The organism is Lentzea sp. NPDC042327 (assembly GCF_040647275.1).
In the GTDB taxonomy this organism is placed as follows: Bacteria; Actinomycetota; Actinomycetes; order Mycobacteriales; family Pseudonocardiaceae; genus Lentzea.
The window spans coordinates 1-56,367 of the sequence record NZ_JBEZBX010000021.1 but is presented as its reverse complement, the minus strand read 5'-3'; the positions used below and the strand labels follow the sequence as shown (position 1 = coordinate 56,367).

Here is a 56,367-nt window from a genome sequence, read left to right as displayed (position 1 = left end):
GTGCCGGCGACGACGGACCGCACCAGCACCTGGATGCCGGCGATGTGGCCCGTCGGCAACGCCAGCAGCCACGTGCCGGGCCCGCCCAGCCGTTCGTGCGTGGCCTCCGCGGACGTGGTCAGCGCCTCGGCGTCGAGCAGCACCGTCTTCGGCTCGCCCGTGGACCCGGAGGTCGGCACGCCGATGGCGGCCCGCTTCTCCCAGCCGTCGAGCGGTCCGTCCACCAGCGGTTCGCCACCGGAGAGCGCCGCGCGCAGTTCGTCGAGCACGGTCACCTGCCCAAGAGGAGTGCGGACTCAGAAGTAGTACGGGTAGTTCGACCAGTCGGGGTCGCGCTTCTCCAGGAACGAGTCACGCCCCTCGACCGCCTCGTCGGTCATGTACGCGAGCCGCGTCGTCTCCCCGGCGAAGAGCTGCTGCCCCACCAGGCCGTCGTCGATCAGGTTGAACGCGTACTTGAGCATCCGCTGCGCGGTCGGCGACTTGCCGTTGATCTCCCGGGCCCACTGCAGCGCTGTGGTCTCCAGCTCGGCGTGCTTGACGACCGCGTTGACCGCGCCCATCTTGAACATGTCCTCGGCGCTGTACGTGCGCCCGAGGAAGAAGATCTCCCGCGCGAACTTCTGCCCCACCTGCCGCGCCAGGTAGGCGGACCCGTACCCGCCGTCGAACGAACCGACGTCCGCGTCCGTCTGCTTGAACCGCGCGTGCTCCTCGCTCGCGATGGTGAGGTCGCACACCACGTGCAGGCTGTGCCCACCCCCGGCCGCCCACCCCGGCACGACCGCGATGACGACCTTCGGCATGAACCGGATCAGCCGCTGGCACTCCAGGATGTGCAACCGCCCCGCCCGCGCCGGGTCCACCGTCTCCGCCGTCTCACCCGACGCGTACTGATACCCGCTGCGCCCGCGAATCCGCTGGTCACCGCCACTGCAGAAGGCCCAGCCACCGTCCTTGGGACTCGGCCCGTTGCCCGTCAGCAGCACGCACCCGACGTCACTCGACATCCGCGCGTGGTCGAGCGCCCGGTACAGCTCGTCCACCGTGTGCGGCCGGAACGCGTTGCGCACCTCGGGCCGGTTGAACGCGATGCGCACGGTGCCCTGGTCGAGCGCGCGGTGGTAGGTGATGTCGGTGAAGTCGAAGCCCTCGATCGGCTTCCACAACGACGGGTCGAAGAGGTCCTGGTCTGCCACGGTCTGAGACTCTAGGCGCATGAATCCGGCAACGCTGCAGGCGAGGGTGGTCGTCGACGAGCTGGTGCGCAACGGCGTGCGGCACGTCGTCCTGTGCCCCGGTTCGCGCAACGCCCCGCTGTCGTTCGCGCTGCACCAGGCCGAGCAGAGGGGCCTGCTGACGCTGCACGTGCGGATCGACGAGCGCACCGCGGGGTTCCTCGCGCTCGGCCTGGCCAAGCGCGGCACGCCGGCCGTCGTCACCTGCACGAGCGGCACCGCCGTGGCGAACCTGCACCCGGCGGTGGTCGAGGCGGAGCTGACGCACGTCCCGCTGGTCGCGCTCACCGCCGACCGCCCGGTCGAGCTCTACCGCACCGGCGCCAGCCAGACGATCAACCAGCACGACATCCTCGGCATCCGGACGCTCCACATGCCCGAGGCCGCCGACGAGCCCACGACGCGATCTCTCATCTGTCGCGCGATGGCCACCGACGGCCCGTCGCACATCAACATCCCGTTCCGCCCGCCGCTCACCCCCGACGACGACGCGTGGCCCACGTCCGACCGCACCCCGTGGACGGCCACGGACCGAACCACCGCAATCGAAACCCGCCCGTCGGACCTGCCCGCGAAGACGCTGGTGCTCCTCGGCGACGACCACCCCGGCCGCGTCCGGGAAGCCGCGCGGCTCGGCTGGCCCGTCATCGCCGAACCCACCGCCCCCGGCGGCCTCCGCCACGGTTCACTGCTGCTCAACGCCGGTCTGCCGGAACACCTGGAGCCCGAGGCGGTCCTGGTCGTCGGCCGGGTCACGCTGAGCCGCGGCCAGCAGGCGCTCCTCAAGAACACCGCGGTCGTGCACGCCGTCGGAGACCAGGCGGAGTGGGCGGACACGCAGTTCACCGCCACCCGCGCCTCGACGTGGCTGCCCGAGCCGCAGGCCGTCGACCAGGACTGGGCGCAGGCCTGGCAGAGCGCGGTCAAGGACGTCAGCGCCGCCGTGGACGGGCTGCTGGACGCCGAGCCGTGGCCGACAGGGCTGCACGTGGCGCGCGAGCTCACGCACACGATCCCGGGCGGCTCGATGCTCTTCGTGGGCTCCTCCAACCCCATCCGGGACGTCGACTTCGCCGGCGAGCGCCGCGACGACCTGGAGGTCCACGCCAACCGGGGTGCCGCGGGCATCGATGGGAGCGTGTCCACGGCGATCGGGCTGGCGACCACGCACGAAGGACCGGCCTACGCGTTGATGGGCGACCTGACGTTCCTGCACGACCTCAACGGCCTGATCACCGACCGGCGGCCGGACCTGACGATCGTGGTGCTCAACGACGACGGCGGCGGCATCTTCTCGTTGCTGGAACAGGGCGCGCCGGAACACGACAAGAGTTTCGAGCGGATTTTCGGCACCCCGCACGGAGCTGATCTGGCCGCATTGTGCGCCGGACACCGAATCAGGCACTCCATTGTGGACGGCAAGGAGGAGTTCCGTAGCGCACTTGCGCCACCGGAGGGCATCCAAGTGGTGGAAGTGCGGTCGAAAAGAGACGAACTGCGCTCTTTGCACCAACGTCTCAAGTCGACGGTGTCAACGGTTTTCAGCAGGTAGGAAACCCTCCGAAACCTACGTAAGTCGGTGGTTGCCCCCGGAAAGGGGTGGATAGCGTCCGGCGCATGTCGATCAGAACCAAGGCAACGGCCGCGGTCGCGTCCGCAGCCGCAGTGACGCTCTTCGCGGGAACGGCGCTCGCCGCGGCGCCCGGTGCCCCCGGCGCGGGCGACCCGTACTTCCCCGGCTACGGCAACGGCGGGTACGACGTCTCCCACTACGACATCAGGCTCAACTACAACCCCAACGGCGACCAGCTCTCCGGCACCACGACGATCCTCGCCAAGGCCACCGAGGACCTCACCCAGTTCAACCTGGACTTCCTGCTCAAGGTCAAGACGCTGCGGGTCAACAACGCCCCCGCCTCGTTCGTCCAGGACGGCGACGAGCTCGTCGTCACCCCGCGCGGCGGCCTGCGCAAGGGCCAGGACGTCACCGTCGTGGTGACCTACGCCGACGTCCCGTCGCAGGTCAAGGACCACAACGGCTACACGGCGTGGACGAAGACGCCCGACGGCGCGCTCGCGATCGGTGAGCCGGAGATCGCCCGCTGGTGGTTCCCCGCCAACGACCACCCCACCGACAAGGCCACCTTCGACGTCAACGTCGCCGTCCCGGAGGGCGTCGAGGTCATCTCGAACGGCACCTTCCTCGGCAACACCCGCCAGATCAACGGCTGGACCCGCTGGAACTGGCGCAGCACCAAGCCGCAGGCCACCTACCTGACGTTCCTCACCATCGGCCAGTACGAGCTCCGCCAGTACGCGGCGCCCAACGGCCAGCCGGTGTTCAACGCCTACTCCACGCGCCTCGGCGACTCCACCGACGCCGCCAGGGCCAGCGTCGAACGCACCCCCGAGGTCATCGAGTTCCTGTCCGGCAACTTCGGCCCGTACCCGTTCGAGGCGCAGGGCGGTGTCGTCACCCCCGACCTCGGCTACGCGCTGGAGGACCAGACCCGGCCCACCTACGACGACGCGTTCTTCCGCCGCGGCGCCAACACCTACGTCGTCGCCCACGAGCTCGGCCACCAGTGGTTCGGCGACTCGGTGTCGGTGCACCACTGGCGCGACATCTGGCTGAACGAGGGCTTCGCCTCCTACGCGGAGTTCCTGTGGTCCGAGCACGTCGGCGAGGGCACGGCCCAGGAGAACGCCGACTTCGTCTACGACTCCTACCAGGCCGACGACCCGTTCTGGCAGGTCCTGCCCGGCGACCCCGGCGCTGACAACGTCTTCCACGGCGCCGTCTACGACCGCGGCGCGCTCGCGGTGCACGCGCTGCGCGTGGCCGTGGGCGACGAGAAGTTCTTCGAGGTCCTCAAGACCTGGCAGGCCGAGAAGAAGTACTCCGACGCCACCATCGAGGAGTTCATCGCGCTGGCCGAGCGGGTCTCCGGGCAGCAGCTCGACCAGCTGTTCCAGACCTGGCTCTTCACCAAGGGCAAGCCGGCGGAGGCCCCCGGCCGGTCCGCCGCCCTGACGGCGAAGACCACGGCGAAGGCCGCAGAGCCGAAGTCGCGGGCCAAGATCGCGCTGACGCACGAGCTGCTGGACGCCCACAAGTAGTCGCCATCCGGCCGTGAGCGGTTTTTGTCATTGATATGACCAAAACCGCTCACGGCTTTTTTGTGCTTGGATCGCGATCAATGTATTCCCGATCCGGTGGAACCGGTTAATCCGAACGGGGTGTTTTGCGGGTCAATCCATTTTTGTTCCCCTGATTCTGCCCTAACGTCACTCCCCGGATCACGGTGCCGGTCTCGGGGAGGTGAGCCTGTGGCGGATCAGAACAGTGCCGGGGAAAGCGCTCAGGCCTACGCCTCCGGGCTGTACATCGAGCACGACCCGCAGGCCGTCGACAAGGCGATCGGGAAGCTCGACGACCTCCAGCGGACCTTGGAGCGGATCAAGCGCAGGTCGTCGCTGCTCGCGACCAGGACCCCGCTCGGCGGGGGCTACGCGCAGGCCGTGGGTTCGATCAACGAACGGGTCGGCGAGCTCGCGCGCTCCACGGTCATCCCCGGCCTGCTGAGGGTGATCGACGAGCTGAGGGCCGAGCTGGACAAGAGCAGCCGGTCGTACCGGAACGTGGAAGAGAGCACGTCCGACACGCTGAACAGACTCTGACGGGAACTCATGAACCGCATGCGCATCGCCGTGGTCGGTCTTGCCCTGTTCGCCGCGGCCTGTTCGGACGGGGGTGTGAGCGGCCGGGCCCGTCCCGCCTCGGTGCGGACGCCGGTGACCAGCGAGGTCAGCCGCACGTCCGGCGCAGGGCTCGCCGGGGTCAAGCCCTGCGAGCTGATCAGCGGGGCGGAGGCGGCCGGCCTGGGCCTCGTCGCGCCGCGCCCCCGCACGACCGCCGGCCTGCAGACCTGCGAGTGGGACGGCAGCGGGAACGGCGGTCTCACCGTCGCCGTGGACGTGCGGCGGGGCGCCGACGCCCTCGACTACGCCGGTGACGCGAAGACCCCGGCCAGGTTCGGCGAGCGCGACGGCTTCAGCGTGGCGGCGCCGGACGGGGAGAAGGACCTCTGCCACGCGGTGATCTCCGTGTCCGCGTCGTCGAGCGTGCAGCTCGTGGCGAGCGCGGGCGGCGCGTCGGCCGACACCGCCAAGGCCTGCGCGCTGGCGACGAGATCGGCCGAGCTGGTGGCCGCCAGGCTGCCCTGATCCATAGATCCGCGAGGGGACGACGATGCCGCACGACACGCCGCGATTACCGCAGCCGAACGTGAACTACTCGGCGCACAGCCACGCAGACCTGCACCGGCTGGCGATGGACGGCAACGACCCGGCGCTCGCGGGGGAGATCGCGGCCGAGTGGAGGTCGATCGGCACCGAGCTGACCGAGCTGGCGGCCGGGATCAACGAGGTGGTCAACGGCCTGCGCGCGGGCTGGTCGGGCGCCGCGGGCGCCGGTGCGTCGGCGGCGTTGACGAAGATCTGCTCCTTCACGGACGAGCTGGCGTCGACGTTCACCGCAACGGCCCGCGTGGTCGAGGAGCAGGCCGCGGCGGCAGTGGCGGTGAAGAGCGCGTTCCCGCAGGAGGTCCCGTTCGACCCCGCGCGGATGCTGAAGGACGCGGCGACCAGCTGGAACCCGGTCCGCATGGTGGCGGCCCCGTTCGACGTCCTGGCCCAGTACGAGAAGGCCAAGGCCGCCAAGCAGGAGGCCGAACGGGTCGTGCAGGCCCGCGACAACGCGCTGGCGGCCTCCGCCGCGCTGCTGCCGGCCTTCGACGACGTCCCGCAGGTCACCACCGGCGACCAGGGCGTGACGACGACTAGCAGCACGACGTTCGCGCACACCACGGCCACGATGAACCCGAACGCGGTGCACCCGGCCACGCAGGTCGGCACCCCCGTCGTCGGTGTGCCCGGCGTCCCGGTGAGCCCGGTCAGCCCGGTCAACGGCAACCCGGCCGGCGACTCCAGCGCCACGAGGACCGCGTGGTCCGCATCGGCCGCCCACCCCACGCCGCCTGGCCCGACGCCGCCCGACCGCACGCCACCCGCACCCGGTTCGGGCTCACCGGTCTCCTCGGGAGCCGTCCAGGGCATGAGCACCCCGCGCACCGCCGCGGGCAGGGGCGGGGGAGCGGGCGGTGGCCGCGGTGCAGGCGGGTTCGGCACGGCGCGCCCCGGTGGTGCCGCGGGACGGGGCACGTTCGGTCCCGCCACACCGGGCGGTGCCGCGGGCGTCGCGCCGGGTGCGGAGGGAACGCGCGGCGGCGGCGGTGCTCCCGGAGCGGGCAGGAACGGCGCTCCCGGCCCAGTCGGAGCCGGCCCCGCCGCGGGCGCCGGAAACGGCGGCGAGGAGGACAAGGAACACCGGTCCAACTACCTCGTGCCGACCGACGAGTACTTCGACGACAACCGGATGGTCGTTCCCCCGGTCATCGGGGAATGAGCTCGCCCCCATTTCACCCGAACGAGCCAGTATCTTGGAATAGAAACACGTCATACCCTCGATGGACATGGCCCCAAGCACTCCATCCACCGCGTACAGCCGCGATCTCGGCGACGAGTTGCGCCGGCTGCGCGAGTCCAGCACCGATCTCACCGGAAACGCCATGGCGCAACGGCTCGGCTGGGACCCCAGCAAGGTGTCCACCATCGAAAAGGGCAAAACCCGGCCGAGCGAGGTCGACCTGGTCCAGTTCATCACGATGTGCGGCAAGGACGTCGACTTCTTCGAGGACTTCCGGCGCAGGTACCGGTACGCCTTCGACGAGTACATCGTCCAGGTCTCGGACAACGTCCGCACGCTCGCCCTGGCCGAGTCGACGGCCGACAAGATGCTCAACTACGACACGTTGACGGTGGCCGGGCTGCTGCAGACGGAGCGGTACGCCGATGCCCTCTACCGAGCCCACGGCGTCGCCACCGAAGAACGAATCCCGGCGCTGGTGCAGGCCCGAATAGATCGCCAGGCGGTGCTGCGTCGACACAATCGGCCGGATTGCTTGTTCTACATCCATGAGCTGGCGCTGCGGCAGCAGGTCGGCAACGCCGAGATCATGGAGGACCAGTACCTCCAGCTGCTGTTCAACGCGCGCATTGTGCGAATAGTCCCCGCGAACGTGCTCATCAACTCGGCGGGTGTCCGGCTGTGGGAGTACGAGAAGGCGTTGCCGGTCGTCTACAGCGAATCCGACCTCACGCACGTGTTCGTGCAGGACCCCGGGGCGATCGCGCGCACCAGGTTGATCTTCAACCGCTTGGCCGAGGTCGCCTTGGATGAGGAACAATCGCGGAGCAAGCTGGCGGAGTACGTCGGCTCACCGCGAGAGGACCTCCACGATGCAGGACCGCGCCTGGCGTAAGAGCAGCTACAGCAACGGGACGCCGGAGGGTGATTGCGTCGAGGTGTCGCTGACCCGGGACGTGCTCGTCCGCGACACCAAGAACACGGCCGGTGAGGTGCTGACCTTCAGCACCTCTGCCTGGCACGCGTTCCTGGAAGAGCTCTAGAGCCCTTCCAGCGCCTCCCGCATGGGGCGCATCTTGGCGTGCGCCTCCTGCACCTCGCTGTCGGGGTCGGAGTCCGCGACGAGCCCGCAGCCGGCGAACAGGCGTGCCGTCGACCCGTTGATCTGCGCGCACCGCAGGGCGATGCCGAGTTCGCCGTCGCCGTTGCCGTCGATCCACCCGACCGGTCCGGCGTAGCGCCCGCGGTCCATGCCCTCCAGCTGTGCGATCAGCCGGGTCGCGTCCAGCCGCGGTGTTCCGCCGACGGCCGCCGTGGGGTGCACGGCCTCGCCGAGGTGCAGCAGGGACGCGGACGACGACAGCGTGCCGATGACGTCGCTGGACAGGTGCGAGACGTTCGGCAGGCGCAGGACCGACGGGCCGTCGACGGACATGGTCGAGCAGAAGGGGCGCAACGTCTCCGCGAGAGAGGTGATCGCGTACTCGTGCTCTTCGAGGTTCTTCTCGGACGACATCAACGCCGCCGCGAGCTCTTCGTCGCTGATGCCGTCGTGCGGCCACGTCGTACCCGCCAGCACGCGTGAGTCGACCACGGAGCCGGTGCGCCGCAGCAGCAGTTCGGGTGTGGCGCCCACGAGACCGTCGACCGCGTAGGCCCAGCACTCGGGGTAGCGCCGTGCGAGGCCTTGGAGCACGAAGCGCTGGTCGAGCCGTTTGTCGGTCACGGCCAGGAGGTCGTGGGCGAGCACGACCTTGCCGAGCTCGCCGTCGCGCATGCGGGCGACGGCCTCGCGCACGGCCTCGCGGTACTGCGTGACGGGCAGCTGGCCGTTGGCGTAACGGACCGCCGAAGGGCGCGAGAGAGGGGTTTTGCGGGGGATCGAGTCGGCGGTGCCGATGGTGGTGACCCACTCCACACCGTTGCGCCTGCCGACGACGACCTCGGGGACGATCAGCACCGAGTCGCCGGGCTCGTCGGCGAACGCCATCGAGATGAACGCGACGGGGCCGCTGCCGGGAACGCCCAGCTCGTCGTCCACGTCGAGGTGGCTGACGAACTCGCGCCACCACGCGTCGGCGCGGGCGAACCGGTCCGGACCGCTCACCTCCAGGCGCGCGGCCTCGCCCCACCCGACCAGCCCGGAGCCGTCGCGCACCCACGCGAGGGCCTGCTCCGGGTTCGGCAGCAGTCCGAGCAGGTCACCGGCCCTGTCCCGCCTCGACCGGACGCGGATCCGCTGCCGTGCTCGTGATGTGGGTGCTGATGTCACGCCTCGACTGTATGGACCTGAACCTGAAAGCGTGGCACTCACCCGGCTCTAGACTTCTCAGTTGTGGTGGAGGACGCAGTGACCAAGCCGCCGCTCGGCGTACGCGTCCGCCGTGCGGTCAGCCGTGCTTTGTTCATCGTCGGTGGTGTGGTCACGCTGATCTGCGTGCTGCTCCCTCTCGCGTGTTGGCGCGACGATGTTGCCATCGAGAAGCGCACGGGTGAAGCGGTCGCACAGGTGGATTCGGTGGCATTCAACAGAACCGTTGTGCGCTACGCCACACCGGACGGGCGGGTGATCATCCCGGCGCAGGGGGTGCTCTACCCGGACGGCCTGAACGTGGGCGACAACGTGCGGGTCCAGTACGACAGGGCGAACCCGGAGCTCGTGCGCGTGGCCGGCCGGACGGCGGTGCTGTCCCTGCTGCCCGTCGGCACGTTCCTCGCGGCCGTCTGGATCGTCATCGCGGCCGTTGTGACAGTTCTACGCAGATTCGGCACTCAGGTGTAACATCGGTGCATGGCGGATGACCTGGAGCTGCGCTTCGAGCGCACCGTGCAGGCCGACGCGCGCATCGAGCCGCGTGACTGGATGCCCGACGGCTACCGCAAGACGTTGATCAGGCAGATCGCCCAGCACGCGCACTCCGAGATCATCGGGATGCAGCCGGAGGGCAACTGGATCTCCCGCGCGCCCTCGCTGCGGCGCAAGGCGATCCTGCTGGCCAAGGTGCAGGACGAGGCAGGCCACGGCCTGTACCTGTACTCGGCGACCGAGACGCTGGGCGCCGACCGCGAGGACCTGACGACCAAGCTCGTCGAGGGCCGCCAGAAGTACTCCTCGATCTTCAACTACCCGACGCTCACCTTCGCGGACGTCGGCGTCATCGGCTGGCTGGTCGACGGCGCCGCGATCTGCAACCAGGTGCCGTTGTGCCGCACGTCCTACGGGCCGTATGCGCGCGCGATGATCCGCATCTGCAAGGAGGAGTCGTTCCACCAGCGCCAGGGCTACGAGCTGCTCATGACGATGATGCGCGGCACGCAGCAGCAGCGGGACATGGTGCAGGACTCCGTGAACCGCTGGTGGTGGCCGGCGCTGATGATGTTCGGCCCGCCGGACGCGGAGTCCACGAACACCGAGCAGTCGATGGCGTGGCGGATCAAGCGCGACACCAACGACGAGCTGCGGCAGAAGTTCGTGAACATGAGCGTGCCGCAGGCCGAGGCGCTCGGCGTCACGTTCCCCGACCCCGAGCTCAGGTGGAACCCCGAGCGCGGGCAGTACGACTTCGGCGCGCCCGACTGGGACGAGTTCTGGCAGGTCGTGAAGGGCGGCGGTGTCTGCAACGAGCAGCGCATCGCCCACCGGCGCAAGGCGCATGAGGACGGCTCGTGGGTCCGCGAGGCCGCTGCCGCGCACGCCGCGAAGCACGCCGTTGCGAAGGAAGGTGCCGCGTGAGCACGTCTTGGCCGCTGTGGGAAGTGTTCGTGCGGGGCAAGCGCGGCCTGAACCACGTGCACGTCGGTTCGCTGCACGCGCCGGACGCGGAGATGGCGCTGCGCAACGCCCGTGACGTCTACACGCGCCGCAACGAGGGCGTGTCGATCTGGGTGGTGCCCGCGGCGTCCATCACGGCCTCCTCGCCGGACGAGAAGGACCCGTTCTTCGCGCCGTCGGGCGACAAGGTCTACCGGCACCCGACGTTCTACGCGATCCCAGAGGACGTGCCGCACCTATGAGCTTCGACAACGCGTACGAGTCGCTGCTGGGCCACGAGGACGCGCACTGGGCGTTCGGGACGGGCTTCTCCGACGCGCTGGTCGGCGTGAACCGCGAGTTCGCCGCCGGTGTCGACCGCGAGGCGCTCGCCGCGTACTGCCTGATGCTCGGCGACGACGCGCTGATCATGTCCCAGCGGCTCGCGGAGTGGTGCTCGCGCGCACCCGAGCTGGAAGAGGACATCGCGCTCGCCAACATCGCGCTGGACCTGCTCGGCCAGGCCAGGATGCTGCTCACGCGCGCCGGCGAGGTGCTCGGGAAGTCCGAGGACGACCTCGCCTACCTGCGCGACGAGCGCGAGTTCCGCAACGTGCACCTGGCCGAGATCGACTGCGGTCCCGGCCCCGGCGGCGACTTCGGCACGACCATCGCGCGGCTGCTGGTGTTCTCGTCGTGGCGCCTCGCGCTGTTCTCCCGCCTGCGCGGCTCCGCTGACCCGGTGCTGGCCGCCGTGGCCGAGAAGGGCCTGAAGGAGCTGGCGTACCACCGCGACCACGCCGCCCAGTGGACCGTCCGCCTCGGCGACGGCACCGACGAGTCGCACCGCCGCATGCAGGCGGGCCTGGACCGCGTGTGGCCGTTCGTGGACGAGCTGTTCGCCACGCACGCCGTCGAAGCGCGCCTGGAGGGCGTCGCGGTCGACCCGGCGTCGCTGCGGTCCGAAGTGGACGGTGTGTTCGAGGCCGTGTTCTCCGCCGCCGGGCTGGTGCGCCCCGAGGACCGGCGGGCCGCGCGGGTCGCGGGCATGGCCGGTCGCGACGGCGTGCACACCGAGGCCATGGGCTACCTGCTGGCCGAGATGCAGCACCTGCACCGCTCGCTGCCGGGAGCTGTGTGGTGAGCACGGCACTGGAGATCGCGTCGGCCGTGCGGGACCCGGAGCTGCCGGTCCTCACGCTGGCGGACCTCGGCGTGCTGCGCGACGTGTCCGAAGAGGACGGACGCGTCGTCGTCACCATCACCCCGACCTACTCCGGCTGCCCCGCGATCGACGAGATGGGCGCGGACCTGCGCCGCTCGCTGCTGTCGGCGGGGTTCGAGGAGGTCGAGGTGCGGCTGTCGCTGTCCCCGGCGTGGACGACGGACTGGATCAGCTCGGAGGGCCGGTCGAAGCTGGCCGCCGCGGGGATCGCGCCGCCGTCGCGGATCGGCCCCGCCCTGGCCGGCCCGGTACCGCTGAACCTGGTGCCGCCGTCGCGCCAGGTGCCGTGCCCGCAGTGCGGTTCCCCGAACACGGCGGAGATCTCCCGCTTCGGTTCGACCGCGTGCAAGGCGCTGCGCCGCTGCAACGCCTGCTCCGAGCCCTTCGAGCACGTCAAGGAGATCTGAGTGGTCCGCCGCGCTGCCTTCCACAAGCTGACGGTCGCCCGCGTCGACCGCCTCTGCGACGACGCCGCAGCCGTGACGTTCGACGTGCCCGCCGACCTCGCCGACGAGTTCGCCTTCTCGGCCGGCCAGTACCTGACCCTGCGCCAGGGCGACGAACGCCGCTCGTACTCGATCTGCGCGCCGGCGGGGTCTCCTCCGCGCATCGGCGTCCGCCGCGTCGACGGCGGCACCTTCTCCTCGTGGCTCGTCGACCGGCTGGCCGTCGGTGACGTCGTCGAGGTCCTGCCACCCCTGGGCAAGTTCACGCCGTCGGGCTCGGGCGTGCACCACGGCTTCGTGGTCGCCGGCTCGGGCATCACCCCGGCCCTGTCGATCGCCGCGACCGTGCTCGCCACGGGCGCCCGCGTGACGCTGCTGTACGGCAACCGCCGCACCGACACCGTGATGTTCGCCGACGAGCTGGCCGACCTGAAGGACCGCTACCCGGCCACCCTTCAGCTCGTCCACGTCCTGTCCCGCGAACCCCGCGACGTGGAGCTGTTCTCCGGCCGCCTGGACGCGGCGAAGCTCTCCGCGCTGTTCTCCACGGTCGTCCCGTTCGACGGCATCGACGAGTGGTGGCTCTGCGGCCCGTACGAGATGGTCCAGGACGCGACCTCCGTGCTGCGCTCCCGCGGCGTGCCCCCCGACCGCGTGCACCACGAACTGTTCTACGTGGACGAACCCCCACCCCCACCGCGCCGGGCGGAAGCCGTGGTGGAGTCCGCCTCCGCCGTGACCGTGGTGCTGGACGGCAAGTCCACCACCCTCCCGCTCCCCGCCGACGAACCGATCCTCGACGCCGCACAACGCGTCCGCGCCGACCTGCCGTTCGCGTGCAAGGGCGGCGTCTGCGGCACCTGCCGCGCGCTCGTGACGGACGGCACGGTCGAGATGCGCCGCAACTACGCGCTCGACGAGTCCGAGGTGGCGGCCGGGTTCGTGCTGACGTGCCAGGCGTTGCCGACGAGTGAGCGCGTGACGGTCGACTTCGACGCCTGATCGGAGGAGTCCGTTACTCCTTTGAGACCATATGGTCCATGTGGCACGGATTTCTCGACGAGTCCCGTCGAGGCACGACCTACCTGGTTGCGGTGACGCTCGTGCGTTCCCGTGATCTCGACTCGATGCGCTCGGTCATGCGCGGGCTCGTGAAGCAGGGACAGCGACGGGTGCACTTCAACATCGAGGGCGATCGCAGGCGGAAGGACGTGCTCACGAAGATCAGCGCGCTCGGTGTGCGCGCTCACCTCTGGACCTGCAAGCACAACAACGACTCGAAGGCCCGCTCCGCCTGTCTCTTCGACATGGTCCCGCGGCTGGTCGACCTCGACGTCTCGCGGTTGGTGCTGGAGAGCTGTCAGCACCAAGACGCAGCCGATCGCAAAGTGCTCGCTGCCGGGGCGCGCAAGTTCGGAGCTTCGTTCACGTACGAGCACCTGAGGCCCGCGGAAGACCCATTGCTCTGGATCAGCGACGCTGTCGCGTGGTCCTACGGAGCCGGCGGCGACTGGCGGCGGCGAGTCGCGGACCTCGTCGACGGCGTCTGCGCGGTGAACGTCCCCTAGACAGCGCGAAACCCGGCAACCCGTCGTCCGGCGGGTGAACCGGGTCCACTTCCGGTTCCTACTGGAACCGACAAGAAGAACTGTAGCACTGATAGTGCGCGACCAGTAACTCCAGCTTGCCGACGCACGAGCGCCGAACATGGCACGATCGACGGTCATGGGGGTCGTGATCCGCTCAACGCTCGGCGGTGCCGCAATCGGCGCCGCGGTCGTGGGCGCCTTCGTCACGATCATCGACCTGTCGATCCCGTCGCCGTCGCAGTCCTCGACCTCGCTGTTCGTCCGGTTCCTGGCGATCCTCTTCTTCGCCGTGGTCTTCGGCGCGTTGCCGGGCGCTCTGATCGGCACCGGCGTCGGCGCCCTCCGCCGTTCGGCGCAGCGCGGGCCGGCCGTGCCACTGCGCCCGATGCACCCGCCGATCGCGCAGCAGCCCTACGACATGTGGTCCGAGCTGGTCGAACGTTGCGCCGAGAGCACGCGCAGGGTCACGGCGGCGGTGCAGACGGTGCCGAACTCACCGGCCAAGGAGTGGCTGCAGCGGATCAGCGGGCAGCTCGCGGGGGAGCTCGACGACGTCCGCGGCATCGCGCAGCTCGGCAGGGCGCTCGGCGCGGTCGACCGGCAGCACCCGGTCTACCAGCGGCTGCTCAGGGCGGCGCACGACTTCCACCAGTTCGAGAACGAGGTGGGCCGGGTCGCGCTGCAGATGTTCGACCACCCGGAGCTCGACGAGGCGCGCACGCATCTCGAGGTCCTCGAGCGGCAGTTGCCTCAGCTCAGTTGACCGTTCAGCGCCGACTGCCACCAGCCGAGGACCTCGTCCGCGGCGTCCGGTGCTGCCACCAGCAGGCCGTCCGCGGGCAGTTGAGCGCCCTCGCCGCGGCGGTCCAGCACGACCGCGCCGGACTCCAGGGCCAGCGACACGGCGCCGGCGACGTCCCACTCGTGGTAGCCGTGCAGCACGGCGGCGGCGACGTGGCCGAGTGCGACCTGCGCCACGGCCAGGCACTTCGACCCCAGCACGCGGACGCCCGTGCCCGCTATCGCGGCCGTGGAGATGAATTCGCCCATGCCGGGCCACGGTCCTGTGCGGGTCATTTCGGTGCACACGACCAGCGAGTCGCCTTGGCGTTCAGCCAGCCGCACCGGGGTGCCGTTGGCACGCATGCCACGGCCGCGGGCGGCAGCGTAGATTTGCGACCTGTACGGATCGGCGACCACACCGACTACCGGGCCCCACCTGTCCACGAGTGCGAGGCTGTAGGCGCACCAGGGCATGCCGGCGGTGTAGTTGGCCGTGCCGTCGACCGGGTCGACCACCCAGCGGAACTCCGAGTCACCCGGGACGTCGTCGTCGGAGTTTTCACAGAAGACCGGAATGGACGGGAACTCAGCGGTGAGCACGCGTCGGGTGTGGCGTTCGAGGGTGCGGTCGGTGTCGGTGACCCAGTCGAACGGTGACTCGTCGGAGTCGGGACGCGCACCACGGCCCGCTGTGGCCATGATGACGTCCGAGGCGTCGTTCGCCAGACGACCGGCCACTTCCATCGCGATGGACACCAGTCCGGGGTCGGCTGGATGCGCGGGACGGGACGACAAGACGGTCATGCTGGCCTAGTCTCACCGCTTCGGGTGACCGGAACACGACCGCCAGATGACCAAACGACGATCACCTGGCCACGACGTGAGGTGTTCTGACCGCGTCAAATTTCGCGTCACGCGGACTTCACACCAGCACTACAAGGTAGGTTCTGTGCGCGTAGCGATCGTGACCGAGAGCTTCCTGCCCCAGGTGAACGGGGTGACCAACTCCGTGCTCCGCGTCCTGGAGCACTTGCGCAGCAGAGGCCACGAGGCCATGGTGGTCGCCCCCGGCGCCGGCGAGGACTCCGTCCACGGCATGCCCGTCATGAGGGTGCCCGCGGTCGACGTGCCGATCGTGACGAGCCTCCCGATCGGCGTCCCCAGCCCCAAGGTGCTGCACGCGCTGGCCGACTTCGAACCGGACGTGGTGCACCTCGCATCACCGTTCGTGCTCGGCGCCTACGGGCTCAGGGCCGCGCGCAAGCTCGACGTGCCGACCGTCGCCGTCTACCAGACCGACGTCGCCGGGTTCGCCGGCAGCTACGGCCTCGGGCTCACCAAGCGCGCCGCGTGGCGGTGGACCAAGCGCCTGCACACGCTCGCCGACCGCACCCTGGCGCCGTCCAGCTCGGCGGTCCAGGCGCTGGAGGACCACGGCGTGCCGCGCGTGCACCGGTGGGGCCGCGGCGTCGACATCGAGCTGTACCACCCGCGCCCGCGGCAGAACGACCGGCTGACCGTCGGCTACGTCGGCCGCCTCGCGCCGGAGAAGCAGGTCCACCGGCTCAAGGAGATCCACGACATGCCCGGCGTGCAGCTGCGCGTCGTCGGCGACGGACCCTCCCGCGACCAGTTGCAGAAGGACCTGCCGAACGCCGAGTTCCTCGGTTTCCGCACCGGTGAGCCGTTGGCGGAGGCCTACGCGTCGCTGGACGTGTTCGTGCACACCGGACCGCACGAGACCTTCTGCCAGGCCGTCCAGGAGGCGCTCGCCACCGGGCTGCCCGTCCTCGCCCCGAACGCGGGCGGCCCGCGCGACCTGGTTGCGCACGGCCGGACCGGGTACCTGTTCGAGGACGACATCGCGCAGTACGTGGACCTGCTGCGCGACCCGCTGCTGCGCAAGCGGTTCGGCCTCGCCGCACGCAGGTCGGTGCTCTCCCGCACCTGGCCCGCGGTCTGCGACGAGCTGCTGGGCCACTACGCTGCGGTTACCGGACTCACACACCAGGCGGCCGCTTGAGGATCGTTCAGCTAGCCAACTTCTACGGACCGCGGTCGGGCGGACTCCGCACGGCGCTGCACCACCTCGGCGCGGGCTACGTGCAGTCAGGCCACGAGGTCGTCCTCGTCGTGCCCGGCGACCACCGCGCCGACGAGGTGCTCGAGAACGGTGTGCGGCGCATCACGCTGCCGGCCGTGAAGATCCCGTACACCGGCGGCTACCGCGTCGTGGACCCGTGGCGGGTCAAGGCGCTGATGGAGCAGGTCGGACCGGACCGGCTGGAGGTCTCCGACCGCCTGACGTTACGCGGCATGGGCGCGTGGGCCGGCGCACGGGGCATCCCGAACGTCGTGATCTCCCACGAACGCCTCGACCGGCTGCTGCAGTTCGTGCTGCCGGAGGGCCCCGCGGTGAAGTGCGCCGACTGGGCGAACGCCCGCATGGCCGCCTCGTACGACACCGTCGTGTGCACGACCGGGTTCGCCCGCGAGGAGTTCGACCGGATCGGCGCCACGAACGTGACGCAGGTGCCGCTCGGCGTCGACCTCGCGACGTTCACCCCGGAGCGGCACTCGGCCGACCTGCGGCGAGACCTGTTGCGCGGCAAGGAGAACCTGCTGATCCACTGTGGTCGGTTGTCGCCGGAGAAGCACGTGGAACGCTCCGTCGACACGCTCGCCGAACTGCACGAGCAGGGCCACTCCGCACACCTCGTGATCGCCGGCGACGGCCCGCGCAGGGCCGCACTGGAGAAGCGCGCGGCGGGCCTGCCGGTGACGTTCCTGGGCTTCGTGAAGTCCCGGTCGGACGTCGCCTCGCTGCTCGCCTCCGCGGACCTGTCGCTGGCGCCGGGCCCGCACGAGACGTTCGGCCTCGCGGCACTGGAGGCCCTCGCCAGCGGCACGCCCGTCGTGGTGAGCAGGAGCAGCGCGCTGAAGGAGATCGTGCAGCCGTCGTGCGGCGCCGCCGTCGACGACCACGCGCACGCCTTCGCCTCGGCCGCCGAACGCCTGCTGGCCTCCGGCTCGCGGGAGGCCGCGCGCGCCCGTGCCGAGCAGTACCCGTGGCAGGCGGCGGTGGACGGCATGCTGACCGCTCTGCGGGTGCCGTAGGACGTCCTCAGCGGTTCTGACCTAGGCTCTTGGCATGTCGCGAGCAGGTTTGGACAAGAACCCCCGCGAGGTCGCCGAGATGTTCGACGGCGTTGCCAAGGGCTACGACCGCACGAACTCGGTCATGACGCTGGGCTTCGACCGCCGCTGGCGGGAGTGGAGCCGGCGCGTGCTCGACGCCCGCTCCGGCGAGAAGGTCCTCGACCTCGCCGCGGGCACCGCCGTGTCCACGGTCGAGTACGCCGCCTCCGGCGCCTGGTGCGTCGCCGCGGACTTCTCCGTCGGCATGCTCGCCTCCGGCGCCCACCGCCGCGTCCCGAAGGTCGCCGCCGACGCCCTGCGCCTGCCGTTCAGGGACAACTCCTTCGACGCCGTGACGGTGTCCTTCGGCATCCGCAACTTCAACGACACCGTGGTGGCGCTGCAGGAGATGGCCCGCGTCACCAAGCCCGGCGGCCGCATGGTGATCTGCGAGGTCTCCACCCCGGTGTGGAAGCCGTTCCGGTTCGTCTACATGCGCTACCTGCTGAAGCTGCTGCCGCTGATCGCCCGCTTCGTGTCCTCGAACCCGGCGGCCTACTCCTACCTGTCGGAGTCGATGGCGGCGTGGCCGGACCAGCGGTCGCTGGCGGAGCTGATCTCGAAGGCCGGGTGGGAGGACGTCGCCTGGTTCAACCTGACCGGCGGCATGGTGGCCCTGCACCGCGCCACAAAACCGAAGCCCAAGCCGGAGTCCGTGCCGGAACCGGGCCCCGAGCCCACGCTGGCCCCCGCACCCGAACAGCAGACCTGACCACCTCACCGCCCGCCCCACCCCCCGCCCCGCCCCCCGCGCTCCCGCCCCCTGCTTTTGTCGCACGCGGGGCCCTTCCGTTCTCTCCTGGAGTACGAAAGCTCCCCGCGTGCACTCAGACCGGCCGCCACAACGTCGCCGAGACGCGCGGTCTCGGGCGCTGTGCCGCGGCTTGGTAGGCGCCGCGCAACTCGTTGATGACAGCCGCCGGGTCCTTCTTCAGCCGCGACGGAACCGTGTGGACGGTCATCACGCCGTTGGCCAGCAGAGCGGAGTGCTGCGCCATCGTCCGTGCGTAGTCATCCGGCGCCAGGTGGAACTCCAGCGAGTCGATCTGCCATGCGAGTCCGACCTCGTCCCACCAGCCGTCCACGACGGCAAGTTGCTCGCCTGACACGGATCTGATCAGCACGTTCCACTGAGGTGGCGGCAGCGAGGAACGATGGACCAACGATCGTGACCACGCTTCAGCCGCCGAACGAACACCGTCGCTGACCTCCGCCAACACGCGCCTTGGCAGCCAGGTGCCGCCCAGTCGCTGGTCTTTCAGCTCCTCGGCGATCGCTTCCGGTGAACAGAGCCGCCTCTGCACCGCGTCCGCGATGAACGCGCGCACCACGTCCAGGCCGCTCTCCTTGCGGGCCGCGTCGATGAGGGCTCGAGCGAGCGTCACAACGGGAAAACCGTCGATGATCACGCCGTCCCACGGCCGGTTGGTCCGTTCGACGAGCATGGCGCCTTGGCTCGTCACACGGCGGCCGTGAGGGACGAGGACGTGAACGCGTGGATCTGCCGGCAATCGACGTACCCCGTGCCTGCGGGCGGCTTCGACGCCGGTCAAGAACGTCAGCGGTCCAGCCCGCAGCAACGCGCCCCGGACGAGCTGCCGTCTGCTCGGTGTTCCACCGGTGAGCAGGTAGACGCCGAGGAACAGCCGCGTCCACCCGCCTCCTGGCCTGCACTTCTTGGCCAGCGTGTTGCTGCTGAACCCGAGTGCGAGCAGGTGCCTGCGAACAGCCACGCCGTCCTCGAAGGCGTCGGCGAGCAGGCCGTAGTCGATCGATCTGGTCTTCATCACTCGATCAATCATCAACACATGTTGGCCAGGAGCAACCAGCCCTTGATCGACATGTGGACAACTCGCGATCTTCAGGTGCACGCGGGGAGCTTTCGTACTCTTCTGGCGCACGGGAGGGCCCCGCGTGCGGTGAAGCGGGGCGGGCGGGAGGCGTGGGGTCTCAGGGAGTGGCGGTTAGAGTCGCGAGGGAGTCACGAGCGAGCGTGTAGGGAGTCTGGATGAGCAGGCGCGGGATCAACGAGGACGCCGACGTCATCGTGGTGGGGGCGGGACCGGCGGGCTCGACCGCGGCGACCTACCTGGCCCGCGCGGGCCTCGACGTCCTCCTGCTGGAGAAGAGCTCGTTCCCGCGCGAGAAGGTCTGCGGTGACGGGCTGACGCCGCGGGGTGTCAAGCAGCTGATCGACCTCGGCATCGACACGAGGGAGAGCAACGGCTGGCTGCACAACAAGGGGCTGCGGGTCGTCGGCGGCGGCGTCACGATGGAGCTGGACTGGCCGGAGCTGGCCACGTTCCCCAACTACGGCGTCGTGCGGCCGCGCATGGACTTCGACGAGATGCTCGCGAACGCGGCGAAGGCGGCCGGCGCGCGCATGCACGAGAACACCACGGTCACCAAGGCGATCGTCGAGAACGGGCGCGTGGTCGGCGTCGAGGCCAAGCAGGGACCGGAGAAGAACCCGGTCACCTACCGGGCGCCGATCGTCGTCGGGTGTGACGGTGTGTCAGCGCGGCTGGCCCTCAGCGTCGGCCTGCAGAAGGACGACGACAAGCCCATGGGCGTCGCAGTGCGGAGGTACTACGCCAGCCCGCGCACCAAGGACGACTACCTGGAGTCGCACCTGGAGCTGTGGGCGCCGGACGGGCAGCTGCTGCCCGGTTACGGCTGGATCTTCGGCATGGGCGACGGCAGCGTGAACGTCGGTCTGGGCATCCTCAGCACGTCGAAGGCCTACGGCACCACGGACTACCGCCAGCTCCTGCGCTCCTGGCTCGACGGCACCCCCGAGGAGTGGGGCTTCCGCGAGGAGAACGCGACGAGCCGCATCGGCGGCGCCGCGCTCCCGATGGGGCTCAACCGCAAGCCGCACTACTCGAAGGGGCTCGTGCTCGTCGGGGACGCCGGCGGCATGGTCAACCCGTTCAACGGCGAGGGCATCGGCTACGCCATGGAGTCGGCCAAGATCGCGTCCGAGAGCATCGTCCAGGCCCTCGCGCGCACCGGTGTCAACCGTGAACACGCGCTGTACGGCTACCCGGTGCGGATCGAGCAGGCGCTCGGCAGCTACTACCGGCTCGGGAACGTCTTCTCGAAGCTCATCGGCAACCCGGCGGTCATGCGGACCGCAACGAAGTACGGAATGCCGCGAAAGCGCCTGATGAAACTCGTGCTCAAGCTGCTCGCGGGGCTCTACGACCCCAAGGACGGCGACGCAATGGACAAGCTCATCGTGGCCGCCACGAAGCTCGCGCCGACGGCGTAAATTACTCCGAATAGGTGACGGCACCGGCTCTTTTCGAGCCGGTGCCGTTTCGTTTGTGTCCACCAGGTTAAACGGCCAGGTCAGACCCTGTGACCCAGGTCATTTACAGGCGTTCTACACTGGCGAGCGAGCTTGTGAATCACTTCACAACAGTGTGATCAGGCTTGTGAACTGTTTCACAAGCGTTTGTTAGGTTCGCCTAACAAACGAGTGGCAGAAGTACACCCTTAGGGTGCGCCTCGACACGCGAGGAAAGGACGACGGAGAGTGCTGGACCCTTACCTCCCCCTCGTATTGATGTTCGCGCTCGCCGGGGCGTTCGCGCTCTTCTCGGTGACCGCAGCGCCCTACATCGGACCCCGCCGCTACAACCGGGCCAAGCTCGACGCGTACGAGTGCGGCATCGAGCCGAGCCCGCAGCCGGTGATCGGTGGTGGCCGCATGCCGGTCGCCTACTACCTGACGGCGATGCTCTTCATCTTGTTCGACATCGAAATGGTGTTCCTCTACCCGTTCGCCGTCGCTGCCGACAAGCTCGGCCTGTTCGGGCTGGTGGAGATCGTCCTGTTCGTCGCAACGGTCGGCTTCGCGTACATCTACGTGTGGCGCCGCGGCGGCCTCGACTGGAACTGAGGAAGTCATGGGTCTCGAGGAGAAGCTCCCGAACGGCATCCTGCTGGCCAGCGTGGAGAAGCTGGTCAACTGGACCCGCAAGTCCTCGCTCTGGCCTGCCACCTTCGGCCTGGCCTGCTGCGCCATCGAGATGATGACGACGGGTGGTCCGCGCTACGACCTCGCCCGCTTCGGCATGGAGGTCTTCCGGGCGTCACCGCGCCAGGCCGACCTGATGATCGTCGCGGGCCGGGTCACCAACAAGATGGCGCCGGTGCTGCGGCAGATCTACGACCAGATGCCCGAGCCGCGCTGGGTGCTGGCCATGGGCGTGTGCGCCAGCAGTGGCGGCATGTTCAACAACTACGCGGTGGTGCAGGGCGTCGACCACGTCGTGCCCGTCGACATGTACCTGCCGGGCTGCCCGCCGCGGCCGGAGATGCTGATGGACGCGATCCTCAAGATCCACGCCAAGATCATGGACGAGCCGCTGGGCGCCGTGCGCGCCAAGGCACTCGCCGACTCGGGCTACCGCACCGACCTCATCCCGTCGTCCGAGCGCTTTGCGAGGAAGAAGTGACCGAGCCAGGGGGAGAGCACTCCAGCGTCAACAACCGCGCGGGAGAAGACCTCGAGAAGACCAACGGCGACGAGGCGAAGGCCAAGGCGCCGATCCTCGCCGGCAAGGAGCGCAGGGGCCTCTTCGGCGTCACCGGCTCCGGTGACACCTCCGGCTTCGGCGGCCTGCGCCTGCCCGCCCACGTGGCCGCTCCGTCCGAGCGCCCGTACGGCGGCTGGTTCGACGAGGTCGCCGACGAGATCCTCGCCGCCGCGAACGAGAAGGGCCTGCCCGCCGACACGGTGCAGCAGGTGTCCGTCGACCGCGGCGAGATCACCTTCTACCTGCGGCCGGAGACGCTGCTGGAGGTCGCGCGGATCTGCCGCGACACCCCGTCGCTGCGCTTCGAGCTCTGCAGCTCGGTGTCCGGTGTGGACTACGGCGCCGGGGTGCCGCAACGCCTGCACTCGGTCACGCACCTCACGTCGATGACGTACCGCCGCCGCATCCGGCTGGAGGTCGCGGTCGACGTCGAGCACCCGCACGTGCCGAGCCTCGTCGAGGTCTACCCGACGGCGGACTGGCAGGAGCGCGAGACCTGGGACATGTTCGGGATCATCTACGACGGTCACCCCGGACTGACCCGAATCCTCATGCCGGACGACTGGGACGGCCACCCGCAGCGCAAGGACTACCCGCTGGGCGGCATCCCGGTCGAGTACAAGGGCGCGGAGATCCCTCCGCCGGACCAGAGGCGGTCCTACTCATGACCGAGCGGCTTTCCGACTTCACCACCGGCACGAACACGAGCGCCACCGGCAGCGACAGCTCCGACGACGTCGACACGAGCCCGAACACCCCCGAGATCGCCGACTCCCGCAAGACCACCGAGGGCACCGTCTACACGGTCACCGGCGGCGACTGGGACGAGGTGCTCGCGGACGCGGTGCACGACGAGCGCATCGTCATGAACCTCGGCCCGCAGCACCCGTCGACGCACGGCGTGCTCCGCCTGGTGCTGGAGCTCGAGGGCGAGACCGTCACCCACGCCCGCAGCGTGATCGGCTACCTGCACACCGGCATCGAGAAGAACCTCGAGTACCGCAACTGGGTGCAGGGCGTCACCTTCATCACGCGCACGGACTACCTGGCGCCGCTGCACCACGAGGCCGCCTACTGCATGAGCGTCGAGAAGCTGCTCGGCGTCACCGTGCCGGACAAGGCGCAGGCCATCCGCGTGCTGCTGATGGAGCTCAACCGGATCAGCTCGCACCTCGTCGCGCTCGCCACCGGCGGCATGGAGCTCGGTGCCCTCACCGGCATGACCTCCGGCTTCCGCGAGCGCGAGGAGGTGCTGCACCTGCTGGAGTTCCTGACCGGTCTGCGGATGAACCACGCGTTCATCCGGCCCGGCGGCCTGGCGCAGGACCTGCCCGACGGCGCGATCGAGAAGATCCGCGACTTCATCAAGCTGATGAACAAGCGCCTTCCCGACTACGACAAGCTGCTCACCGGCCAGCCGATCTGGCGCAACCGGCTCGCGGACGTCGGCTACCTGCCGGTCGACGCGTGCCTCGCGCTCGGCATCACCGGTCCGATCCTGCGCTCCGCGGGCCTCGCCTGGGACCTGCGCAAGGTCGACCCGTACAGCGGCTACGAGAACTACAGCTTCGAGGTGCCGGTCTCCGACCAGGCGGACTGCTTCGCGCGGTACCTGCTGCGGCTGGAGGAGATGCACCAGTCCCTCAAGATCATCAAGCAGGTCGTCGACACGTTGCCGACCGGCCCGGTGATGGTCGAGGACGCGAAGATCGCGTGGCCGGCGCAGCTCACGATCGGCAGCGACGGCATGGGCAACTCGCTCGAGCACGTCCGCAAGATCATGGGCCAGTCCATGGAGTCCCTCATCCACCACTTCAAGCTGGTGACCGAGGGCTTCAAGGTGCCGGCGGGCCAGGTGTACGTGCCGGTCGAGTCGCCGCGCGGCGAGCTCGGCTACCACGTGGTCTCCGACGGCGGCACCCGCCCGATGCGCGTGCACCTGCGCGAGCCCAGCTTCGTGAACCTCCAGTCGATGCCCGCGATGTGCGAGGGCGGCATGGTCGCCGACGTGATCGCGTCCGTCGCCTCGATCGACCCGGTGATGGGTGGTTGCGACCGATGACCCAGGCAGCAGAGAACACCACGTTCGACCAGTCCACCGCGGACAGGGCGCAGGCGATCATCGCCCGCTACCCGCAGGCCCGCAGCGCGCTGCTCCCGATGCTCCATCTCGTGCAGTCGGTGGAGGGCTACGTCTCCCAGGACGGCATCCGGTTCTGCGCCGGGCAGCTCGACCTGACCGAGGCCGAGGTCAGCGCGGTCGCGACGTTCTACACGATGTACAAGCGCCGCCCGTGCGGCGAGCACCTCGTGAGCGTCTGCACCAACACGCTGTGCGCGGCGCTGGGCGGCGACGACATCTACAAGACCCTCAAGGACCACCTCGGCGTGGGCCACGAGGAGACCGCGGGCGAGCCGGGCACGCCGGGCTCGATCACGCTGGAGCACGCCGAGTGCCTCGCCGCGTGCGACCTCGGCCCTGTTCTCCAGGTCAACTACGAGTTCTACGACAACCAGACGCCCGAGAAGGCGCTGGGACTCGTGCAGGCGCTGCAGTCGGGGGAGAAGCCCGCCCCCACCCGCGGCGCCCCGCTCACCGACTTCAAGCAGGCCGAGCTCCAGCTCGCCGGGTTCTTCGAGGGTCGCGACGCCGACCTCGACGGCCCGTCGGCGGCCGCGGAGACGTTGCGCGGCGCCAAGATCGCCCAGGAACGCGGCTGGGACGCGCCGGAGATGCCGTCCAACGCCGAGTTCCCCGCCCTGCCGGAAAAGAAGTAGGGGGCACACGATGGTTGACCCGCTGACTCCCGTTCTCACCAAGCGCTGGACCGAGCCCAGGTCCTGGACGATCGAGACCTACGAGCGCACCGGTGGCTACACCGCGCTGCCCAAGGCGCTCAAGGCCCACCCGGACCAGCTCATCCAGCAGTGCAAGGACTCCGGGCTGCGCGGCCGCGGCGGCGCGGGGTTCCCCACCGGCATGAAGTGGGGCTTCATCCCGCAGGGCGACGGCAAGCCGCACTACCTCGTCATCAACGCCGACGAGGGCGAGCCGGGCACCTGCAAGGACATCCCCACGATGATGGCGGACCCGCACTCGCTGATCGAGGGCGTGATCATCACGTCGTACGCGATCCGCGCGAACTTCGCGGCGATCTACGTCCGCGGCGAGGCCCTGCACTGCATCCGCCGCCTCAACGGGGCCGTGCGCGAGGCGTACGCCAAGGGCTACCTGGGCAAGGACGTCCTCGGCAGCGGGTTCGACCTGGACGTCGTCGTGCACGCCGGCGCCGGCGCGTACATCTGCGGTGAGGAGACCGCGCTGCTCGACTCGCTGGAGGGCCGCCGCGGCCAGCCGCGGCTCAAGCCGCCGTTCCCCGCGACCTCGGGCCTGTACGCGTCGCCCACCGTGGTGAACAACGTCGAGACGATCGCGTCGGTCCCCTTCATCGTCAACGGTGGCGCAGACTGGTTCCGCGCGATGGGCCGCGACCGGTCGCCCGGCCCGAAGATCTACTCGCTGTCCGGCCACGTGACCAACCCCGGCCAGTACGAGGCGCCGATGGGCACCACGCTGCGCCAGCTGCTGGACATGGCCGGTGGCATGAAGGACGGCGTCCCGCTCAAGTTCTGGACGCCGGGTGGCTCGTCCACCCCGCTGTTCACCGCGGAGCACATGGACGTGCCGCTGGACTTCGAGGGCGCGGCCGAGGCGGGCTCGATGCTCGGCACGACCGCGATCCAGGTCTTCAACGAGACCGTGTCCGTGCCGTGGGCCGTCATGAAGTGGACGGAGTTCTACAAGCACGAGTCGTGCGGCAAGTGCACGCCGTGCCGCGAGGGCACGTACTGGCTCGTGCAGATCCTGCAGCGGATGGTGGCGGGCAACGGCACGGCGAGCGACATCGACACGTTGCTCGACGTCTGCGACAACATCCTCGGCCGTTCCTTCTGCGCGCTGGGTGACGGTGCGGTCAGCCCGATCACCAGTGGCATCAAGTACTTCAAGGACGAGTTCCTGGCTCTCTGCGACCAGAACTCCAAGGTCCTGGCTGGAGCGAACGCATGACCATCGCCCCTGACAAGAGCACGCCCACCGAGCTCGTCGTGCCCGAGGGCCACGTCAAGCTCGTCATCGACGGCGTCGAAGTGGTGGCGCCCAAGGGCGAGCTGCTGATCCGCACGGCCGAGCGCCTCGGCACGGTCATCCCGCGCTTCTGCGACCACCCGCTGCTGGAGCCCGCCGGCGCCTGCCGCCAGTGCCTCGTCGAGGTCGAGATGGGCGGCCGGCCGATGCCGAAGCCGCAGGCCTCCTGCACGATGACGGTCGCGGACGGCATGGTCGTGAAGACCCAGCTGACCTCGCCGGTCGCGGAAAAGGCCCAGCAGGGTGTGATGGAGCTGCTGCTCATCAACCACCCGCTGGACTGCCCGATCTGCGACAAGGGCGGTGAGTGCCCGCTGCAGAACCAGGCGATGGCCCACGGCCGCAGCGACTCCCGCTTCCACGAGCACAAGCGGACGTTCCCGAAGCCGATCAACATCTCCACGCAGGTGCTGCTCGACCGCGAGCGCTGCGTGCTCTGCCAGCGCTGCACCCGGTTCTCCGCGCAGATCGCCGGCGACCCGTTCATCGAGCTGCTGGAGCGCGGTGCGCAGCAGCAGATCGGTGTGGCGCAGGAGAAGCCGTTCCAGAGCTACTTCTCCGGCAACACCATCCAGATCTGCCCGGTCGGTGCCCTCACGAGCGCCGCCTACCGGTTCCGCGCCCGGCCGTTCGACCTCGTGTCGACGCCGAGCATCTGCGAGCACTGCTCGTCGGGGTGCGCCGAGCGCACCGACTGGCGGCGCGGCAAGGTGCAGCGCAAGCTCGCCGGCGACGACCCGCAGGTCAACGAGGAGTGGATCTGCGACAAGGGCCGGTTCGCCTTCCGCTACGCCACGGCCGGCGACCGCATCACGCGGCCGCTGGTCCGCGACGCCGAGACCGGTGAGCTGCGCGAGTCGTCCTGGACCGAGGCGCTGCAGGTCGCGGCGGCCGGTCTGACGGCGGCCCGGGACGCGAACGGCGTCGGCGTGCTGACCGGTGGCCGGCTGACCGTCGAAGACGCCTACGCGTACTCGAAGTTCGCCCGGATCGCGTTGCGCACCAACGACATCGACTTCCGCGCCCGGCCGCACAGCGCCGAGGAGCTGGAGTTCCTGTCCGGCACGACGGTGTTCACCAACCCGGACAACGGCGTCACGTTCGAGGGCATCGAGAAGGCACCGGCGGCTCTGCTGGTCGCGTTCGAGCCCGAGGAAGAGGCGCCGATCGTCTTCCTGCGGCTGCGCAAGGCCGCGCGCAGGGGCACCACGAAGGTCTTCCACCTCGGCCAGTACACGTCCCCGGCCGTGGAGAAGACGTTCGGAACGCTGCTCGCGTGCGTGCCGGGTGCCGAGGCCAACGCCCTCAACGCGTTGCCGGAGCACGCCTCCGACGTAGTCGAGCTGCTGGGCAAGCCCGGTGCGGTGATCCTCGTCGGCGAGCGCGCCGCCGAGATCCCCGGCGCGTTCACCGCGGTCGCCCGGCTGGCCGAACGCACCGGCGCCAAGGTCGCGTGGATTCCGCGGCGGGCCGGTGAGCGCGGTGCGCTCGCGGTCGGCGCGGTGCCGAACCTGCTGCCCGGTGGCCGTCACGTCGCGAACGACGCGGCGCGCACCGAGGTCGAGCGGACCTGGGGTGTGGCGGAGGGCTCGCTGCCCGCGACGCCCGGCCGCGACACCACCGGAATCCTCGAAGCCGCCGCGAGCGGTCAGCTGTCCGGCCTGGTGGTCGGCGGCGTCGACCCGTTCGACCTGCCGGACCCGCGGCTCGCGGAGAAGGCGCTGGCGGGAGCCGGTTTCGTCGTGAGCCTGGAGCTGCGGCCGAGCGCGGTCACCGCGCACGCCGACGTCGTGCTCCCGATCGCCCCCGCGGTCGAGAAGTCGGGCACCTTCCTCAACTGGGAGGGCCGCCTGCGCGAGTTCGGCACGACGCTGGAGGGCACCGGCGCGCTGCCGGACTGCCGCGTGCTCGACACCCTCGCGGTGGAGATGGACGCGGACCTGTTCACGCAGACGCCCGCTGCCGCTGCCGCCGACCTGGCGCGGCTCGGCGAGGGCGTCTCGAACGGGTCCTCGCTGAACGTCGCCGCCCCGCTGGTGTCGCCGGCCGGTGCGGGCAAGGCCGTTCTCGCCACCTGGCACCGCCTGCTCGGCAACGGCTCGCTGCAGGTCGACGAGCCGCACCTGGCCGGCACGGCCCGCCCGGTCGTCGCCAAGGTCGCCGAGGCCACCGCGCGGCAGTTCGGCCTGGAGAGCGGCGGCTTCGTGACGGTGTCCACCGAACGCGGCGCGATCACGCTGCCGGTCGAGACCGACGACCTGCCCGAGGGCGTCATCTGGCTGCCCACCAACTCGGGTGACGTGACCGTCCGGGCCACGCTCGGCGCGGGCCACGGCTCGATCGTCTCCGTCAGCGGAGGAAAGTCATGACGCAGCACTACTTCGCGGCGGAGCTCGGTGACACCGGCAAGCTCCTCGCGGACGACCCGATCTGGCTGGTCCTGGTCAAGGTCGTCGGGATCTTCGCCTTCCTCGTGGTCATGACCCTGTTCATGATCAACTGGGAGCGCAAGGTCGTCGCGCGGATGCAGCACCGCCCCGGTCCCAACCGGGTCGGCCCGAACGGCTGGCTCCAGTCGCTCGCGGACGGTCTGAAGCTCGCGTTCAAGGAGGACATCCGCCCGGTCCTCGCGGACAAGTGGGTGTTCTTCCTCGCCCCGGTGATCTCGTGCATCCCCGCGTTCCTCGCGTTCTCGGTGATCCCGCTCGCGGGCGAGGTCAGCATGTTCGGCGAGCAGACCGCGCTGCAGCTCGTCGACCTGCCGGTCGGCGTGCTGGTGGTGCTGGCCTGCTCCTCGCTCGGCGTCTACGGCATCGTGCTGTCCGGCTGGGCCTCCGGCTCGCCGTACCCGCTGCTCGGCGCGCTGCGCTCGGCCGCGCAGGTGATCTCCTACGAGATCGCGATGGGCCTGTCGATCGTCGCGGTGATCATGTTCACCGGCTCGATGTCGACCGGTGACATCGTCAACGCGCAGGCGAGCACGATCCTCGGCACCCCGATCCCGGGCTGGTTCGGCATCCTGCTGTTCCCGAGCTTCGTGATCTACGTGGTGTCGATGGTCGGCGAGACCAACCGCGCGCCGTTCGACCTCCCCGAGGCCGAGTCCGAGCTGGTCGGTGGCTTCCACACCGAGTACAGCTCGCTCAAGTTCGCGCTGTTCTTCCTCGCCGAGTACGTGAACATGGTGACCGTCTCGGCGTTGGCGACCACGCTCTTCCTCGGCGGCTACCGAGCTCCGTGGTCCGGTGAGTTCATGAACACCGGCTGGTGGGGCCTGCTGTGGTTCATCGTCAAGACGCTGTTCTTCCTGTTCATCTTCATCTGGCTGCGCGGCACGCTGCCCCGCCTGCGCTACGACCAGTTCATGAAGCTCGGCTGGAAGGTGCTGGTCCCGGTCAGCCTCGTGTGGATCATGGCCGTCGCCGTCATCCGCACCGGTGCGCTCAAGGAGCTCTCCACCGGGCAGAAGCTGGTCGCACTGGGTGTGTTCGTCGGCGTCGTGCTGCTGATCTCGTTCCTGCTGCCCGACAAGAAGCAGCAGGCCAAGGGCGGCGTCCCGCTGGCGGGCTCCGGCTTCCCGGTGCCGCCGCTCGACCTCCAGGTCCCCAGGTCCGCGCCCAAGCGCAAGGTCAAGGTCGCCACTCTTCCCCAGGACAAGGAAGCCCTGGCCGCCGCTCCCACCGCGAAGGAGGCGGAGTAGGGATGTTCGAGTCCATCAAGGGCTTCGGAGTCACCTTCGGCACCATGTTCAAGAAGGTGGTGACCGAGGAGTACCCCGAGGTCAAGAAGGTGACCGCACCGCGGTTCCACGGCCGCCACCAGCTGAACCGGCACCCGGACGGGCTGGAGAAGTGCGTCGGCTGCGAGCTGTGCGCGTGGGCCTGTCCCGCGGACGCGATCTTCGTCGAGGGTGGCGACAACACCGAGGAAGCGCGCTACTCGCCCGGTGAGCGCTTCGGTGCCGACTACCAGATCAACTACCTGCGGTGCATCGGCTGCGGCCTGTGCATCGAGGCCTGCCCGACCCGGTCGCTCACGATGACGAACGAGTACGAGCTCGCCGACGACAACCGGCAGGACCTGATCTTCACGAAGGAGGACCTGCTCGCCCCGCTGCTGCCCGGCATGGAGCAGCCGCCGCACCCGATGCGGCTCGGCGACAACGAGCAGGACTACTACGTGAACGGCCCGCAGCTCGCCAAGGCGGCCCAGAAGGAGGGGGATCAGCAGTGAGCCTCGTCCTCCAGTTCCTGGCGCAGCAGCCGGAGCCGGTGCAGCGCGCGGTCGACGTCATGACCACCGGTGAGAAGGTCGCGTTCTGGGTCCTCGGCCCGCTCGCGCTGGCCGGCGCGCTCGGCATGCTGTTCTCGCGCAACGCGGTGCACTCCGCGCTGTGGCTGGTGCTGACCATGCTGAACCTCGGTGTGCTGTACATGGTCCAGCAGGCGCCGTTCCTCGGCTTCGTGCAGATCATCGTCTACACCGGCGCGATCATGATGCTGTTCCTGTTCGTGCTGATGATGGTCGGCCGGGACAGCTCCGACTCGGTCGTCGAGGTGATCAGGGGACAGCGCCTCGCGGCCACGTTCCTCGGCATCGGCTTCGCGGTCCTGCTGGTCAGCTCGATCGCCCGGTCCCTGACCGCGGTGACGCCGGTGGGTCTCGCCGAGGCGAACACCACCAACGGCGGCAACGTCGGCAACATCGGCCAGAAGATCTTCACGGACTACCTGTTCCCGTTCGAGCTCACCTCGGCGCTGCTGATCACGGCGGCCATCGGCGCGATGATCCTCGCGTTCGTCGGCCGCGACGGGAAGCCCGCCAAGAAGACGCAGCGGGAGCTCGTCGAGGAGCGCTTCCAGGAGGGCAAGCGGGTCGGGTCCATCCCCGGTCCCGGTGTCTTCGCCACCGCCAACTCGGTGGCCACGCCCGCACTGCTGCCCGACGGCAGCGTCGCGGAGGAGTCCCTGTTCGAGGTCATCGAGACCACCGACAGGGGCAAGCTCTCCGACGACGTCGCCGAGGTCGCAGGCTCCGGCCACCAGCCGGACCCGCACGCGCTCAAGGGAAGTGAGTCGTGACTCCGACGTACTACCTGCTCCTGTCGGCACTGCTGTTCAGCATCGGCGCCGTCGGCGTGCTGGTGCGGCGCAACGCCATCGTCGTGTTCATGTGCGTCGAGCTCATGCTCAACGCGGTCAACCTGAGCCTGGTGACGTTCGCGCGGATCAACGGCTCGCTCGACGGTCAGGTGATGGCGTTCTTCGTGATGGTCGTCGCCGCGGCGGAGGTCGTCGTCGGCCTCGCGATCATCATGTCCATCTTCCGGACGCGTCGCTCGGCCTCGGTCGACGACTCGAACCTGCTGAAGTACTGAGGGGTCACCGGTGACGGAACCTGTTGCCGCCAGCGGGGTCGCTTCTCTCGCCTGGCTTCTGTTGGCGCTGCCCGCGTTCGGCGCGGCGGTGCTGTTGGTCAGTGGCAAGCGCGCCGACAAGTGGGGCCACCTGCTCGGCAGCGCCACGCTCCTGGCGTCGTTCGGCTACGCGCTCGCGTTGTTCTTCTCGACCCTCGGCGTCTCGAACACCGAGGAGCGGGTCCAGAACCTCAAGCTGTGGGACTGGATCGACGTCAACGCGCTGACCGTCGAGTTCGGACTGCGGCTCGACCCGCTGTCGCTGACGTTCGTGCTGCTGATCACCGGTGTGGGCTCGCTGATCCACATCTACTCGATCGGCTACATGGCGCACGAGGAAGGCAGGCGGAAGTTCTTCGCCTACCTCAACCTCTTCGTGTCGGCGATGCTCCTGCTGGTGCTGGGCAACGGTTTCGTGACCCTGTACTTCGGCTGGGAGGGCGTCGGTCTCGCCTCGTACCTGCTGATCGGCTGGTACCAGTACAAGCCGGAAGCGGCGTCGGCGGCCAAGAAGGCCTTCCTGATGAACCGCGTCGGTGACCTGGGCCTCGCCATCGCGATCTTCCTGATGTTCAACCGCCTCGGGACCACGCAGTACACCGAGGTCTTCAGCCGGGTCGGCGAGTTCAGCGGTGCCGAGGTCCTCGCGATCACGCTCCTGCTGCTGCTCGGCGCCTGCGGCAAGTCGGGCCAGTTCCCGCTGCAGGCCTGGTTGCCCGACGCGATGGCAGGCCCGACCCCGGTGTCCGCCCTGATCCACGCGGCGACGATGGTCACCGCGGGCGTGTACCTGATCGCCCGCTCCAACCCGCTCTACAACCTGAGCGAGGACGGCCGCCTGGTCGTCATGATCATCGGTGGCGTCACGCTGCTGATCGGCTGCATCATCGGCTGCGCCTACGACGACTTCAAGAAGGTCCTGGCGTACTCGACGGTCTCGCAGATCGGCTACATGATCCTCGCCGTGGGCCTCGGCCCGATCGGTTACGCGCTCGGCATCATGCACCTGCTGACGCACGGCTTCTTCAAGGCCGGGCTCTTCCTCGGTGCCGGCTCGGTCATGCACGGCATGAACGACGAGGGCAACATCCGCCGGATGGGCGGGCTCTACAGGTTCCTGCCGATCACGTTCGTCACCTGGACGCTCGGCTACCTCGCGCTGATCGGCATCCCGCCGTTCGCGGGCTACTTCTCGAAGGACGCCATCATCGCGGCGGCGTTCGGCGCGGAGGGCTGGCGCGGGTACGTCTTCGGCGGTGTCGCACTGCTCGGTGCCGCGCTCACCGCGTTCTACATGACCCGCCTGCTGATCCTGGTCTTCCTGGGCAAGCCCCGCTGGAAGGACCTGAAGGCCGAGAACGGCAAGGACTACCACCCGCACGAGTCCCCGCTGACGATGACCATCCCGATGATCGTCCTCGCGGTCGGGTCCGTCGCCGGCGGCTGGTTCCTCTCCTCCGGCGGCCGGCTCGCCGGCTGGCTGGAGCCCTCGCTGGGTGAGCTGCAGGAGTCGCACGGCGTCCTGTCGCACGGCGTGGTCGGAATCCTGACCGTGGTGCTCTCGCTCGCCGGCGCCGGTCTCGCGTTCCTGCTCTTCGGCCGCGGCACGCAGCCGGTCGAGCGGCCGGAGCGGGTGTCGTTCCCGGTCCGCGCGGCCCGCAACGACCTGTACGGCAACGCCCTCAACGAGGCCCTGTTCGCGCGGCCGGGCACCTGGCTCACCCGCGCGCTGGTCTACCTCGACCTCAAGGGCGTCGACGGCGTGGTCAACGGCACCGCGGCGTTGCTGGGCGGTAGCTCCGGCCGGCTGCGCAGGCTGCAGACCGGTTTCGTCCGCTCCTACGCACTGTCCATGCTCCTGGGCTCGATCGTGGTTCTCGGGGCTCTGCTGATGGTGAGGTTCTCGTGAACTGGGTCCTGATCGCGCTGCTGGTCGTGCCGCTCGTCGGCGCGCTGGTGGTGACGTTCCTGCGCAAGGACGACGCGAAGGCCAAGTTCGTCGCGCTGGCGTTCTCGCTCGTCGAGCTGGTGCTCGCGGGTCTGCTGTGGTTCGCCTACGACCCCGACGGTGACCGCCTCCAGCTCACGTCCGGGGTGACCTGGATCGAGTCGTTCGGCGTCCGGCTGTCGTTCGGCATCGACGGCATCGCGCTGGTCATGATCGCGGTCATCGCGCTGCTCATCCCGCTGGTGATCGGTGCCGGCTGGACCGAGCGGCTGCCGGAGGGCCGGTCGCAGGGCGGGTACCTCGCGCTGATCCTGGTGCAGGAGGCCGTGACGGTCGCGGTGTTCGCCGCCACCGACGTCTTCCTGTTCTACGTGCTGTTCGAGGTCATGCTCATCCCGATGTACTTCCTGATCGGCGGCTACGGCGGCGCGCGCAGGCAGTACGCGGCGGTCAAGTTCTTCCTGTACTCGTTCCTCGGCGGCCTGATCATGCTGGCTTCCGCGATCGGCGCCTACGCGATGGCGTCGGACGAGCTGGGCAAGGGCACGTTCGACTGGGCGACGCTCGTGACCGTGGTCCGCGACGCGGACGCGACGACGCAGACCTGGCTGTTCCTCGGCTTCTTCCTGGCGTTCGCCATCAAGGCGCCGCTGGTGCCGTTCCACACCTGGCTGCCCGACGCCGCGGCCGAGGCGCCCATCGGCGTCACGGTGATCGTCGTCGGCATCCTGGACAAGGTCGGCACGTTCGGCATGCTGCGCTACCTGCTGCCGATGTTCCCGGAGGCGTCGAAGAACCTGGCGCCGTACATTCTGGTCCTCGCGGTGGCCGGCGTCCTCTACGGATCGCTGCTCGCCACGGGCCAGCGGGACATGAAGCGGTTCCTCGCGTACGTCTCGATCGCGCACTTCGGCTTCATCGCGCTCGGCATCTTCGCGTTCACGTCGCAGGCCGGCGTGGGCTCGGTGTCGTACATGCTGAACCACTCGATCTCGACGGGCATGCTGATCCTGGTGGTCGGCATGATCATCGCGCGCGGTGGTTCGTCGCTGATCTCCGACTACGGCGGCATGTCGAAGGTGGCCCCGTTGCTCGCGGGCATGCTGCTGATCTCGGGTCTGACCACGCTGTCGCTGCCGGGCACGAACTCGTTCGTCTCGGAGTTCCTGGTGCTGATCGGCTCGTTCCCGACGCAGCCGGTCTACACGGTCCTCGCGACGATCGGCATGGTGCTCGCTGCGCTCTACGTGCTGTGGCTCTACCAGCGGATGATGACCGGCCCGCTGCGCGGCGACGCGCTCGTGGGTGCCGCTGCCGGTCCGGGTGCCGTCGGCGACCCGGAGAAGAAGACGGCCATCGGCGACCTGAACAAGCGCGAGATCGCTGTTCTGGCACCGCTCGTCGTCATCGTGCTGGCCCTCGGGTTCTACCCGCAGCCGGTGCTCGACGTCATCACCCCGACTGTCGGGGCGACGCTGACCGAGGTCGGCGTGACCGACCCGGTCTCCGTGCAGGAAGGCAAGTGACGTGAACCTCCTGTTCGCCCAGGCGCAGCAGATCCAGGCGCCGGAGATCGACTACGCGGCCATCGCACCGTTGCTGGTGGTGCTCGGCGCGGCGTGCATCAGCGTGCTGCTGGAAGCGTTGCTGCCCAAGCACCAGCGGTGGGCGGTGCAGCTCGTGCTGTCGCTCGTCACCCTGGTCGGGGCCACCGGCGCGCTGATCCTCTACGCGGTGAAGGACGACCGTCCGGCCGCCGGTGTCTCGACGCTGGCGGGTGCGGTCGCCGTCGACTCGCCGTCGCTCTTCCTGTGGGCCACGCTGCTGGTGCTGGCGTTCGGCAGCCTGCTGCTGATCGCGGACCGCTCGGTCGAGCCCGGCGGCGTGTTCGTGTCGCAGGCGGCGATCCGGCCGGGCACGATCCAGGACCGCGCCCAGGCCACCAAGGCCGGGATGCAGACCGAGGTCTTCCCGCTCGTGCTGTTCGCGCTCGGCGGCATGATGACCTTCGTCGCGTCGAACGACCTGCTGACGATGTTCATCGCGCTGGAGGTCATGTCGCTGCCGCTGTACCTGCTGTGCGGCCTGGCCCGCCGGCGGCGCCTGCTCTCGCAGGAGGCGGCGGTCAAGTACTTCCTGCTCGGCGCGTTCGCGTCGGCGTTCTTCCTCTACGGCATCGCGCTGCTGTACGGCTTCGCCGGCTCGGTGAAGCTGTCGGCCATCGCCTCCGCCGCCGCGGGCACGGACCGCTCGGACACGCTGCTGTTCGCGGGCTTCGGCCTGCTGGTGGTGGGTCTGCTGTTCAAGGCCGCGGTCGGCCCGTTCCACGCGTGGACCCCGGACGTGTACCAGGGCGCTCCCACGCCGGTGACGGCGTTCATGGCGGCGTGCACCAAGGTCGCGGCGTTCGGCGGCATCCTGCGCGTGCTCACCGTGGCGTTCCAGAACACCCAGTGGGAGTGGCGGGGCGTGCTGTACGGCGTCGCCGTCGTCTCGATGGTGATCGGCGCGGTGCTCGGCCTCACGCAGACCGACGTGAAGCGCATGATCGCGTACTCCTCCGTGGCGCACGCGGGCTTCCTGCTGATCGGCTCGATCGCCCTGACGCCGGAGGGCGGGTCGCCGGGCGTCAGCGCCACGATGTTCTACCTGCTGGTGTACGGCTTCACGACGATCGCGGCGTTCGGCATCGTCTCGCTGGTGCGCAACTCCGACGGCGAGGCGACGCACCTGTCGCAGTGGGCGGGCCTCGCGAAGCGGTCGCCGCTGGTGGCGGGCATCTTCACGTTCCTGCTGCTGGCACTGGCCGGCATCCCGCTGACGTCCGGTTTCATCGGCAAGTTCGTCGTGTTCAGCGCGGCGATCGAGGCCGGCCTGACGCCGCTCGTGGTGATCGCGCTGGTGGCCTCGGCCGTCGCGGCGTTCTTCTACCTGCGGGTGATCGTGCTGATGTACTTCAGCGAGCCCGCGCCGGACGGCCCGACCGTCACGGTGCCGGGGGCGTTCACCACGGTCGCGATCACGTTGGGTGCGGTGGTCACCCTGGTGTTGGGTCTGTACCCCACGTTGGTGCTCGAATGGGCGGGTACCGGCACCTTCCTCAGCTAGGTGTACGTAGGCTGCTGATGTGACCAGTAGCGAGCATGAGGGACCGGGGTTCGCGTTGGTGGACCCCGTGCTCACCGAGGTAGTCCAGAACGGCCTGGCCGAGGTGGAGCAGCTCCTGCACGACGTCGTGCAGAGCGAGTTCCACCCGGTCACGGAAACCTCGCTTCACCTTGTGGAGGCGGGCGGGAAGCGGATCCGCCCGCTCTTCACACTGCTGGCTTCCCAGTTCGGCGCGGACTACGACCGCGAGAAGGTCGTCAAGGCGGCCGCTGTGGTCGAACTCACGCACCTCGCGACGCTCTACCACGACGACGTGATGGACGAGGCGACCACGCGGCGCGGCGCGGTGTCCGCGAACGCCAAGTGGGACAACAGCATCGCGATCCTGACGGGCGACTTCCTGTTCGCCCACGCCTCCCGCCTGACCGCCGACCTGGGCACGGACGCGGCGCGGATCATCGCGGAGACGTTCTCGATCCTCGTGACCGGCCAGATGCGCGAGACCGTCGGCCCGAAGCCCGGCGAGGACCCGGTCGCGCACTACCTCCAGGTGATCGGCGAGAAGACCGGTGTGCTGATCGCCACCGCGGCCCTCTTCGGCGGCATGTTCTCCGACGCGACCGACGAGCAGACCGACGCCCTGCGCCGGTACGCGGAGGTCATCGGGGCGGCGTTCCAGATCGCCGACGACGTCATCGACATCGCCTCCCCGTCGGTCGAGTCCGGCAAGACGCCCGGCACCGACCTGCGCGAGGGCGTGCGGACGTTGCCGATGCTCTACGCGCTGGCCGACCCCGCCGAGACGCGGCTGGCCGAGCTGCTGGCCGGGCCGATCACCGAGGACGCCCTCGTCGACGAGGCGCTGGCGCTGCTGCGCGAGTCCTCTGGCATGGACCGGGCGCGCGAGACCCTCGACGAGTACGCCGACCGGGCCCGCACGGAGCTGGGCAAGCTGCCGCCGTGCGCCGCGCGGGACGCCCTCGAAGAGCTCGCCACCTACGTGGTCGCCCGCACGCGCTGATCCCTCGTCACGCGGGGGCCCCGCGTTCCCCTGAGGGTCACGCGGGGGCCCCGCGTTCCCTTCAAGCGGGCTGCTCGACCGGCGCGAGCAGCTGCTTGCGCCGGTTCCGCACGGCGTCGGCCGTGAAGATCGCGAGGGCCACCCACACCAGCACGAACCCGGCCCAGCGGCTGGGCGGCATCGGTTCGCGCACCACGAACACGCCCCACGCGAACTGCAGGATCGGCGCCAGGTACTGCAGCATCCCCATGGTGGTCAGCGGGATCAGCCGCGCGCCCAGGCCGAACAGCAGCAGCGGGATCACCGTGACGATGCCGGTGCTCAGCAGCAGGAGCGCGTGGCCGGTGCCCTCGGTGGTGAAGGTGTTCGCGCCGCCGAGCACGAGCAGGCAGCCGAGCGCGATCGGGAAGATCACCGCGCTCTCCGCGGCCAGGCTCGACGTGGCGTCGAGCGGCACCTTCTTCTTCAGCAGCCCGTAGACGCCGAACGAGCAGGCCAGGACCAGCGAGATCACCGGCAGCGTGCCGTAGTCGACCGTGAGCACGATCACTGCGACGACGAGCACACCGATCGCGGCGAACTGCGCCGCCCGCAGCCTCTCCTTCAGCACCACCATGCCGAGGGCCACGCTGACCAGCGGCGTGATGAAGTAGCCGAGCGCCGACTCCACCACGTGGTGGGTGTTGACGGCGTAGATGTAGACGCCCCAGTTCACCGTGATGAGCACCGCGGCCGCCGTGACGATCAGCCAGCCCCTGCCGGACAGTTCGACCAGCGGGCGCCACTTGCGCAGCACCGCCAGCAGCACCCCCATCGTGACGAAAGACCAGACGATGCGGTGTGCCAGCACCTCGACGGGTGCGGCCGGCACGAGCAGTGGCCAGTACGCGGGGAACAGTCCCCAAAGGACGTAGGCGGTCGCGCCGTAGGTGATCCCTCGCCCCTGGGTGTGAACTTCTGCCGAAGTGAGGTTCGGACTCGTCAGGGGAGGCACAGAATCTCACTCTACGCCGCAGGTTCCGGCGCTTGTTTGCGCTGAACGGCGTAGTGGCGCAGCATCATCAACGGCACTGTAGTTTGACTACGCTCACCCTTCCGAGTGAGTGGGTCGGCGCGTGGTCTTAGAAGGGGCTTACCCGTGAATGTCTTCGGGCAGGTCTGGTTGTGGAGTCTGCTGGCGTTCGTCGCGGGGGTGTTGCTCACCTGGCTCGTGATGGTCAGACCCGCACGGAAGCAGGTCGCGGAACTCGAAGATCGACTTCTTGAGGAGAGGTCGCGGAACACCGCCGCGCCGGTCGCCTCCGCTCCCGTCGACGACTTCGTGGTCGACGAGTGGGAGAGCGGCCCGCAGCGCCCGCTCCGCGACGACATCCTCGCACCCGTCCCGGCACCGGCCCCCTACGCGGAGCCGCCTGCCTACTTCGGTGCGCCCGTGCCGGCGCCCGTCGCGGTGCCGGAGCCGGTCGTCGCCGAACCCGAACCCGAGCCGGAACCCGAGCCCGAACCGGAGCCGCAGCCCGAACCGCAGCCGGAGCCGGAGCCCGCGCCGGTCGTCGAGGTGCCACGCGCGCCGCTGATGTCGCCGGAGGAGGCGCAGCGCCGGTTCGAGGAGCAGCTCGCCGAGCAGAAGGCCTTCGCCGACGCCGCGGAGGAGGACGACCGGCCGCGTTCGTTGTTCGAGCGCCTCAGCCCGGAGTCCGTGCCGGAGGAGACCCCGGCCGAGATGACGACCGTGCTGCCGCGGTCCGGTCTGGAGGCCGCCGACTTCGACGAGGAGCCGGAGCTCCCCGCCGAGCAGACCTCGTTCGTGCCGGCCTACGAGCCGACCGCGGAACCCGGCGCACCCGTTGCGAAGCCGACCGCGGGCCCCGAGGTCGACGGTCCGGCCGACGACTTCATCTACCAGCCGCGCGAGGTGTGGGCCGAGCAGGAGCAGGAGGTGTTCCTCGACGAGGCCGACGAGCAGGAGGACGAGCCCCAGGGCACCCGCTCCGAGCAGACGACCTACATCGCCGTCGAGGAGAGCGCCTGGCCCGCCAACGACCTCACCGGCGAGTACCCCGGCCTGCGCGACGAGCTCACCGGCCGCCTCGACCCCGAGCCCGAGTCGGCCGCCGAGCTGACCGGCGTGCTGGGCGAGCCCATCGACCTCGACGCCCCGCACGTGCGCAACGGCGTCTTCACCGAGCCGCAGCCGGACGCCGAGCCCGCGCAGGACCCCGAGTCCGGGTACGACGAGCCGGCGTACGACACGCAGGTGCACGCGGCCGTGCCCGCGTTCGAGGAGCCCGAGCCCTCCTACGCTCACGACGAGCCTTCGTACGCCCAGGACGAGCCCTCGTACGTGACGCCCGCCCAGGACGAGCCCGTGTACGGCACGCCTGCCTACGACGAGCCCGCGTACGGCACTCCCGCCCAGGACGAGCCCGCCCGCCAGTCGCCCGCAGCGCACTCCCAGCCGTTCACCAGCCCCGGCGCGGCCCCGGCCACGGCGTTCTCCGCGTTCGGCGACAACACCGACCCGGTCGAGCCGCAGGAACGCCAGCCCCGCGGCATGGGCGCCGCCTTCAACCACCCGCCGGAGACCCCCGAGGAGGCGGCACCCCCGGCGGTCCGCCCCGAACCGGTCGCGGAACGCCCGCGCTCGCTGTTCGAGCCCCTCCTGGACGCCGACGAGCCGCTGCCGGCCACCGGCCAGACCCGTTCGCTGCCGGACACGAGCGACGACCAGCCGTTCGTGCCGAAGTTCGTGCCCTCCGACGAACCCCTGCTCGCCGCCCCGCCGGAGCCGGAGCCGGAACCGGAGCTCGACCTCCCGCAGCGCGTGACCGAGGCCGGCCTGCCCATCCGCGAGGCCCGCAAGACCACGAAGCAGCGCCAGCAGAGCTTCCCGGCCTTCCAGGCGTTCGAGGCCCCCAAGCAGGAGGCCCCGAAGCCGGCGGCGGCCCTGCCCCAGCGCCCCCGCCCGGTCGGCTTCTCGCCGTCCACCGGCGGTCGCCCCAACGGCACGGCAGCCCCCGGCTCCTCCCGCTTCCAGCAGCCGGAGGGCTTCAACCCGCGCTCCCCGTTCGGCCCCGGCTCTGTCCTGCCCAGGTCCGACGGCCACGCCCCGGCGGAGGACTTCGCCGTGAAGGCCACCCTGACCGGCCGCCGCTACTACACGGAGGGCTCGGCGAACTTCGGCGAGACCCGCGCCGACGTGTGGTTCCGCACCGAGTCCGACGCCGAGAAGGCGGGCTTCCGCCCGGCACCCTGAGCCGTCGCACCTGAGGTGTTGAACGCCGAGAGGCCCCCACCGACCGCGGTGGGGGCCTCTCGCGTTGTCGCCGAGCCGTGGATCAGTCGCTGAGCACGGTCCACGTGTCCTTGCCGTGCAGCAGCTTCTCCAGGTCCGCGGCCTTCGCCTGCTTGGCCGCCGCCACCTGCGCCCGCGCACCGTCGTCGTACGTCGGACGGTCCGCACGCCGGAACACACCGGTCACCGTGTGCGTGAGGTCCTGCGTCGACAACCGCGACAGCGCGAACGACAGGTTCAGGTCCGACGCGTCGTGCACCACGACGTCCGAGGCGTCCACGTCGGCGGACTTCGCGACCGCCAGGCCGAAGCCGTCGCGGACCACGCAGTACTCGCCCTCGCGGCCGAACCGGATCGGCTCGCCGTCGACGACGTTGATGATCCGGCGCTGGGCCTCGTCGGCGTCCTTGAGGACGTCGAACGCGCCGTCGTTGAAGATCGGGCAGTTCTGGTAGATCTCCACGAGCGCCGACCCGCGGTGCTCGGCGGCCTGGCGCAGCACCGACGTGAGACCCGCCTTGTCGGAGTCGAGCGCGCGGCCCACGAAGGACGCCTCCGCGCCCAGCGCCAGCGACACCGGGTTGAACGGGTGGTCCAGCGAGCCGATCGGGGTCGACTTGGTGACCTTGCCCTCTTCTGACGTCGGCGAGTACTGGCCCTTCGTGAGGCCGTAGATCCGGTTGTTGAACAGCAGGATCTTGAGGTTCACGTTGCGGCGCAGCGTGTGGATCAGGTGGTTGCCGCCGATCGAGAGCGCGTCACCGTCACCGGTCACCACCCACACCGACAGGTCCGGCCGCGCCACGGCGAGACCCGTGGCGATGGCCGGCGCACGGCCGTGGATGGAGTGCATGCCGTAGGTGTTCATGTAGTACGGGAACCGGGACGAGCACCCGATGCCCGACACGAACACGATGTTCTCGCGCTTGAGACCGAGCGACGGCAGGAACGACTGCACGGTGTTGAGCACGATGTAGTCGCCGCAGCCGGGACACCAGCGGACCTCCTGGTCCGACTTGTAGTCCCTGGCCGTCTGCTTCTCGTCCGTCGTGGGAACTCCGGTCAGTCCCGGGATTCCGAGGTCGATCGCAGTCACGCCGACACCCCCTTGATCACGTCAGCGAGCACGTCCTGGAGCTCTTCCGCCTTGAACGGCAGACCCTGCACCTTCGTGTAGGACACCGCGTCCACGAGGTACTTGGCCCTCAACAGCAACGCGAGCTGGCCCAGGTTCATTTCCGGCACGACCACCCTGTCGTACCGGCCGAGCACCTCGCCCAGGTTCTTCGGGAACGGGTTGAGGTGCCGCAGGTGCGCGTGGGCGACCGGCAGGCCCAGCTTGCGGACGCGGCGTGCGGCCGCGCCGATCGGGCCGTAGGACGAACCCCAGCCGAGGACCAGCACGCGGGCCTCGCCGCTCGGGTCGTCCACCACGACGTCGGGGACCTCGATGCCGTCGATCTTCGCCTGGCGCAGGCGGACCATCCGGTCGTGGTTCTCCGGGTCGTAGGAGATGTTGCCGGTGACGTCCTGCTTCTCCAGACCGCCGATGCGGTGCTGCAGACCGGGGGTGCCGGGCACGGCCCACGGGCGGGCCAGCGTCTCCGGGTCGCGCGAGTACGGCTGGAAGTTCTCCGGGTCGGTCGCGAACTCGACGGTGAGGTCGGGCAGCGCGTCGACGTCGGGGATCAGCCACGGCTCGGAACCGTTCGCGACCGCGCCGTCGGACAGGAACAGCACCGGCGTGCGGTACTTGAGCGCGATGCGGCAGGCGTCCACCACCGCGTCGAAGCAGTCGGACGGCGACTGCGGCGCGACGATCGGCACCGGCGACTCGCCGTTGCGGCCGAACATCGCCTGCAGCAGGTCCGCCTGCTCGGTCTTCGTCGGCAGACCGGTGGACGGGCCACCGCGCTGCACGTCGATCACCAGGAGCGGCAGCTCCGTCATCACCGCGAGGCCGATGGTCTCGGACTTCAGCGCGATGCCGGGACCCGACGTCGACGTGACGCCGAGCGCACCGCCGTAGGACGCGCCGAGCGCGATGCCGATGCCGGCGATCTCGTCCTCGGCCTGCACGGTCGTGATGCCGAAGTTCTTGTGCTTCGACAGCTCGTGCAGGATGTCCGACGCGGGCGTGATCGGGTACGTGCCGAGCACGACGGGCAGCTTCGAGCGCTGCGCCGCCGCGACGATCCCGTACGCCGTCGCCGTGTTGCCGGTGATCTGGCGGTAGGTGCCGGTGTTGAGCTTCGCGGGCGCCACCTCGTAGGTGACGGCGAAGGCCTCGGTCGTCTCGCCGTAGTTCCAGCCCGCGCGGAACGCCAGGACGTTGGCCTCGGCGATGTCCGGCTTCTTCGCGAACTTCTCGCGCAGGAACCGTTCCGTGCCCTCGGTGGGCCGGTGGTACATCCACGAGAGCAGGCCGAGCGCGAACATGTTCTTCGCGCGTTCCGCGTCCTTCTTGCCCAGGCCGGTCTCTTCCAGAGCGCCGATGGTCAGCGTGGCCATCGCGATCTTGTGGACCTGGAACTTCTCCAGCGAGTCGTCCTCCAGCGGGTTCGAGTCGTACCCGACCTTGGTCAGGTTCCGCTTCGAGAACTCGTCGGTGTTGACGATCAGGATGCCGCCGTCGGGGAGGTCGACGACGTTCGCCTTGAGCGCGGCCGGGTTCATCGCCACGAGCACGTCGGGACGGTCACCCGGCGTCAGGATGTCGTAGTCGGCGAAGTGCAGCTGGAACGACGACACACCGGGCAGGGTGCCCTGTGGTGCGCGGATCTCGGCGGGGAAGTTGGGCTGCGTGGCGAGGTCGTTGCCGAATGCCGCCGCTTCCGACGTGAACCGGTCTCCGGTGAGCTGCATGCCGTCACCGGAGTCGCCGGCGAAGCGGATCACGACGCGATCCAGCTTGCGGGTCTCAGTGCTCATTCCTACGCCGATACCTCTCTCCAAGGGTGGCTGTGCCCCACCGCGAGGGTAGTCGCCAGGACCGCCTGCGAGACGGGCCGTGTACCACTAGGCGAGACGAACCGTCCCATCTGCCGCACCGGGTCCTCACTCAGACGGTAGGCACAGCACTACCAGCGGATACCTGAATGCGGCAGACGTCACCCTCGATACCTGTTACCCACGGTAACACCTAACGCCCGCTGATCCGAGCCTTCATCGCGGCAAGCCTGGCAGCGAACTCTGGAGTGTCGATCGAAACCACCTGTGGCCGCAGCTCCGTCTCGACCGCTTCGCCGTGGTCGTCGAGAACATCGGTCACCCGCATCGTGGCCTTGATGGTCCGGACGAGTTCGGCCGGTGCCTCCGCGGCCGCCCTCGCCAGTCCCCTCGCCGCCTCCACGGGGTTCTCCGCACGCTGGAAGGCCAACCCCGTCCTGACCGCCTCGTCGGCGTCGAGCACCTGCCCGAGCAACGTCATCGCGGTCGCGACCTGCGGCCCGACCTTGCGCTGCAACATCCACGTCATGCCGCCACCGGGGTGGATGCCGAGCTGCAGGAACCGCGCGTCGAACCGCGCCTTCGGTCCTGCCACCAGGACATCGCACGCGAGCGCGAGGTTGAGCCCGGCACCGACAGCGGCCCCGTTGACGGCGGCGATGGTGGGGATCCGCGCGTTCGCCACGGCGAGGAACCCGCGGTAGATCCGCCGCAGCCCCTCGTCCTTGGAGTTGCCGAGCTGCGTGAGGTCCGCACCGGCGCAGAACGCCGGCGGCGCCCCGGTGACGACCACCGCGTTGGCGCGCTCCTCGGCCTCGGCGACCTTGTCCGCGAGCTCCTCCGACAGGTCGATCGTCAACGCGTTGCGCCGCTCCGGGTCGTCGATCGTGATCACGGCGACGGAGTCGGCGCACTCCAGCAGAACCTGAGCCATGGCCCGGACTCTAGGGTGCCGGCGGCCGGTCCAGCAGCCGGGACAGCACCACCGTGGACACCGTCCGGTCGATGATCTCGACGGCCCTGAGCCGCTCCAGCGCCGTCTCCAGGTGGTGGATGTCCGCGGCCCGCAGGTGCACGATCGCGTCCGCCGCGCCGGACACCGTGTAGGCCGCGCTGACCTCGGCCATCGGCTCCAGCCGGTGCTGGATGTCGTGCGGCGCCACGTTCCCCCTGCAGTGCACCTCCACGAACGCCTCGGTGCCCCACCCGAGCGCCTCCGGGTCCACCACGGCCGTGAACCCGCGCAACACCCCGTTGTCCAGCAGTTTGTCCACCCGCCGCTTCACCGCGGGTGCGCTGAGCCCGACCTCCTTGCCGATCTCCGCGTAGCTGGACCGTGCGTTCGCCATCAGGCACGAAATGATTCGCTGGTCAATGCTGTCCACACGCAACATTCTGCCCTAGTTCACGCAATATCGCGGCGTTGTTCGAGGGTCATCCTCACCTTTACATTTCGATCCATGACGGTATCCATCTCCGGGCCGGCCGAGCCGATCACGCTCGACATCGCCGCACCCCTCGCGCCGACGCGCACGCCGACCACCCGTCGGTACCTGATGTGCCCGCCGACGTACTTCACGGTGGAGTACGCGATCAACCCGTGGATGGACCCCACGCAGCCCACCAGCACCTCGCTGGCCGTGGAGCAGTGGACCGCGCTCAAGGAGACCTACGAACGCCTCGGCCACGAGGTGAACGTCATCGACCCGGTCCCCGGCCTCCCCGACATGGTCTTCTCCGCCAACAGCGGCACCGTCGTCGACGGCCGCGTCCTCGGCTCCCGCTTCCGCGCCCCGCAACGCGCGGCAGAAGCCGACCACTTCCGCCGCTGGTTCCTCGCCTCCGGCTACAACTCCGTCGTCATGCCCACCGCCGTGAACGAGGCGGAGGGCGACTTCACCTGGACCGGCACCCTGCTGCTGGCCGGCACGGGCTTCCGCACCGACCCCCACGCCCACGGCGAGGCCCAGGAGGTCCTCGGCGTCCCCGTGGTGTCCCTGCAGCTGGTCGACCCGCGCTTCTACCACCTCGACGTGGCCCTGTTCATGCTCGACGACCAGTCCCCGACCCCCCTGGTCGCCTACTACCCGGAAGCCTTCTCGCCCGGCTCACAGGCGGTGCTGCGCCGCCTGTTCCCGGACGCGGTGATCGCCAACGACGCCGACGCGGTCTGCCTGGGCCTGAACGCGGTGTCCGACGGCAAGCACGTCGTGATGCCCGTCGAGGCCACGCACCTGGCGGAGCAGGTGGCCCTGCGCGGGTTCGAGCCCGTGTTCGTGGACATCTCGGAGCTGCGCAAGTCCGGTGGTGGGCCGAAGTGCTGCACGATGGAACTGCGCGGCTAGACCTCGCCCACGCAGTGCCGTTCCGCGGTTCCTCCTTGAAGGCCTCATATGCGGGTTGACCTGCTTCGATGCTGCCAACGACGTCAGCGTCGGCAGGTCACCATCTGCCGCTGACTGTGGCCTTCTGCGGCTGTCTCTGGAACATGTGTGGAACAAGAAGAGCCCCCGGCGAGATCATCGCCGGGGGCTCTTTCATGTCAGTCTACCTGCGCAAACACCCTCGGTTCGGTTTGCGTCTCGACTACCGCGACGACTTCGCCGCGACGCCTGCGGGGCCTTTGCGTTCCGGTGGCGCTGTCGCGTGGCTACTTCCCGCGAATCCGTAGGCCCAGCGGTGAGTCGGGCCGAAGGATGGCATCACAAACGCGGTGCCCGGAGTCTTTGGCGCCACCGGCGAAGGAAAGTTCGCCCTTGGCGGTCCGCTTCGCGGCTACGCCTTCCCAGTACTGAGGCTCGCGATCCCAGCGGATGTCCTTCAAAAGTGAGACGAATTCTTCCCGTTCCATATGGGATTCGTCCGTAGACCAAGGCATTGTGGTGTGTGCAGCTGCTCCAACGCCGGCCAACACCGCTGGTGTCGTAATGGCGGTTCGCTTGGAAAACTCATCCGAGAAGGAGGAGATGATCAGGGACACTGTCGCCGCAACCTGATCGCGAACTTCGGTCGACTGGAAGTTGGGAATTCGACTCGACTCGATCGTGCCTGAGGTTTCCTCGATTCCGGGCTTCCCGAGCATCACCGTGACGGCGAGCGATCGCAGCGCTGACAGGGTGACCCACTCCGTGTCGGTCTTGGCGAGCTGCCGTTTCTTGGTGTTCACGTACTTCGTGAACTCCACGGGCTTGTCGTCGACTTGTACTGTGGTCATGGCCATAGCGTGCTGGGCAACCGTAGTGCCGAAGTCGCGCTGGTCCATCGAGAGCGCGAGGGTCTTCGCGACAGGAACGCCGAACAGGTTTCGATCATGAAAGATCTGCCGCGCCTCTTCGCTTGAAATTCCCCAATAGAGCTCGTAGGGCACGGCCATATCTGAGAGTTCGGTGTCGTCGAGCTCGAACGCCGCGGGATCGTTCATGATCTTGTGCATAGCTGCGACCTGGGTTTCCGCGTCAATGGCGATGACTGGATTCCCGAGAGGGAGTGAGGCGACTACCGGGCGTCCAAGTGCTGGCTTATCCGAATCGTCGCCCGTGAATCGTAGTGGTCGCGAGGACCAGAGGCATAGAGGTGGCGTAGACCAGGCGTTGCCGAGGTCGTTTCGAAGTCCGGCGGCAATGTAGGACGCATATGACGCTACATTGCGTCCCTTTTGGGTGCCTTTGAGGAGTCGTTGCACCGTTTCGCGGAGCTCGGCGTGCTCGCGCAGGCGGCGGTCGTAGCGGAGCGCGCCCTTCGTCTCCTCAAGGATGGGGTCGGGGACCAGGGTTAGCAGGGTGCCCCAGCTCATGACGCCGATCGCTGCCCGCTCCCTGAACAGCATCAGATTTACCGGTACGCCCTCGTGCATGGCGGCCATAGGGGCTCCTTGTCGTGCAGGTAGGGCTTGAGGCCCAGGTCTGGATGTTCCTGACCATAGAGCCGTCGCCGCGCACCTGCAACCCCGCACAACCCGAGATTCGAACTGCGGGTAGATGCAGTGCGGTGTGTTGCGTCCCGCTGCTGCTGCGGTCTACTCTACGGGCCTATGCGGCGCCACGGGCCGTACGGCGTGCACGGGAAGGTTGTACCCGCGGCTGAGGAGATGGTGCAGCGGTGTGTCGTGTGCACACCTGGCGGTGGGCTTCGTCGCGCGGCGTGGCCTGCTGCGCGAAGCAAGAGAAATAGAAACGGCCCCGTTGCCGGGGCCGTCGGGCCAAGGCTCTCGCCCTGGCGTGGTATAGCCATACCCTACCGGAGACGTAGGGCTGATCGCCAGGGAGGACCCCGTGGTGCGAGTCACCGCCTACGTCGACGGCTTCAACCTCTACCACGGCCTCAAGGCCGCGTCGGGTCGCAAGCACCTGTGGCTTGACCTTGATGCGTTGGTGACCAGCTTGCTCCGCCCTGGTCAGAAGCTGGAGAACGTCCAGTACTTCACTGCTGCCGTCCGCAACGATCCGGCCGGCCTCCAGCGTCAGACGGACTACCTTCACGCTCTCACGCATCACTGCCCGCGGTTGACGGTGGTAAACGGCCGGTTCCAGCTGAAGAACCGCTTTTGCCGGACCTGCAACTCCCGTTGGAACGTGTACGAGGAGAAGGAGACGGACGTCAGCATCGCCGTGGCGATGGTCGAGGACGCCGCGTGCGACCGCTACGACGTCGCTCTCCTTATCTCGGGTGACAGCGACCTGTGTCCTGGAGTTCGTGCGGTCAAGCGGATGTGTCCTGAGAAGCGGATCATCGTGGCCTTCCCGCCGAAGCGTCACTCCAGCGACCTTGCACGGGCCGTCGATGGCTCCTTCACCATCGGCGACGCCAAGATCCGCCAGGCGCAGCTGCCCGCGACCGTGACGACCTCGGATGGGGTTGCGATTCCGCGGCCGGCGTACTGGGCGTGATGCCCGGTACGCCTCCTGAGGGCAGGCGTCCACACTCGAAGGTGCAGAGGACAGTTAGTTCCGAGGGACCTTCGCGTACACATAGCGAGGCTGGTCAGGCGTCGCCGTTCAACACGGCGTCGATCTTCTGGTTCGACTTCTCCCGCTGCCCGTCCAGCACCTTCGCGTAGACCTTCAACAGAACGTCGACCGTGTGCCCAGCCCGCACCGCGACCTCAGCCGGAGGCAGGCCGGCCGCGAGCCACGTCGAGACCGCCGCGTGCCGGAGCGAGTACGGCGTGTCCGCCAACGGCGACTCGAACTGCTCCGGCGAGAGCGCGAGCTCACGAACGCGACCCCAAGCGTGGGTGTAGACCGTCGCGTTGATGGGCCCGCCGCTGATCGTCCCGCGGAACAGCCGCCCGTCCGAGGTAGTCCCGAACGTCTCCAGATGCCACCGAAGGATCGCGACCAACACGGGCGGAATCGGCACCGGCCGGACGGCACCTTCAGCCTGCCGCTTGAGTGAGCGCGTCTCCCACAACTCGCCAGAGTCGGTGCACCGCCCGTTCGCCCGCGAAGCCGACTTCTCCAGGATGAGTTCACCCCAGCCGGTCTCGGGCAGCTTGCAGTCAGCTTCGCGCAGCCGGTTGACCTCACACGGCCGCAGAGCCGCGTAGTACATCGTCGCGAAGAACCCGTACAGGTAGTCGTACTGCCCGGTCGTGGTGCCCGCGTAGGTCACGGCCGCGAGGCACTGGCGCCCTTGAGCCGGGTTCACCACCGACCGCGGGTCAACCTCGCTCGTGCCCCGCTGCACCGAGGACTTCAGCCCGGTCACCGGATTCGCATCGAGTTCACCGACGTCGACTGCGAACCCGAGCAGGTGGTGAAGCACGCCCCGCCGGGTTCGTGTCGTCCACGCCGCCGCAACTTTGCCGTTGAGGTTCCGGCCGAGCGACCGCAGCAGCCGACCAGCTTCGATCTTGTCAGCCAGTTCTCGAACCAGACGAGAGTTGGCCTCGATCCAACCCACCGCGTCCTGTTCCGTCTCCGTCAGTGGCCGGTTCCGGGTGTTGTCGGGCAGGAGGTACGTCGTGAGCACCCGCCGGAGCACGCGAGCCGGAGGCGCACCCTTCTGCGACCCCACGAACGCGGCCACCGGGATGGCCAAGGTGTCGACGTAGCGCTTCCGCGTGTTAGGCGCCGCCTCCTCCCACGACTCGCTGATGAACTCCTGCGCGAGCTTCAACAGCGACCGCGCGGACTGCTTCTTTACCTCCGACTCGGGCAGCCCCGAGGTGATGTCGAAGGCCTCGCCCTTCCTGACGAACTGCTTCAGATCGGAGCGCCGGTTGTCCGCGAGAGCCTTGGACTTGTACCACTCCGAGTGCTGCTTTCCGGCGGTCGCCCAGCGGACCCCGTACGGCTTCGGGCGCACCTTCCCGTTCGCGTCGGGCTTGAGGACCTTGAGCGCGTAGATGCTGACCTTGTAGGTGAGGTTCACGCGGCATCACTCCGCAGGCCGAGCAGCCACGCGGCGAAGTCGGCGCCGGAGATGCGCAGTGCCCCGTTCCGCATCTTGTGCACGACAGGAGCGGCGCCGGGAATCTGCCGCCACTTGTAGAACGTGTCCTTCGAGATGCGCATCCGGGCGCAGAACTCGTCGGCTGTCATGAAGTCGTCCGGGTTAGGCAGCTCGGACATGGTGAGGTCCCCCCTCCTGTGCGTACTTGCGTAGGCGTTGAGCTCGCACTCGTTCGGCGATGCCGGCGGCGAGCTCGCGTTCCGCGTCGTTGTCGTAACCGGACCCGGCGTACTGCCAGTCGTTGACGACGACTACGGCCGCGGGGTCGAGTTGGAGGCGTTCGAACATTTCGAGCGTTCGGAACGTCCGGCGTTCTTCGCGGATGGCGCGGAACGTCGTGGAGTAGTGCTTGGACTTGGTGAGGAAGTGGCCGCGGAAGCCGAGCATGTGCGCCCACTTCCTCAGGTTCAGTTCCTCGAAGTCGGCCAGGCCGCCGAGGTCCCACGCGGTCTGCACCATCCGCCGGTGGTGCTCGGAGATGTGCAGGACGTCGATGTCCAGCTGCGAGCGGATCGGCCGGTCCGCTGTGTCCCTCGCACCCGTGCCCTTGGTGGCGTACTTGGCGACGTAGCCCGCCAATCGGGCCTCACTGATCTCGCCAGAGTCGTCTTCTACCTGGGAGCCGCGGATTCCCTTGGTGTCGACTTGTTCACCCCACACGAGGCGCAGCGCCGAGCCATCCGGCCGCGTGGTGTCGATCCCGACCGAGCGAGCCGCCGCCTTGATGCAGTCGCCGAGGACTTCTGCCGTGGCCCATGCCGGGGTGGGGTCGTGAGGTCCGTCCGGTCCGTCCGGTCCGTCGACGCGAACGACGGCGTGGAAGTGGACCAGTCCCCGCCGCTGGTACTCGGCGACCTTGGCGTAAGAAAGCCGAGCGTGGTGCTTGAACTCGGAGACCTTCAGGCCGGCCGCGCCAGCGAGCTTGCGGCGCAGGGCGATGGTGAACCGGTGCCACAGCTTGCCCGCGTGTGCCTGCCAGAGCACCGCACCCGTGTAGTCGTATGTCCCAGCGTCGACCGCACCGCCGATGCGGGGATCGTCGCCGTGGTGCCATTCGCCGCAGCCCGTACAGGGCCGGACCTTCCCGGTCGTGGTGATCGGTCGGTTGTGGACCGGACCGAACGACGGCGCGGTGAGCGTCGCGAACACCCGAGGCTTCTCGGAAACGTCCGCGGGAACGCCCTTGCTGCCACCCGCCAGGCCCGCGTGCATCAGGTGGTAGGCGTCAGCCGCGTACCGGTCGGAGCAGGCCGGGCAGACCGACTCTCGGCGGTTGCCGCACGGGACCATGACGTCCCCGCCGATGTGCTCGATCACGCCGCCGTTGAGGTCCTGGAGCTGGAAGGCTCCGGACAACCGGATGGGCGCGGCGCAACCACCGATCGCGGTCACCCGGTCTCGCCACGCCCGGAAGTCGACCGCCTTGACGCGTGCAGAGATCCGGTCTTCCAGAGTGAGCACGGATGACGCTCCTTCCGTTGTGGAGAAACGAAAAGGCGGGGCACGACCGGTGTTCTGGTCATGCCCCGCGTTGATCGAGATGGGTCAGGCCGCGAGCTGTGCGGCGATACGCACCGCGTAGTCCTCGGGCACGTTCAGCGCGTCCTGGACGTCCTGCGCCGTCAGCGCGCGGCCTTGAGCGCGGACCTCGTTCGCCTTGGCGTCCAACGCGCCTTGGAGGTGCCCAGGAAGCCGTACGGCGGACCGGACGGGTGCCGGTGCAGCAACGGTGGTCGCGGGTGCGGGAGCGACGACCTGAGCGGCCAGATCACGCGCGGCGTTGCACCGTTGCTGAATGACCGGCATGACTTCGGCCAGCAGGAACACCACGAGGGGGATCACGAGGTGCAGGAACACCATCCCCGCGTTGATCTGCCCGTCCGGAGGCCGCAGCGACGACCACACGTTGGTGACAAGCGTGGCCCCGAGCAGCACCCGCTTGAGCCACTTGACCGGCCGGTCATCGACGCCAAGGCCCTGGGACAGCATCTGCGCTTCCCACCGCAGGAGCGTGATCAGGATTCCGGCGAAGGCCGGTTCCACGAGCCACGCGCCCCACCACATCGGGTCAGACGGCCCGAGGTGTCCGGCGAGGAACGCTTGCACGCCGGTCGCGGTGAAGCCGAGGCCGCAGGTAAGGAAGCACCACATGGAGCGCGTGACCGAGACCCGGAACCGGTCCGCACGGACGGCCGCCAGCAACGGGTTCGCGGCGAGTTGGTGGATGTCCTGCGCCTCATCGAGCTGAGCCCGCAGGCGTCGAACGGTTCGAGTCTCGCGCGGTTCAGACGACTCGTTTTCGTTGCTGTGCTTGGACTTCTCAGACACCAGGCCACCTACTTCCCGTACGCGGCCTTGCGCAGGAGCGTCCCGAGCCAGAGCAGTTCGGCGACGAGCACCAGGAGCCCGATGAAGCCGAACAGCAGGTACATGCAGATCAGCGAGGCCGCAGCGGCGAACACCATGTGAGCGACGCGGGCGAAGCTGCGGAGATTGACCGGGACGGCGAGTACGAGCTTCATCAGGCCACGTCCTTTGCGTTCCTGGCGGGGTAATGGATACGGCGGCGTTCGGCGCCGGACAGGCCACCTACGACGCCGAAGGCGTTGTCTCGGTAGCGAGCAGGTCCGTTCGCTTCCCAGCTGAGTTGGTTCTCGCGGCACTCGGAGAGGACCGGGCAGGTAGCGCACACGGCCTTGGCGGCAGCAGTTCGGCCGGCGGTGTGGAACAGGGCCGGATCGGCGTCGGCACAGGCGGCCCGATCACGCCAGGCGGGCGGTTCGCCGCCGAACAGGAGCTTCATCAGCACGCGGTAGCCGTGTGGTTCGGTGTTCACGCGGCCACCGCCAACCGCGAAGGCGAGCCACGACGCGCGGCCTGCACAACGGTGGCGACCTCATCGAAGGTGACCTGTTCCGGCGTGCACGCGGAGAGCCGGAAGGCATTGGCCAGCACCGCCGAGCCGGGCTTGAGCTTGCCGCCCAGCTCGACCACCGAAGCCGACGCCGCCAGCCCCAACGTGATTCCGGAGCCGGTGCGACCGGTCGCGGCCACTGAGAGGATTCCCGCGGATTGCAGGCTCCAGGTCAGCTCGACCCCGTGCAGCGAGGCCGCCCAGACCAGCAGGCACGCGAGCCGATCGGGAGCGGTACCGGAGGTGAACTCGGCGTGCACCGAGCCGGACGGCGTGGAGATGACCAGGCGGTCCGGCCGGGGCAGGCCGAGAGTGCGGATGTGGCCGCGGACCGCACGGAGCAGGCCGTCCAGGCGGCGAGGAGCGCTGTTTTCGAGCATGACAAGGCCTCCACGGTTAGTGGCGAAAAGTGTTGGGGTGAAAGAAAGTCAGGCGATCGATCGAATGGAGCCGGTCTGTCCGTTGCGGACGAACTCCACGAGTTCGCGGACGTTCTCGTCCGTCGTGTAAGCCGCGCGAACTCGTCGAGGAACACGTGTGCGTTCGTCGGTGCGGTAGCCGATGCCGGCGGAGATTTGGTCGGCGATCGCGCCCCGTTCCCGAGCGCCGTCACCCAGCACCATGTCCGGGTGCGTCGGTGACGTGGTGCGCAGGCACACGCGGTTGGGGAACAGGTCCCGGATCGACAGCGTGTCCTTGTCCGGTTCTTGGATGTAGGCGTCCGCGACGTGCAGGGTTGCGCGGCCCATCGAGGTGCCCCGAGCCAGCAGGCCAGTGATCTGCCGGGCGTACTCGGGCCGGTAGGCGACCAGGGAGCCGATCTCGTCGACGATCAGCAGGTTGAGCGGGTACTCACGCGACGGCTGGACTGACCGGAGCCCCGCCCGCTGCATCCGCTTCTGGGTGCGCTCCATGTCGTCGACCCACATCTCGATCAGCTCCAGGCAATCGCCCGCGTCATCGGCGTAGCGGTTCTCCGTGATCGGCTTGATGGCGGCGAACTCCAGGTACTTCGGGTCGCAGACCCACAGGCGGACGATGCCGTCCCTGATCAGCGGGGCCATCGAGCGCAGCTTGGCGAAGGCGAGCGAGTTCTTGCCCGACCCGGTGCCGCCCGCCGTGAGGGTGTGCGTGCCTTGGACGGGCTCGGTCCAGTCGCCGCCGTACTCGTCTTCACCGAGGAGCACCGCCCGCAGGTTCACGTCCTCGGAGTGCTCGGGCATGTCTGGCGCGGGGATGATCTCCGTGAACGGTTCGTCACGCTGGACCACGAGCGCGACGTAACCGGGCTTCATCAGCTCGATCGCAACGCGTTCAGCCTCGATCGAGTGCGCCAGCTCTTCGGCCTGCCGGGCGAAGTGCATCGGTGACTGGCCCTTGGCCAGCTTCACCAACACGGTGTCGATCGATGGTGAGTACGACCGGACACGCACCACACGCGGGTAGTTCGTGACCTTCTTCCGGCGATGCTCGGTTGTGAGCTTGTGGACGTCCATCAGGTCTCGCCAGCGTCCACCGGAGTAAGCCCCGAACCACCGACGCTGCCAGGCCCTCAGGACCGGAGCGGCCAGCGTGTCGAACGAGTCCGGGTGACCCCGGTACCAAAGCCCGGTCGCACCAGCCGCGCCGCCGAGGACGTAGCCGGTGGTGGTCGGGCCGAGCGTGCAGGCACCGGCAGCGACAACCGACGGCGCGAGCATCCATTCCGGGTTCCTAGCCAGCCACCGAGCCGCGCGGAATTCGGCGGCCACGACGCGCTTGCTTGCGTTCCACTTCCAACCCACTGTTGAACTCCTAGGTAGATGCGCGACGGCCGACCCTCGAACGTGTCGAAGATCGGCCGCCGCGTTGATCAGTGCGGATCTAGTTGTTGGGCAGCTGCCCGCGTGCGTAGGACGCTTCCGTGGTCAGCACGCTGACCGAGCGGACGAACCGGCGCCGTAGGTCCGTGAAGCCCTCACGGCGAACCGGGATGCCGTCCATTGCCGTGCGGAGTTGCTTCATCGCCTGGTCCAGGTTGGACACGGCGTTGTCGAGCTGGTGCGACATCAGTCAGGCTCCCCACTCTTTGGCCTTCAAATTGATTTCGTGTCGCTTGGCTTGCTCGCGAAGCGCACTGAGGTCGTTCCGCGCGGTTCGCAGATAGCCCTTGAGTTCGTCCGGCGTGGCGACCCGCCAACTGCCAGCCTTTCCGGGCTTCTCGCTCATCTTGTTGATGAGCTTTTCCAGCGGTACGAGCAGTTCCTCAACGAAGTCCATCGCGCCGACGAACGCGCCGTACCGCTGCTGCGCCCGCTCGTTCAACATCTCTTGGAACAACTGGCCAACCTCTCAGTCCTTGTGTCTCCCACGTAGATGAAGCGGTACAGCGCTTGCTGTAGCTCTAGGTGGTCCCGCCAGCTCTGGCCGACGCCCGGAAAGCCGTGCTTCGCAAGGACTTCTCCGACCTCGTCGACGAAGCCGAACGTGAAGCGCGGATCGTCGCCGTCCGGATCGGCGGGTTCGATCGGATACGAGCGCTCTTCCATGCCGAAACTCCTTTCGGGAGGTACGGCAAACCCAGGAACAAAGGCGTGCCTGGGCTCACCGAATCTCCCGGAGCACTCGAAATGCTCCGGATTTAGGCATGGTTCGACTCACTGTGGAATTCTCAAAGAGCAAATTGAGTGCCCTGGCCCGACTCGAAGCGGGCTACCGGCCTACCGGGCAGGGCTCACGGGACTAAGAGGTCCTAACAGAATGATCAACGTGGTGGCGTGCAGCATGTCGGATGTGGATCATGTTTGACCGTGAGGAGGGGTCAGTCGCCGCCGTGGATCGTCTCGGACGATCTGTGGGAGCGGATCGAGCC

General features: G+C 68.9%; 59 protein-coding genes (1 of these 59 only partly in view). 37 read left to right on the top strand and 22 right to left on the bottom strand.

The window, feature by feature from the left end:
- Both menE and AB0A63_RS36285 read right to left on the bottom strand, forming a co-directional pair.
- Nucleotides 1-275, bottom strand: partial view of an o-succinylbenzoate--CoA ligase gene (gene menE / locus AB0A63_RS36290; RefSeq protein ID WP_360399744.1) — the 5' portion only. The gene continues 763 nt to the left of window position 1, outside the view; only the first 275 of its 1,038 coding nucleotides appear in the window; the start codon lies at nt 273-275; its stop codon lies beyond the left edge, outside the window.
- Between the two features lie 21 nt (nt 276-296).
- Nucleotides 297-1,220: a 1,4-dihydroxy-2-naphthoyl-CoA synthase gene (locus tag AB0A63_RS36285; RefSeq protein WP_360399741.1), complete on the bottom strand. Its 924-nt coding sequence runs from the start codon at nt 1,218-1,220 to the stop codon at nt 297-299.
- Between AB0A63_RS36285 and menD the strand changes: the two genes are divergently transcribed.
- From menD to AB0A63_RS36250, 7 genes are all read left to right on the top strand, one after another.
- Nucleotides 1,219-2,790 carry a 2-succinyl-5-enolpyruvyl-6-hydroxy-3-cyclohexene-1-carboxylic-acid synthase gene (menD, locus tag AB0A63_RS36280; protein WP_360399738.1) on the top strand — a complete coding sequence of 524 codons (1,572 nt, stop codon included), beginning with the start codon at nt 1,219-1,221 and terminating at the stop codon, nt 2,788-2,790. The genes AB0A63_RS36285 and menD overlap by 2 nt on opposite strands.
- 65 nt (nt 2,791-2,855) lie before the next feature.
- Nucleotides 2,856-4,358 (top strand): M1 family metallopeptidase, encoded by a 1,503-nt coding sequence (locus tag AB0A63_RS36275; RefSeq protein WP_360399735.1) that lies wholly within the window; start codon nt 2,856-2,858, stop codon nt 4,356-4,358.
- A gap of 210 nt (nt 4,359-4,568) precedes the next feature.
- The gene (locus AB0A63_RS36270; RefSeq protein ID WP_360399732.1) at nt 4,569-4,919 is read left to right on the top strand and encodes a hypothetical protein; all 351 of its coding nucleotides are present in this window, start codon (nt 4,569-4,571) and stop codon (nt 4,917-4,919) included.
- A 9-nt stretch (nt 4,920-4,928) separates the two neighbouring features.
- Entirely contained in the window at nt 4,929-5,465 is a 537-nt protein-coding gene (locus AB0A63_RS36265) for a DUF3558 family protein (RefSeq protein ID WP_360399729.1), read from the top strand.
- 25 nt (nt 5,466-5,490) lie between these two features.
- Complete coding sequence (locus AB0A63_RS36260) at nt 5,491-6,705, top strand: hypothetical protein (protein WP_360399726.1); 1,215 nt, start codon at nt 5,491-5,493, stop codon at nt 6,703-6,705.
- Between the two features lie 67 nt (nt 6,706-6,772).
- Complete coding sequence (locus AB0A63_RS36255) at nt 6,773-7,621, top strand: helix-turn-helix transcriptional regulator (RefSeq protein ID WP_360399723.1); 849 nt, start codon at nt 6,773-6,775, stop codon at nt 7,619-7,621.
- On the top strand, nt 7,599-7,769 hold the full coding sequence (locus tag AB0A63_RS36250) for a DUF397 domain-containing protein (RefSeq protein ID WP_360399720.1): 171 nt from the start codon (nt 7,599-7,601) through the stop codon (nt 7,767-7,769). The genes AB0A63_RS36255 and AB0A63_RS36250 overlap by 23 nt, the downstream gene beginning before the upstream one ends.
- On the opposite strand, the gene AB0A63_RS36245 is transcribed toward AB0A63_RS36250, so the two are convergent.
- The gene (locus AB0A63_RS36245; protein ID WP_360399717.1) at nt 7,766-8,998 is read right to left on the bottom strand and encodes an isochorismate synthase; all 1,233 of its coding nucleotides are present in this window, start codon (nt 8,996-8,998) and stop codon (nt 7,766-7,768) included. The genes AB0A63_RS36250 and AB0A63_RS36245 overlap by 4 nt on opposite strands.
- 78 nt (nt 8,999-9,076) lie before the next feature.
- On the opposite strand from AB0A63_RS36245, the gene AB0A63_RS36240 reads away from it, so the two are divergent.
- From AB0A63_RS36240 to AB0A63_RS36205, 8 genes are all read left to right on the top strand, one after another.
- Complete coding sequence (locus tag AB0A63_RS36240) at nt 9,077-9,508, top strand: DUF3592 domain-containing protein (protein ID WP_360399714.1); 432 nt, start codon at nt 9,077-9,079, stop codon at nt 9,506-9,508.
- A 9-nt stretch (nt 9,509-9,517) separates the two neighbouring features.
- On the top strand, nt 9,518-10,459 hold the full coding sequence (paaA, locus tag AB0A63_RS36235; RefSeq protein WP_360399711.1) for a 1,2-phenylacetyl-CoA epoxidase subunit PaaA: 942 nt from the start codon (nt 9,518-9,520) through the stop codon (nt 10,457-10,459).
- Nucleotides 10,456-10,740, top strand: a complete 285-nt coding sequence (paaB, locus tag AB0A63_RS36230) for a 1,2-phenylacetyl-CoA epoxidase subunit PaaB (RefSeq protein WP_089948924.1) — start codon at nt 10,456-10,458, stop codon at nt 10,738-10,740. Before paaA ends, paaB begins: the two co-directional genes overlap by 4 nt.
- Entirely contained in the window at nt 10,737-11,621 is an 885-nt protein-coding gene (gene paaC / locus AB0A63_RS36225; protein WP_360399706.1) for a 1,2-phenylacetyl-CoA epoxidase subunit PaaC, read from the top strand. Before paaB ends, paaC begins: the two co-directional genes overlap by 4 nt.
- Nucleotides 11,618-12,109: a 1,2-phenylacetyl-CoA epoxidase subunit PaaD gene (paaD, locus tag AB0A63_RS36220; RefSeq protein WP_360399703.1), complete on the top strand. Its 492-nt coding sequence runs from the start codon at nt 11,618-11,620 to the stop codon at nt 12,107-12,109. The genes paaC and paaD overlap by 4 nt, the downstream gene beginning before the upstream one ends.
- Complete coding sequence (gene paaE, locus AB0A63_RS36215) at nt 12,110-13,150, top strand: 1,2-phenylacetyl-CoA epoxidase subunit PaaE (protein ID WP_360399700.1); 1,041 nt, start codon at nt 12,110-12,112, stop codon at nt 13,148-13,150.
- Nucleotides 13,151-13,188: 38 nt separating this feature from the next.
- Entirely contained in the window at nt 13,189-13,716 is a 528-nt protein-coding gene (locus AB0A63_RS36210; RefSeq protein ID WP_360399697.1) for a hypothetical protein, read from the top strand.
- A 157-nt stretch (nt 13,717-13,873) separates the two neighbouring features.
- Nucleotides 13,874-14,500, top strand: a complete 627-nt coding sequence (locus AB0A63_RS36205; protein WP_360399694.1) for a hypothetical protein — start codon at nt 13,874-13,876, stop codon at nt 14,498-14,500.
- Here AB0A63_RS36205 and AB0A63_RS36200 read toward each other — a convergent pair.
- Nucleotides 14,488-15,324 (bottom strand): inositol monophosphatase, encoded by an 837-nt coding sequence (locus AB0A63_RS36200; RefSeq protein WP_360399691.1) that lies wholly within the window; start codon nt 15,322-15,324, stop codon nt 14,488-14,490. The genes AB0A63_RS36205 and AB0A63_RS36200 overlap by 13 nt on opposite strands.
- A gap of 145 nt (nt 15,325-15,469) precedes the next feature.
- Here AB0A63_RS36200 and AB0A63_RS36195 point away from each other — a divergent pair, with 145 nt between their 5' ends.
- From AB0A63_RS36195 to AB0A63_RS36185, 3 genes are read left to right on the top strand one after another with little or no spacing between them, the layout of a single operon-like run.
- Entirely contained in the window at nt 15,470-16,543 is a 1,074-nt protein-coding gene (locus AB0A63_RS36195) for a glycosyltransferase family 1 protein (RefSeq protein WP_360399688.1), read from the top strand.
- Nucleotides 16,540-17,637, top strand: a complete 1,098-nt coding sequence (locus tag AB0A63_RS36190; RefSeq protein ID WP_360399685.1) for a glycosyltransferase family 1 protein — start codon at nt 16,540-16,542, stop codon at nt 17,635-17,637. Before AB0A63_RS36195 ends, AB0A63_RS36190 begins: the two co-directional genes overlap by 4 nt.
- A 34-nt stretch (nt 17,638-17,671) precedes the next feature.
- Complete coding sequence (locus AB0A63_RS36185; RefSeq protein WP_360399682.1) at nt 17,672-18,430, top strand: demethylmenaquinone methyltransferase; 759 nt, start codon at nt 17,672-17,674, stop codon at nt 18,428-18,430.
- Between the two features lie 115 nt (nt 18,431-18,545).
- Here the strand turns inward: AB0A63_RS36185 and AB0A63_RS36180 are convergent, their stop codons facing one another.
- Nucleotides 18,546-19,589, bottom strand: coding sequence for a hypothetical protein (locus tag AB0A63_RS36180; protein WP_360399679.1), 1,044 nt, complete (start codon nt 19,587-19,589; stop codon nt 18,546-18,548).
- 137 nt (nt 19,590-19,726) lie between these two features.
- On the opposite strand from AB0A63_RS36180, the gene AB0A63_RS36175 reads away from it, so the two are divergent.
- From AB0A63_RS36175 to AB0A63_RS36100, 16 genes are all read left to right on the top strand, one after another.
- Nucleotides 19,727-20,992 carry a geranylgeranyl reductase family protein gene (locus AB0A63_RS36175; RefSeq protein ID WP_360399676.1) on the top strand — a complete coding sequence of 422 codons (1,266 nt, stop codon included), beginning with the start codon at nt 19,727-19,729 and terminating at the stop codon, nt 20,990-20,992.
- 267 nt (nt 20,993-21,259) lie between these two features.
- Nucleotides 21,260-21,625, top strand: a complete 366-nt coding sequence (locus tag AB0A63_RS36170; RefSeq protein WP_065915906.1) for an NADH-quinone oxidoreductase subunit A — start codon at nt 21,260-21,262, stop codon at nt 21,623-21,625.
- Nucleotides 21,626-21,632: 7 nt separating this feature from the next.
- Complete coding sequence (locus AB0A63_RS36165) at nt 21,633-22,184, top strand: NADH-quinone oxidoreductase subunit B (protein WP_089948943.1); 552 nt, start codon at nt 21,633-21,635, stop codon at nt 22,182-22,184.
- 92 nt (nt 22,185-22,276) lie between these two features.
- Nucleotides 22,277-22,933, top strand: coding sequence for an NADH-quinone oxidoreductase subunit C (locus AB0A63_RS36160; protein ID WP_360399908.1), 657 nt, complete (start codon nt 22,277-22,279; stop codon nt 22,931-22,933).
- Nucleotides 22,930-24,327, top strand: a complete 1,398-nt coding sequence (locus tag AB0A63_RS36155; RefSeq protein ID WP_360399672.1) for an NADH-quinone oxidoreductase subunit D — start codon at nt 22,930-22,932, stop codon at nt 24,325-24,327. Before AB0A63_RS36160 ends, AB0A63_RS36155 begins: the two co-directional genes overlap by 4 nt.
- On the top strand, nt 24,324-25,043 hold the full coding sequence (gene nuoE / locus AB0A63_RS36150; RefSeq protein ID WP_360399669.1) for an NADH-quinone oxidoreductase subunit NuoE: 720 nt from the start codon (nt 24,324-24,326) through the stop codon (nt 25,041-25,043). Before AB0A63_RS36155 ends, nuoE begins: the two co-directional genes overlap by 4 nt.
- 10 nt (nt 25,044-25,053) lie before the next feature.
- Nucleotides 25,054-26,334, top strand: coding sequence for an NADH-quinone oxidoreductase subunit NuoF (nuoF, locus tag AB0A63_RS36145; RefSeq protein ID WP_360399666.1), 1,281 nt, complete (start codon nt 25,054-25,056; stop codon nt 26,332-26,334).
- Nucleotides 26,331-28,781 (top strand): NADH-quinone oxidoreductase subunit G, encoded by a 2,451-nt coding sequence (locus tag AB0A63_RS36140; protein ID WP_360399663.1) that lies wholly within the window; start codon nt 26,331-26,333, stop codon nt 28,779-28,781. Before nuoF ends, AB0A63_RS36140 begins: the two co-directional genes overlap by 4 nt.
- Nucleotides 28,778-30,112, top strand: coding sequence for an NADH-quinone oxidoreductase subunit NuoH (nuoH, locus tag AB0A63_RS36135; RefSeq protein ID WP_360399660.1), 1,335 nt, complete (start codon nt 28,778-28,780; stop codon nt 30,110-30,112). Before AB0A63_RS36140 ends, nuoH begins: the two co-directional genes overlap by 4 nt.
- A gap of 2 nt (nt 30,113-30,114) precedes the next feature.
- Complete coding sequence (nuoI, locus tag AB0A63_RS36130; protein WP_360399657.1) at nt 30,115-30,645, top strand: NADH-quinone oxidoreductase subunit NuoI; 531 nt, start codon at nt 30,115-30,117, stop codon at nt 30,643-30,645.
- Nucleotides 30,646-30,662: 17 nt separating this feature from the next.
- Nucleotides 30,663-31,493, top strand: coding sequence for an NADH-quinone oxidoreductase subunit J (locus AB0A63_RS36125; RefSeq protein WP_360399905.1), 831 nt, complete (start codon nt 30,663-30,665; stop codon nt 31,491-31,493).
- The gene (nuoK, locus tag AB0A63_RS36120) at nt 31,490-31,789 is read left to right on the top strand and encodes an NADH-quinone oxidoreductase subunit NuoK (protein WP_030473209.1); all 300 of its coding nucleotides are present in this window, start codon (nt 31,490-31,492) and stop codon (nt 31,787-31,789) included. Before AB0A63_RS36125 ends, nuoK begins: the two co-directional genes overlap by 4 nt.
- A 10-nt stretch (nt 31,790-31,799) precedes the next feature.
- Nucleotides 31,800-33,737 (top strand): NADH-quinone oxidoreductase subunit L, encoded by a 1,938-nt coding sequence (gene nuoL / locus AB0A63_RS36115; protein ID WP_360399654.1) that lies wholly within the window; start codon nt 31,800-31,802, stop codon nt 33,735-33,737.
- The gene (locus AB0A63_RS36110) at nt 33,734-35,302 is read left to right on the top strand and encodes an NADH-quinone oxidoreductase subunit M (RefSeq protein ID WP_360399651.1); all 1,569 of its coding nucleotides are present in this window, start codon (nt 33,734-33,736) and stop codon (nt 35,300-35,302) included. Before nuoL ends, AB0A63_RS36110 begins: the two co-directional genes overlap by 4 nt.
- 1 nt (nt 35,303) lies before the next feature.
- Nucleotides 35,304-36,884 (top strand): NADH-quinone oxidoreductase subunit NuoN, encoded by a 1,581-nt coding sequence (gene nuoN / locus AB0A63_RS36105; RefSeq protein ID WP_360399648.1) that lies wholly within the window; start codon nt 35,304-35,306, stop codon nt 36,882-36,884.
- Nucleotides 36,885-36,939: 55 nt separating this feature from the next.
- The gene (locus AB0A63_RS36100) at nt 36,940-37,905 is read left to right on the top strand and encodes a polyprenyl synthetase family protein (protein ID WP_360399902.1); all 966 of its coding nucleotides are present in this window, start codon (nt 36,940-36,942) and stop codon (nt 37,903-37,905) included.
- 61 nt (nt 37,906-37,966) lie between these two features.
- On the opposite strand, the gene rarD is transcribed toward AB0A63_RS36100, so the two are convergent.
- On the bottom strand, nt 37,967-38,899 hold the full coding sequence (gene rarD / locus AB0A63_RS36095) for an EamA family transporter RarD (protein ID WP_360399645.1): 933 nt from the start codon (nt 38,897-38,899) through the stop codon (nt 37,967-37,969).
- Between the two features lie 144 nt (nt 38,900-39,043).
- On the opposite strand from rarD, the gene AB0A63_RS36090 reads away from it, so the two are divergent.
- Nucleotides 39,044-41,161, top strand: a complete 2,118-nt coding sequence (locus tag AB0A63_RS36090) for a hypothetical protein (RefSeq protein WP_360399642.1) — start codon at nt 39,044-39,046, stop codon at nt 41,159-41,161.
- 82 nt (nt 41,162-41,243) lie between these two features.
- Here the strand turns inward: AB0A63_RS36090 and AB0A63_RS36085 are convergent, their stop codons facing one another.
- The 4 genes from AB0A63_RS36085 to AB0A63_RS36070 form a co-directional block, all read right to left on the bottom strand.
- Nucleotides 41,244-42,296: a 2-oxoacid:ferredoxin oxidoreductase subunit beta gene (locus AB0A63_RS36085; RefSeq protein WP_360399639.1), complete on the bottom strand. Its 1,053-nt coding sequence runs from the start codon at nt 42,294-42,296 to the stop codon at nt 41,244-41,246.
- Nucleotides 42,293-44,131 (bottom strand): 2-oxoacid:acceptor oxidoreductase subunit alpha, encoded by a 1,839-nt coding sequence (locus tag AB0A63_RS36080; protein WP_360399636.1) that lies wholly within the window; start codon nt 44,129-44,131, stop codon nt 42,293-42,295. The genes AB0A63_RS36085 and AB0A63_RS36080 overlap by 4 nt, the downstream gene beginning before the upstream one ends.
- A gap of 211 nt (nt 44,132-44,342) precedes the next feature.
- Complete coding sequence (locus tag AB0A63_RS36075; RefSeq protein WP_360399633.1) at nt 44,343-45,083, bottom strand: enoyl-CoA hydratase; 741 nt, start codon at nt 45,081-45,083, stop codon at nt 44,343-44,345.
- A 10-nt stretch (nt 45,084-45,093) separates the two neighbouring features.
- Entirely contained in the window at nt 45,094-45,534 is a 441-nt protein-coding gene (locus AB0A63_RS36070) for an Lrp/AsnC family transcriptional regulator (protein WP_360399630.1), read from the bottom strand.
- A 75-nt stretch (nt 45,535-45,609) separates the two neighbouring features.
- Here AB0A63_RS36070 and ddaH point away from each other — a divergent pair, with 75 nt between their 5' ends.
- Nucleotides 45,610-46,494: a dimethylargininase gene (gene ddaH, locus AB0A63_RS36065; RefSeq protein ID WP_360399627.1), complete on the top strand. Its 885-nt coding sequence runs from the start codon at nt 45,610-45,612 to the stop codon at nt 46,492-46,494.
- Nucleotides 46,495-46,799: 305 nt separating this feature from the next.
- Here ddaH and AB0A63_RS36060 read toward each other — a convergent pair whose 3' ends face one another.
- Complete coding sequence (locus tag AB0A63_RS36060; protein WP_360399624.1) at nt 46,800-48,011, bottom strand: DNA sulfur modification protein DndB; 1,212 nt, start codon at nt 48,009-48,011, stop codon at nt 46,800-46,802.
- Nucleotides 48,012-48,420: 409 nt separating this feature from the next.
- Between AB0A63_RS36060 and AB0A63_RS36055 the strand changes: the two genes are divergently transcribed.
- Nucleotides 48,421-49,035 carry an NYN domain-containing protein gene (locus tag AB0A63_RS36055; protein ID WP_360399621.1) on the top strand — a complete coding sequence of 205 codons (615 nt, stop codon included), beginning with the start codon at nt 48,421-48,423 and terminating at the stop codon, nt 49,033-49,035.
- A gap of 94 nt (nt 49,036-49,129) precedes the next feature.
- Here AB0A63_RS36055 and AB0A63_RS36050 read toward each other — a convergent pair whose 3' ends face one another.
- The 11 genes from AB0A63_RS36050 to AB0A63_RS36000 form a co-directional block, all read right to left on the bottom strand.
- Nucleotides 49,130-50,521 carry an integrase gene (locus AB0A63_RS36050; RefSeq protein ID WP_360399618.1) on the bottom strand — a complete coding sequence of 464 codons (1,392 nt, stop codon included), beginning with the start codon at nt 50,519-50,521 and terminating at the stop codon, nt 49,130-49,132.
- On the bottom strand, nt 50,518-50,721 hold the full coding sequence (locus tag AB0A63_RS36045) for a helix-turn-helix domain-containing protein (protein WP_360399615.1): 204 nt from the start codon (nt 50,719-50,721) through the stop codon (nt 50,518-50,520). Before AB0A63_RS36045 ends, AB0A63_RS36050 begins: the two co-directional genes overlap by 4 nt.
- Nucleotides 50,705-52,063, bottom strand: a complete 1,359-nt coding sequence (locus AB0A63_RS36040) for a replication initiator (protein WP_360399612.1) — start codon at nt 52,061-52,063, stop codon at nt 50,705-50,707. Before AB0A63_RS36040 ends, AB0A63_RS36045 begins: the two co-directional genes overlap by 17 nt.
- A gap of 84 nt (nt 52,064-52,147) precedes the next feature.
- Nucleotides 52,148-52,930 carry a hypothetical protein gene (locus AB0A63_RS36035; RefSeq protein WP_360399609.1) on the bottom strand — a complete coding sequence of 261 codons (783 nt, stop codon included), beginning with the start codon at nt 52,928-52,930 and terminating at the stop codon, nt 52,148-52,150.
- Between the two features lie 8 nt (nt 52,931-52,938).
- On the bottom strand, nt 52,939-53,124 hold the full coding sequence (locus tag AB0A63_RS36030) for a hypothetical protein (RefSeq protein WP_360399606.1): 186 nt from the start codon (nt 53,122-53,124) through the stop codon (nt 52,939-52,941).
- The gene (locus AB0A63_RS36025) at nt 53,124-53,438 is read right to left on the bottom strand and encodes a WhiB family transcriptional regulator (RefSeq protein WP_360399603.1); all 315 of its coding nucleotides are present in this window, start codon (nt 53,436-53,438) and stop codon (nt 53,124-53,126) included. Before AB0A63_RS36025 ends, AB0A63_RS36030 begins: the two co-directional genes overlap by 1 nt.
- Nucleotides 53,435-53,896, bottom strand: a complete 462-nt coding sequence (locus AB0A63_RS36020; RefSeq protein WP_360399600.1) for a hypothetical protein — start codon at nt 53,894-53,896, stop codon at nt 53,435-53,437. Before AB0A63_RS36020 ends, AB0A63_RS36025 begins: the two co-directional genes overlap by 4 nt.
- Before the next feature lie 48 nt (nt 53,897-53,944).
- Nucleotides 53,945-54,913 carry an FtsK/SpoIIIE domain-containing protein gene (locus AB0A63_RS36015; protein ID WP_360399597.1) on the bottom strand — a complete coding sequence of 323 codons (969 nt, stop codon included), beginning with the start codon at nt 54,911-54,913 and terminating at the stop codon, nt 53,945-53,947.
- Between the two features lie 466 nt (nt 54,914-55,379).
- The gene (locus AB0A63_RS36010; protein WP_253322590.1) at nt 55,380-55,565 is read right to left on the bottom strand and encodes a hypothetical protein; all 186 of its coding nucleotides are present in this window, start codon (nt 55,563-55,565) and stop codon (nt 55,380-55,382) included.
- 3 nt (nt 55,566-55,568) lie between these two features.
- Complete coding sequence (locus tag AB0A63_RS36005) at nt 55,569-55,835, bottom strand: hypothetical protein (protein WP_360399594.1); 267 nt, start codon at nt 55,833-55,835, stop codon at nt 55,569-55,571.
- Nucleotides 55,817-56,044 (bottom strand): hypothetical protein, encoded by a 228-nt coding sequence (locus AB0A63_RS36000; RefSeq protein WP_360399591.1) that lies wholly within the window; start codon nt 56,042-56,044, stop codon nt 55,817-55,819. Before AB0A63_RS36000 ends, AB0A63_RS36005 begins: the two co-directional genes overlap by 19 nt.
- Nucleotides 56,045-56,367: the final 323 nt, after the last annotated feature.

What these genes read in the sequence shown, in the direction of transcription:
- menD (WP_360399738.1), top strand. Translation starts at nt 1,219, where the DNA reads ATGAATCCGGCAACGCTGCAGGCGAGGGTGGTCGTCGACGAGCTGGTG.
- AB0A63_RS36285 (WP_360399741.1), bottom strand. Translation starts at nt 1,220, where the DNA reads ATGCGCCTAGAGTCTCAGACCGTGGCAGACCAGGACCTCTTCGACCCG.
- AB0A63_RS36275 (WP_360399735.1), top strand. Translation starts at nt 2,856, where the DNA reads ATGTCGATCAGAACCAAGGCAACGGCCGCGGTCGCGTCCGCAGCCGCA.
- AB0A63_RS36265 (WP_360399729.1), top strand. Translation starts at nt 4,929, where the DNA reads ATGAACCGCATGCGCATCGCCGTGGTCGGTCTTGCCCTGTTCGCCGCG.
- AB0A63_RS36260 (WP_360399726.1), top strand. Translation starts at nt 5,491, where the DNA reads ATGCCGCACGACACGCCGCGATTACCGCAGCCGAACGTGAACTACTCG.
- AB0A63_RS36255 (WP_360399723.1), top strand. Translation starts at nt 6,773, where the DNA reads ATGGCCCCAAGCACTCCATCCACCGCGTACAGCCGCGATCTCGGCGAC.
- AB0A63_RS36250 (WP_360399720.1), top strand. Translation starts at nt 7,599, where the DNA reads ATGCAGGACCGCGCCTGGCGTAAGAGCAGCTACAGCAACGGGACGCCG.
- paaA (WP_360399711.1), top strand. Translation starts at nt 9,518, where the DNA reads ATGGCGGATGACCTGGAGCTGCGCTTCGAGCGCACCGTGCAGGCCGAC.
- paaC (WP_360399706.1), top strand. Translation starts at nt 10,737, where the DNA reads ATGAGCTTCGACAACGCGTACGAGTCGCTGCTGGGCCACGAGGACGCG.
- AB0A63_RS36210 (WP_360399697.1), top strand. Translation starts at nt 13,189, where the DNA reads ATGTGGCACGGATTTCTCGACGAGTCCCGTCGAGGCACGACCTACCTG.
- AB0A63_RS36205 (WP_360399694.1), top strand. Translation starts at nt 13,874, where the DNA reads ATGGGGGTCGTGATCCGCTCAACGCTCGGCGGTGCCGCAATCGGCGCC.
- AB0A63_RS36200 (WP_360399691.1), bottom strand. Translation starts at nt 15,324, where the DNA reads ATGACCGTCTTGTCGTCCCGTCCCGCGCATCCAGCCGACCCCGGACTG.
- AB0A63_RS36185 (WP_360399682.1), top strand. Translation starts at nt 17,672, where the DNA reads ATGTCGCGAGCAGGTTTGGACAAGAACCCCCGCGAGGTCGCCGAGATG.
- AB0A63_RS36175 (WP_360399676.1), top strand. Translation starts at nt 19,727, where the DNA reads ATGAGCAGGCGCGGGATCAACGAGGACGCCGACGTCATCGTGGTGGGG.
- AB0A63_RS36165 (WP_089948943.1), top strand. Translation starts at nt 21,633, where the DNA reads ATGGGTCTCGAGGAGAAGCTCCCGAACGGCATCCTGCTGGCCAGCGTG.
- AB0A63_RS36155 (WP_360399672.1), top strand. Translation starts at nt 22,930, where the DNA reads ATGACCGAGCGGCTTTCCGACTTCACCACCGGCACGAACACGAGCGCC.
- nuoE (WP_360399669.1), top strand. Translation starts at nt 24,324, where the DNA reads ATGACCCAGGCAGCAGAGAACACCACGTTCGACCAGTCCACCGCGGAC.
- nuoF (WP_360399666.1), top strand. Translation starts at nt 25,054, where the DNA reads ATGGTTGACCCGCTGACTCCCGTTCTCACCAAGCGCTGGACCGAGCCC.
- AB0A63_RS36140 (WP_360399663.1), top strand. Translation starts at nt 26,331, where the DNA reads ATGACCATCGCCCCTGACAAGAGCACGCCCACCGAGCTCGTCGTGCCC.
- nuoH (WP_360399660.1), top strand. Translation starts at nt 28,778, where the DNA reads ATGACGCAGCACTACTTCGCGGCGGAGCTCGGTGACACCGGCAAGCTC.
- nuoI (WP_360399657.1), top strand. Translation starts at nt 30,115, where the DNA reads ATGTTCGAGTCCATCAAGGGCTTCGGAGTCACCTTCGGCACCATGTTC.
- AB0A63_RS36080 (WP_360399636.1), bottom strand. Translation starts at nt 44,131, where the DNA reads ATGAGCACTGAGACCCGCAAGCTGGATCGCGTCGTGATCCGCTTCGCC.
- AB0A63_RS36075 (WP_360399633.1), bottom strand. Translation starts at nt 45,083, where the DNA reads ATGGCTCAGGTTCTGCTGGAGTGCGCCGACTCCGTCGCCGTGATCACG.
- ddaH (WP_360399627.1), top strand. Translation starts at nt 45,610, where the DNA reads ATGACGGTATCCATCTCCGGGCCGGCCGAGCCGATCACGCTCGACATC.
- AB0A63_RS36060 (WP_360399624.1), bottom strand. Translation starts at nt 48,011, where the DNA reads ATGGCCGCCATGCACGAGGGCGTACCGGTAAATCTGATGCTGTTCAGG.
- AB0A63_RS36045 (WP_360399615.1), bottom strand. Translation starts at nt 50,721, where the DNA reads ATGTCCGAGCTGCCTAACCCGGACGACTTCATGACAGCCGACGAGTTC.
- AB0A63_RS36030 (WP_360399606.1), bottom strand. Translation starts at nt 53,124, where the DNA reads ATGAAGCTCGTACTCGCCGTCCCGGTCAATCTCCGCAGCTTCGCCCGC.
- AB0A63_RS36020 (WP_360399600.1), bottom strand. Translation starts at nt 53,896, where the DNA reads ATGCTCGAAAACAGCGCTCCTCGCCGCCTGGACGGCCTGCTCCGTGCG.
- AB0A63_RS36010 (WP_253322590.1), bottom strand. Translation starts at nt 55,565, where the DNA reads ATGTCGCACCAGCTCGACAACGCCGTGTCCAACCTGGACCAGGCGATG.
- AB0A63_RS36000 (WP_360399591.1), bottom strand. Translation starts at nt 56,044, where the DNA reads ATGGAAGAGCGCTCGTATCCGATCGAACCCGCCGATCCGGACGGCGAC.